At 43.7% G+C, this 47,202-nt stretch carries 51 protein-coding genes; 27 read left to right on the top strand and 24 right to left on the bottom strand.

Features of this window, described 5'->3' with window-relative positions; translation table 11 throughout:
• Positions 1-154 precede the first annotated feature (154 nt).
• The 3 genes from ANME2D_RS00420 to ANME2D_RS00415 are packed head-to-tail and all read left to right on the top strand — an operon-like array spanning position 155 to position 1,543.
• Positions 155-1,168 carry a cytochrome c biogenesis CcdA family protein gene (locus ANME2D_RS00420; protein WP_048088236.1) on the top strand — a complete coding sequence of 338 codons (1,014 nt, stop codon included), beginning with the start codon at positions 155-157 and terminating at the stop codon, positions 1,166-1,168.
• Entirely contained in the window at positions 1,168-1,311 is a 144-nt protein-coding gene (locus ANME2D_RS17210) for a YHS domain-containing protein (protein ID WP_081810060.1), read from the top strand. The genes ANME2D_RS00420 and ANME2D_RS17210 overlap by 1 nt, the downstream gene beginning before the upstream one ends.
• A 4-nt stretch (positions 1,312-1,315) precedes the next feature.
• Positions 1,316-1,543 (top strand): glutaredoxin family protein, encoded by a 228-nt coding sequence (locus tag ANME2D_RS00415; RefSeq protein WP_048088235.1) that lies wholly within the window; start codon positions 1,316-1,318, stop codon positions 1,541-1,543.
• Positions 1,544-1,585: 42 nt separating this feature from the next.
• Here ANME2D_RS00415 and ANME2D_RS00410 read toward each other — a convergent pair whose 3' ends face one another.
• Together ANME2D_RS00410 and ANME2D_RS00405 are read right to left on the bottom strand one after the other, a co-directional pair.
• Complete coding sequence (locus ANME2D_RS00410; RefSeq protein ID WP_052368482.1) at positions 1,586-2,296, bottom strand: hypothetical protein; 711 nt, start codon at positions 2,294-2,296, stop codon at positions 1,586-1,588.
• Positions 2,297-2,323: 27 nt separating this feature from the next.
• Positions 2,324-2,710, bottom strand: a complete 387-nt coding sequence (locus ANME2D_RS00405) for a DUF302 domain-containing protein (RefSeq protein WP_048088234.1) — start codon at positions 2,708-2,710, stop codon at positions 2,324-2,326.
• A gap of 277 nt (positions 2,711-2,987) precedes the next feature.
• Here ANME2D_RS00405 and ANME2D_RS00400 point away from each other — a divergent pair, with 277 nt between their 5' ends.
• On the top strand, positions 2,988-3,557 hold the full coding sequence (locus tag ANME2D_RS00400; protein ID WP_048088233.1) for a CDP-alcohol phosphatidyltransferase family protein: 570 nt from the start codon (positions 2,988-2,990) through the stop codon (positions 3,555-3,557).
• A gap of 55 nt (positions 3,558-3,612) precedes the next feature.
• Positions 3,613-4,677 (top strand): inositol-3-phosphate synthase, encoded by a 1,065-nt coding sequence (locus ANME2D_RS00395; RefSeq protein WP_048088232.1) that lies wholly within the window; start codon positions 3,613-3,615, stop codon positions 4,675-4,677.
• Positions 4,678-4,701: 24 nt separating this feature from the next.
• Here ANME2D_RS00395 and ANME2D_RS00390 read toward each other — a convergent pair whose 3' ends face one another.
• The 5 genes from ANME2D_RS00390 to aspS form a co-directional block, all read right to left on the bottom strand.
• Positions 4,702-6,018 (bottom strand): TldD/PmbA family protein, encoded by a 1,317-nt coding sequence (locus ANME2D_RS00390; RefSeq protein ID WP_320408794.1) that lies wholly within the window; start codon positions 6,016-6,018, stop codon positions 4,702-4,704.
• Between the two features lie 51 nt (positions 6,019-6,069).
• A complete protein-coding gene (gene thiI / locus ANME2D_RS00385) occupies positions 6,070-7,233 on the bottom strand; it encodes a tRNA uracil 4-sulfurtransferase ThiI (protein WP_081810059.1) in 1,164 nt (387 codons plus the stop codon).
• 45 nt (positions 7,234-7,278) lie between these two features.
• Positions 7,279-10,788 (bottom strand): chromosome segregation protein SMC, encoded by a 3,510-nt coding sequence (gene smc, locus ANME2D_RS00380; protein ID WP_048088230.1) that lies wholly within the window; start codon positions 10,786-10,788, stop codon positions 7,279-7,281.
• 18 nt (positions 10,789-10,806) lie between these two features.
• On the bottom strand, positions 10,807-11,457 hold the full coding sequence (locus tag ANME2D_RS00375; RefSeq protein WP_048088229.1) for a hypothetical protein: 651 nt from the start codon (positions 11,455-11,457) through the stop codon (positions 10,807-10,809).
• A 63-nt stretch (positions 11,458-11,520) separates the two neighbouring features.
• A complete protein-coding gene (aspS, locus tag ANME2D_RS00370) occupies positions 11,521-12,819 on the bottom strand; it encodes an aspartate--tRNA(Asn) ligase (protein WP_048088228.1) in 1,299 nt (432 codons plus the stop codon).
• A 114-nt stretch (positions 12,820-12,933) separates the two neighbouring features.
• On the opposite strand from aspS, the gene ANME2D_RS00365 reads away from it, so the two are divergent.
• Positions 12,934-13,614: an FKBP-type peptidyl-prolyl cis-trans isomerase gene (locus tag ANME2D_RS00365; RefSeq protein WP_048088227.1), complete on the top strand. Its 681-nt coding sequence runs from the start codon at positions 12,934-12,936 to the stop codon at positions 13,612-13,614.
• 39 nt (positions 13,615-13,653) lie between these two features.
• Here ANME2D_RS00365 and ANME2D_RS00360 read toward each other — a convergent pair whose 3' ends face one another.
• Complete coding sequence (locus ANME2D_RS00360; RefSeq protein WP_048088226.1) at positions 13,654-14,769, bottom strand: hypothetical protein; 1,116 nt, start codon at positions 14,767-14,769, stop codon at positions 13,654-13,656.
• 30 nt (positions 14,770-14,799) lie between these two features.
• Entirely contained in the window at positions 14,800-16,326 is a 1,527-nt protein-coding gene (gene gpmI / locus ANME2D_RS00355; protein ID WP_277812886.1) for a 2,3-bisphosphoglycerate-independent phosphoglycerate mutase, read from the bottom strand.
• Between the two features lie 186 nt (positions 16,327-16,512).
• Here gpmI and ANME2D_RS00350 point away from each other — a divergent pair, with 186 nt between their 5' ends.
• The 3 genes from ANME2D_RS00350 to ANME2D_RS00340 all read left to right on the top strand — a co-directional run bounded on the left by ANME2D_RS00350 (position 16,513) and on the right by ANME2D_RS00340 (position 18,503).
• A complete protein-coding gene (locus ANME2D_RS00350; RefSeq protein ID WP_048089194.1) occupies positions 16,513-16,956 on the top strand; it encodes a response regulator in 444 nt (147 codons plus the stop codon).
• A 1-nt stretch (position 16,957) separates the two neighbouring features.
• A complete protein-coding gene (locus ANME2D_RS16615; RefSeq protein WP_052368481.1) occupies positions 16,958-18,022 on the top strand; it encodes a response regulator in 1,065 nt (354 codons plus the stop codon).
• A 142-nt stretch (positions 18,023-18,164) separates the two neighbouring features.
• Positions 18,165-18,503, top strand: coding sequence for a DUF4870 domain-containing protein (locus ANME2D_RS00340; protein ID WP_048088225.1), 339 nt, complete (start codon positions 18,165-18,167; stop codon positions 18,501-18,503).
• 62 nt (positions 18,504-18,565) lie between these two features.
• On the opposite strand, the gene ANME2D_RS00335 is transcribed toward ANME2D_RS00340, so the two are convergent.
• A complete protein-coding gene (locus ANME2D_RS00335; RefSeq protein ID WP_048088224.1) occupies positions 18,566-18,889 on the bottom strand; it encodes a circadian clock KaiB family protein in 324 nt (107 codons plus the stop codon).
• A 284-nt stretch (positions 18,890-19,173) separates the two neighbouring features.
• The gene (gene tdh, locus ANME2D_RS00330) at positions 19,174-20,214 is read right to left on the bottom strand and encodes an L-threonine 3-dehydrogenase (RefSeq protein WP_048088223.1); all 1,041 of its coding nucleotides are present in this window, start codon (positions 20,212-20,214) and stop codon (positions 19,174-19,176) included.
• Positions 20,215-20,306: 92 nt separating this feature from the next.
• Between tdh and ANME2D_RS00325 the strand changes: the two genes are divergently transcribed.
• On the top strand, positions 20,307-20,996 hold the full coding sequence (locus ANME2D_RS00325) for an SDR family NAD(P)-dependent oxidoreductase (protein WP_048088222.1): 690 nt from the start codon (positions 20,307-20,309) through the stop codon (positions 20,994-20,996).
• A 22-nt stretch (positions 20,997-21,018) separates the two neighbouring features.
• On the opposite strand, the gene ANME2D_RS00320 is transcribed toward ANME2D_RS00325, so the two are convergent.
• On the bottom strand, positions 21,019-21,759 hold the full coding sequence (locus tag ANME2D_RS00320; protein ID WP_048088221.1) for a Stp1/IreP family PP2C-type Ser/Thr phosphatase: 741 nt from the start codon (positions 21,757-21,759) through the stop codon (positions 21,019-21,021).
• Between the two features lie 91 nt (positions 21,760-21,850).
• On the opposite strand from ANME2D_RS00320, the gene ANME2D_RS18950 reads away from it, so the two are divergent.
• The 3 genes from ANME2D_RS18950 (at position 21,851) to ANME2D_RS00310 (ending at position 22,694) form a co-directional block, all read left to right on the top strand.
• Positions 21,851-22,018, top strand: a complete 168-nt coding sequence (locus tag ANME2D_RS18950) for a flavodoxin family protein (protein WP_157833882.1) — start codon at positions 21,851-21,853, stop codon at positions 22,016-22,018.
• An 84-nt stretch (positions 22,019-22,102) separates the two neighbouring features.
• The gene (locus tag ANME2D_RS00315; protein WP_048088220.1) at positions 22,103-22,354 is read left to right on the top strand and encodes a hypothetical protein; all 252 of its coding nucleotides are present in this window, start codon (positions 22,103-22,105) and stop codon (positions 22,352-22,354) included.
• The gene (locus ANME2D_RS00310) at positions 22,344-22,694 is read left to right on the top strand and encodes a type II toxin-antitoxin system PemK/MazF family toxin (RefSeq protein WP_048088219.1); all 351 of its coding nucleotides are present in this window, start codon (positions 22,344-22,346) and stop codon (positions 22,692-22,694) included. Before ANME2D_RS00315 ends, ANME2D_RS00310 begins: the two co-directional genes overlap by 11 nt.
• A 6-nt stretch (positions 22,695-22,700) precedes the next feature.
• Here ANME2D_RS00310 and ANME2D_RS00305 read toward each other — a convergent pair whose 3' ends face one another.
• Complete coding sequence (locus ANME2D_RS00305; RefSeq protein ID WP_048088218.1) at positions 22,701-22,880, bottom strand: hypothetical protein; 180 nt, start codon at positions 22,878-22,880, stop codon at positions 22,701-22,703.
• Positions 22,881-23,018: 138 nt separating this feature from the next.
• Here ANME2D_RS00305 and ANME2D_RS00300 point away from each other — a divergent pair, with 138 nt between their 5' ends.
• From ANME2D_RS00300 to ANME2D_RS00290, 3 genes are read left to right on the top strand one after another with little or no spacing between them, the layout of a single operon-like run.
• On the top strand, positions 23,019-24,452 hold the full coding sequence (locus ANME2D_RS00300; RefSeq protein WP_048088217.1) for an aspartate ammonia-lyase: 1,434 nt from the start codon (positions 23,019-23,021) through the stop codon (positions 24,450-24,452).
• A gap of 47 nt (positions 24,453-24,499) precedes the next feature.
• Positions 24,500-25,636, top strand: a complete 1,137-nt coding sequence (locus ANME2D_RS00295; RefSeq protein WP_241763288.1) for a glycosyltransferase family 2 protein — start codon at positions 24,500-24,502, stop codon at positions 25,634-25,636.
• A complete protein-coding gene (locus ANME2D_RS00290; protein ID WP_048088215.1) occupies positions 25,633-26,760 on the top strand; it encodes a glycosyltransferase family 4 protein in 1,128 nt (375 codons plus the stop codon). The genes ANME2D_RS00295 and ANME2D_RS00290 overlap by 4 nt, the downstream gene beginning before the upstream one ends.
• A 21-nt stretch (positions 26,761-26,781) precedes the next feature.
• On the opposite strand, the gene ANME2D_RS00285 is transcribed toward ANME2D_RS00290, so the two are convergent.
• Both ANME2D_RS00285 and purB read right to left on the bottom strand, forming a co-directional pair.
• Positions 26,782-27,234, bottom strand: a complete 453-nt coding sequence (locus tag ANME2D_RS00285) for an N-acetyltransferase (protein WP_048088214.1) — start codon at positions 27,232-27,234, stop codon at positions 26,782-26,784.
• Positions 27,235-27,249: 15 nt separating this feature from the next.
• Positions 27,250-28,587, bottom strand: a complete 1,338-nt coding sequence (purB, locus tag ANME2D_RS00280; protein WP_048088213.1) for an adenylosuccinate lyase — start codon at positions 28,585-28,587, stop codon at positions 27,250-27,252.
• A gap of 93 nt (positions 28,588-28,680) precedes the next feature.
• On the opposite strand from purB, the gene ANME2D_RS00275 reads away from it, so the two are divergent.
• The gene (locus ANME2D_RS00275; RefSeq protein WP_048088212.1) at positions 28,681-29,202 is read left to right on the top strand and encodes an archaemetzincin family Zn-dependent metalloprotease; all 522 of its coding nucleotides are present in this window, start codon (positions 28,681-28,683) and stop codon (positions 29,200-29,202) included.
• Here the strand turns inward: ANME2D_RS00275 and ANME2D_RS16610 are convergent.
• Both ANME2D_RS16610 and ANME2D_RS17740 read right to left on the bottom strand, forming a co-directional pair.
• Positions 29,199-30,125, bottom strand: a complete 927-nt coding sequence (locus ANME2D_RS16610; RefSeq protein WP_052368480.1) for a glycosyltransferase — start codon at positions 30,123-30,125, stop codon at positions 29,199-29,201. The two genes, ANME2D_RS00275 and ANME2D_RS16610, sit on opposite strands and share 4 nt — an antisense overlap.
• 223 nt (positions 30,126-30,348) lie before the next feature.
• Entirely contained in the window at positions 30,349-30,501 is a 153-nt protein-coding gene (locus tag ANME2D_RS17740; protein ID WP_198527317.1) for a lmo0937 family membrane protein, read from the bottom strand.
• A gap of 151 nt (positions 30,502-30,652) precedes the next feature.
• Here ANME2D_RS17740 and ANME2D_RS00265 point away from each other — a divergent pair, with 151 nt between their 5' ends.
• From ANME2D_RS00265 to ANME2D_RS00250, 4 genes are all read left to right on the top strand, one after another.
• Positions 30,653-31,882, top strand: a complete 1,230-nt coding sequence (locus ANME2D_RS00265; RefSeq protein ID WP_048088211.1) for a COG1361 S-layer family protein — start codon at positions 30,653-30,655, stop codon at positions 31,880-31,882.
• On the top strand, positions 31,879-33,048 hold the full coding sequence (locus ANME2D_RS00260) for an ABC transporter permease (protein ID WP_048088210.1): 1,170 nt from the start codon (positions 31,879-31,881) through the stop codon (positions 33,046-33,048). The genes ANME2D_RS00265 and ANME2D_RS00260 overlap by 4 nt, the downstream gene beginning before the upstream one ends.
• Positions 33,049-33,085: 37 nt before the next feature.
• Complete coding sequence (locus tag ANME2D_RS00255) at positions 33,086-33,700, top strand: ATP-binding cassette domain-containing protein (RefSeq protein ID WP_102044951.1); 615 nt, start codon at positions 33,086-33,088, stop codon at positions 33,698-33,700.
• A 75-nt stretch (positions 33,701-33,775) separates the two neighbouring features.
• Positions 33,776-34,987 carry a proteasome-activating nucleotidase gene (locus tag ANME2D_RS00250; protein ID WP_048088208.1) on the top strand — a complete coding sequence of 404 codons (1,212 nt, stop codon included), beginning with the start codon at positions 33,776-33,778 and terminating at the stop codon, positions 34,985-34,987.
• 323 nt (positions 34,988-35,310) lie between these two features.
• Here ANME2D_RS00250 and ANME2D_RS00245 read toward each other — a convergent pair whose 3' ends face one another.
• The gene (locus tag ANME2D_RS00245) at positions 35,311-35,529 is read right to left on the bottom strand and encodes a hypothetical protein (RefSeq protein WP_048088207.1); all 219 of its coding nucleotides are present in this window, start codon (positions 35,527-35,529) and stop codon (positions 35,311-35,313) included.
• A gap of 71 nt (positions 35,530-35,600) precedes the next feature.
• Between ANME2D_RS00245 and ANME2D_RS00240 the strand changes: the two genes are divergently transcribed.
• Positions 35,601-35,921 (top strand): hypothetical protein, encoded by a 321-nt coding sequence (locus tag ANME2D_RS00240; RefSeq protein WP_048088206.1) that lies wholly within the window; start codon positions 35,601-35,603, stop codon positions 35,919-35,921.
• A 61-nt stretch (positions 35,922-35,982) separates the two neighbouring features.
• Here the strand turns inward: ANME2D_RS00240 and ANME2D_RS16605 are convergent, their stop codons facing one another.
• Positions 35,983-36,669: a cupredoxin domain-containing protein gene (locus ANME2D_RS16605; RefSeq protein WP_052368479.1), complete on the bottom strand. Its 687-nt coding sequence runs from the start codon at positions 36,667-36,669 to the stop codon at positions 35,983-35,985.
• Positions 36,670-36,812: 143 nt separating this feature from the next.
• Between ANME2D_RS16605 and ANME2D_RS18590 the strand changes: the two genes are divergently transcribed.
• Positions 36,813-38,240: a hypothetical protein gene (locus tag ANME2D_RS18590; protein ID WP_048088205.1), complete on the top strand. Its 1,428-nt coding sequence runs from the start codon at positions 36,813-36,815 to the stop codon at positions 38,238-38,240.
• A gap of 15 nt (positions 38,241-38,255) precedes the next feature.
• Here the strand turns inward: ANME2D_RS18590 and ANME2D_RS00225 are convergent, their stop codons facing one another.
• Positions 38,256-39,665 carry an aspartate kinase gene (locus ANME2D_RS00225; protein ID WP_048088204.1) on the bottom strand — a complete coding sequence of 470 codons (1,410 nt, stop codon included), beginning with the start codon at positions 39,663-39,665 and terminating at the stop codon, positions 38,256-38,258.
• A gap of 111 nt (positions 39,666-39,776) precedes the next feature.
• Between ANME2D_RS00225 and serA the strand changes: the two genes are divergently transcribed.
• Entirely contained in the window at positions 39,777-41,348 is a 1,572-nt protein-coding gene (serA, locus tag ANME2D_RS00220; protein WP_048088203.1) for a phosphoglycerate dehydrogenase, read from the top strand.
• A 3-nt stretch (positions 41,349-41,351) separates the two neighbouring features.
• Here serA and ANME2D_RS00215 read toward each other — a convergent pair whose 3' ends face one another.
• Positions 41,352-42,002: a DUF116 domain-containing protein gene (locus ANME2D_RS00215; RefSeq protein ID WP_048088202.1), complete on the bottom strand. Its 651-nt coding sequence runs from the start codon at positions 42,000-42,002 to the stop codon at positions 41,352-41,354.
• Between the two features lie 70 nt (positions 42,003-42,072).
• Positions 42,073-42,990 (bottom strand): DUF362 domain-containing protein, encoded by a 918-nt coding sequence (locus ANME2D_RS00210; RefSeq protein WP_048089190.1) that lies wholly within the window; start codon positions 42,988-42,990, stop codon positions 42,073-42,075.
• A gap of 169 nt (positions 42,991-43,159) precedes the next feature.
• On the opposite strand from ANME2D_RS00210, the gene ANME2D_RS00205 reads away from it, so the two are divergent.
• Together ANME2D_RS00205 and ANME2D_RS00200 are read left to right on the top strand one after the other, a co-directional pair.
• A complete protein-coding gene (locus tag ANME2D_RS00205; protein WP_048088201.1) occupies positions 43,160-43,483 on the top strand; it encodes a hypothetical protein in 324 nt (107 codons plus the stop codon).
• Positions 43,484-43,675: 192 nt separating this feature from the next.
• On the top strand, positions 43,676-44,545 hold the full coding sequence (locus tag ANME2D_RS00200) for a DUF2099 family protein (RefSeq protein ID WP_052368478.1): 870 nt from the start codon (positions 43,676-43,678) through the stop codon (positions 44,543-44,545).
• A 40-nt stretch (positions 44,546-44,585) separates the two neighbouring features.
• Here the strand turns inward: ANME2D_RS00200 and ANME2D_RS00195 are convergent, their stop codons facing one another.
• Complete coding sequence (locus ANME2D_RS00195; RefSeq protein ID WP_048088200.1) at positions 44,586-45,188, bottom strand: winged helix-turn-helix transcriptional regulator; 603 nt, start codon at positions 45,186-45,188, stop codon at positions 44,586-44,588.
• A 102-nt stretch (positions 45,189-45,290) separates the two neighbouring features.
• Here ANME2D_RS00195 and ANME2D_RS00190 point away from each other — a divergent pair, with 102 nt between their 5' ends.
• Positions 45,291-46,550, top strand: coding sequence for a DUF5711 family protein (locus ANME2D_RS00190; RefSeq protein WP_048088199.1), 1,260 nt, complete (start codon positions 45,291-45,293; stop codon positions 46,548-46,550).
• Between the two features lie 63 nt (positions 46,551-46,613).
• Here the strand turns inward: ANME2D_RS00190 and ANME2D_RS00185 are convergent, their stop codons facing one another.
• Positions 46,614-47,117 (bottom strand): hypothetical protein, encoded by a 504-nt coding sequence (locus ANME2D_RS00185; protein WP_048088198.1) that lies wholly within the window; start codon positions 47,115-47,117, stop codon positions 46,614-46,616.
• Positions 47,118-47,202 lie beyond the last annotated feature (85 nt).

Raw genomic sequence — 47,202 nt, 5'->3', positions numbered from 1 at the left:
ATACGTCATAAATAACAAACATGCTGAGGACAATACTATTATTTAACTGTCAAAGTCAGGATTCAATTGCAATAATACCGTGCCTTATGTATGAGCAATAATTTTTATACATTGGTCTCATCTATATATTATAGAGATTCGGCCGAGTGAAAATATGGTCAGTAACCGAGGCTCATTTGATAAGAAACTCAGGATTTATCTTGTAGGGTTTGCCCTCCTTCTATTCTCCATAATTGTTATCGGTCTTTTTATTTTTCTGACAAATCCTGCTCAAGCTGCTGGATTTACACTCTCTTATATTGCAGGCTTATCGATGATATTCCTGCCCTGCACCCTGCCTTTGGCTTTTATCATAGTGCCTATTGCCATGAACGAGAGCCCGAAGAAAGGCATGGTAATGGCGCTGTTATTTGGTGCAGGCATGATGATTACTTTCAGTATATACGGGGTTGCCTTTGCCTCTATAGGCGAGATAACAGGCTTGTTAACGGCAAACGTGATTGCTGGCATCCTGGGCGGAGGAATGGCGTATATTTTCGGTCTCTCTGAAGTGGGTCTGATAAAGATGAAAATCCCTGGTATAGAGACTGCTCTACCTGCTTTTATTCAAAGGCAGGGTGATTATCTTAAAGTGTTCCTTCTCGGGCTTTTGCTTGCTAATGTTGGTGTAGGCTGTCCAAATCCAGCTTTTTATGTTCTCCTGGCATATATCATAGGCACTGCGGATATTTCTACAGGCTGGTCTATTATGGCAGTTCACGGTATAGGCAGGGCTACACCGCTCATATTTCTGGTAATACTGGGAATTCTTGGAATCAATGCAACACAGAGTATTACTAAAAGAATCGGTTCAGTAAGAAAAGTAACAGGGTGGGGGCTGATATTTGTGGGTGCGATTCTGTTCACGATTACCGGGCTGTTCAGGGACTGGTATGAAGAGAGCGCGCTGCATGAGGCATGGAATCATGTACTCATAACATTATCCGGCGGCAGGATAGGCGAAGCCGAAGAATTAAGCATGGAAAAAAGCATAATCCTTGAGGCAGTCCCTCAGTGGCTCGGTCCTTATGTTCTCATTCTTTTACTAGCTATACCAGTAATATGGTATTTCTATAAAAAACAGAAAAAAGGCACAGAGAAAGAAGATACAGAGAAAGAGGTGATGTAATGGCAACTGACCCTGTATGCGGGATGGAAGTGGATGAAAAGAAGGCAGCATCAAAGGAGTATAAGGGTAAGAAATATTATTTCTGCTCTCCCACATGCCAGTGGGCATTTGAGATGAATCCACAGCAGTTCGTTAAGGAGTAAGAGGATGGTTACTGTTCAGATACTTACTACTCCATCATGCACCAGTTGTGCTATCGTTGAGCGTATGCTTGATAAAATGGGTATTAAATATGAATTGATAGATATCACGAAAAACCCTGAGGTATTACAGAAATACCCGATAATGGCTGCCCCGGGTGTTGTCATAAATGGCAAGCTTGAATTCGTAGGAGTGCCAAAGGAACAGGAATTAGCTAAAAAGGTAAGAACATGAAGAAAAACCGCATGTTCTTGCCTTTTTCTAGTTACAGAGCCTTCAATCTTCTCGAATAAAATTCCCATGCCATGTATGATACCATACCTGCCCTGAGTACCCATTTACATCCAGCATACCATACATTTTATCGTCCTTTTTAACATCAAAATGATAGTAGCCATAGAATACTCCACCATCTTCTGTTTTCGTGCCCGGAAGCCGTGAATCCAGAAACTGCTGGGCATATACTCTCGCCTGCTCCTCTGTTATGGGCATAGCGCCTGCCTGAAGCCCCATCATATATTTTGTGTTCCACATCATATTAGGACCCATTTCTGGAAACATATTACCAGTATACTTATCTATGAGCATTTGAAATGCCTTTACTCCTGTGCTTTTCTCCTTGTACTCAACATAGAAGTTGAATTCCCATTCTTCCAGATCAGCGAGCTCAAGATCAGGATTATTCTGGGAAGCCAGATACCTATTTGCAATATCCTCAGCCTGCTCCAGAGTGATTAAGCTTCCATCGGGATTATATGGGACGCCGCCGCTTATGAGCATGTTCCCGCCCATCATCTGCATCATGCCGCCCATCATACCACCCATCATTCCGCCGCCCATCATGCCAGACCAAAAGCCATCTCCGCCCATCATATTCCGGGGCGAATATCCAGGTGGATAACGAAGGTAACCGGAACTAAGGACTAATCCAGTGACGCCTACAATAATCAGTACAACAGCTAAAGTAGCAAGCGTTCTCTTTTCCATAACTTACCTCCCGGTTTAATTCGGTCATTACCTTGCTGCAGCATCAACCACTTTTTTAAGTTTGCTCTCAACCTGCTCTGCGATCGGTAAAAGCTTTGGATTGCCAACTTTTCCAAGCTGCACAGTAGGTAAGACTGCACTGATGAATGTTTTACCACCTTGAACATAAACGACTACATTGCAAGGAAGCAAAACCCCGATATCGCGCTCAGCAGTTAGAGCCTGATACGCCAATGGAGGATTGCATGCTCCAAGGATTATATAATCATCGAAATCGACATCCAATTTTGTCTTAAGAGTTTGCCTGACATCTATTTCTGTGAGAACCCCGAAACCTTCTTTTTTCAGCTCATCCTTTACTTTTGTAACTGCATCTGCATAACTCAAAGTAACTGGTTTTTTGTAGTTGTACATTTTAAATTACCTCCGTCCATAGCCCATACCATAACCGTCCATCATTCCGAATTGTATAGTTTACCTCCATAACAATGATGATGTTTTTCTATAAAAAGATAGGTATATCAATCATTCTTTATTCTGTGAAGTTTCTTCTTAGATGAAGAATGAGATTGAACTCGAATTCTCTCAGTAAATCTGGAATTGTGTGAACGTCAGTTATCTTCATATAACGCTTTGTTTATAAAATTGTTATAAGCAATATTAATTATCTATCAGGGCAATTAAAAAAACAATGCTTGAGCGGAAAAGACAGTTTATCAGGGACGCATTAAGACCCCTGGCAAAAATGTTTATTGCTGTAAACCCGAACACTTTAACGATCTTCGGCCTATTAATAAGTCTTATATCCGCTGTCTTCTTTGCGAGGAGGGAGGTTTTTATAGCCGGGATCCTTCTTCTCTTAAGTGGGTTTTTTGATATCCTTGATGGGGCTGTAGCACGGGAGAACAACAGGATAACACGCTTTGGGGGTTTCCTGGATTCTGTTTGTGACAGGTTTGCTGATACTGCGGTTATACTGGGAGCAATGTACGGCGGTCTGACAACTATTTCTCCTTTTCCAGGATGGTCTGTTGGTGCTATGGCGATAGTCGGGTCATTAATGGTCAGCTACACAAGGGCACGCGCTGAGGCTGCAGGCGCGAGTGCGGCAGTAGGTATTGGTGAGAGGGCAGTAAGAATGGCGATAATCATAATTGGTGCTTTTCTGAATATGGTTAACTGGGCTATTCTGCTGGTAGCTGTTATATCCTTTATTACTGTTTTCCAGAGGATTGCATTTGTCAGAAAGGTTCTTAAATAACAAATCTTAAATTACATAAAGATTAATAATAAAGGGGTATTAGAAGGAAAAATTAATGGCTAAAATTCGTATTGCGATTGCAGGTGTTGGTAATTGTGCCTCATCACTGGTTCAGGGGCTTGAATACTATAAAGGAATTAAAAAATCTGATGACCTTGTCCCGGGATTAATGCATAACTCCGTAGGCGGCTATCTGGTCTCGGATATAGAACCCGTGGCCGCATTTGATATCGACAGGAGAAAGGTGGGAACTGATCTATCCAGAGCTATTTTTTCAGAGCCGAATTGTACAAAGAAGTTCTCGGAAGTTCCCGAGATGGGAGTTGAAGTAATAAAAGGACAGGTTATTGATGGTGTGGCTCCCCATATGCAGGATAATTTCCAGGTCGATGATAGGCAAAAATCAGTAGATGTGGCCGCTGTCTTAAAAGAATCAAAAGCAGACGTATTAATAAACTACCTGCCTGTGGGCTCTGAGAAGGCGGTGAGATGGTATGCAGAGCAGGCCCTTGAGGCGGGATGTGCATTTATAAACTGCATCCCGGTCTTTATTGCATCTGACAGCCAGTGGGCAGAGAGATTCAGGAATGCAGGACTGCCTGTGATCGGAGATGATATAAAAAGTCTTGTTGGAGCAACTATCGTTCACCGCACTTTAACCCAGATGATCGTCGATCGGGGTGCTAAAATAGATAGCACATATCAATTAAACATAGGCGGCAATACCGATTTTAGAAATATGACAGACCTATCGAGGCTGTCATCCAAAAAAATCTCTAAAACCGAATCAGTTGCATCGCAGATACCTTACGAGACATATGTCTATGCAGGTCCAAATGGGTGCATTGATTGCTTAAGCGATAACAAGGTATGCTATCTCAAGATCGATTTTAAGCTCTTTGGCAATGTCCCTGCCTGTATAGACCTGAAACTCTCGGTAGAGGACAGTCCAAACAGTGCAGGCGTTGTTGTTGACGCTGTCCGTATCGCAAAGATAGCACTGGATAGAGGCATAGGCGGACCCATACCACATGCATCAGCATATTTCATGAAGCATCCGCCTGAACAGATGCGTGAATCGGATGCGAGAGCGCAGCTTGAGGAGTTTATAAGAGATTAGCGGCTTTTTCAGGCGTGGAGAGGTTCAACCTACAACCCTCATTTTCGATACCCTGATCGTCGGGGTAATCACATTCCCGATTCTCCTTACATCCTTGCCTGCACCATCTATACCCCGAAGTATATCAAAGATATTACCTGATATCATCATCGATTTTACAGGCGAGGCAATCTCTCCGTTCTTAATTAAAAATGAGTTCCGTGCTTCAACTGAGAAGTCGCCTGAGATAGGGTTTGCAGTGTGTGCTCCTATAATCGTATTGACAATCACGCCATCTCCGGTCTCTGCAACAATATCGGATGATGGGTGTTGTACTACCAGATTTCGAATGCTTATTGAGGGTGTGGAGGTAAAAGATGCCCTCATCGCATTACCTGTGCTTTCTCTTTTCTCCTTTCCTGCTGTATAGCAATCGTAAAGGAAGGACTGAAGCATACCATTCTTCACTACCTCAACTCTTTTTGATGGCGTTCCTTCATCATCAGATGATGCTGTCCCTATACCTGCTGGAAGCGTACCGTCATCAATTAAGGATAGATCATCTGCAGCGATCTTCTTACCCATTTTTCCAATAAGGGATGAGCGCCCTTTCTGTACATTATCAGAGTTTAGCGATGCCAGCAGTGTATTTTCAAGGATATCGGCAAAAGCCATAGGCTCAAGAAGTACGGCTGTATCCTGTGTCTGTGCACGTACACCATCTCTGGATCTTGAAGCAAGAAGTGCTGCCTTCTCTCCTATCTTATAGAAATCAATATCCAGTTTCCTTGATAGATCAAACTCTGAGGCAGTCGATAGATCAGAATCCTTTGTGATTGTATCGATAGAAGCACTGATAGCAGTATCCTGGTCTTTTATCTCCACGCCATGCGAGTTAAGGATAAGTGAAGTTGAGCTTGAGCATAAGAAGTGCCCTGATGTCGGCACAACAGAGGGTATTGCCATTGCCCCTTTAATCATACGGGCAGTATAATCAATACATGACTCGATCTCAATGTCTGCGATCCTCTTATCAAAGATATCTCTAACAACCGCAGGTTTATCTTTTTTTGGAAGCCCGGACCACTCCGGGTCACCGCTTCTAATTCTTGCTGATTTTACAGCAAGAATAGATGCCTCCTCCACACGTAATGGATTATTGGTGCTTGCGAAACCCACAGCACCGTTAACAATTGCCCTGATTCCAATACCGGAGACCAGGCTCTCTTTTGCCATATCAATAGTATCCCGATGGATATCAACGATTATAGATCTGCCACTGACGCAGAAAATCTCTGCTTCATCTGCACCTGTCTGTTCTGTAAGATCAAGAGCCCTGTATGCAAGTTCGAAAATATCCATAGATATCACTAATCGTGATGCTCTCTTTAGCCATAAGGTTTGTCTCTAGATTCACGGGGTGAATCTCTTAATATTCCTAATCATCGAATCCACAAGTGAAGGGACATCTATCTGCTTCTCAGCATCGATCACTTCCTGCGGTTTTGCTGCAGTAGAAGGGTATTCCGGTACTGCCATGCAGCAGGTCGCAGGTCTTGTTGAGGGCTCAAACGTGCCTATCTTTCTTGCAATATCAGTGATCTCAAGTTTATCAAGCCCGATGAGAGGATGATAGATCGGATGTTCCATGCCGTGCATTGATGCAAGCATGTTCTGCGAGGTCTGGGATGCGACCTGTCCAAGTGAGGAACCTGTGATTATGCCGTGCGCCCCCTCAAGCTTTAATACCTCTCCCGCGATCCTGTACATCATCCGCCTGCATAATATGCAGTTAAGCCTGTTATCGCAGTTGCTCAGGAAAGCCAGGAGGTTGTCGCCATGTGGCGCCTCATATATGGTGAATTTTTTCTGCGGCGCCCACCTCTGGAGCACATCAATGCACTGCATCGCCCTCTCACGCGTGGTATCATCTGAAAAGGGAGAGTTATTAAGATACAGTGGTATTATCTCGCAGCCCCGCTTCATCATCAGCCAGGCAGCCACAGGGGAATCTATACCGCCTGATATAAGCGCTATCATCCTGCCCTGTGTTCCCATCGGCAGCCCGCCCACACCCTTTATCGATCCTGTGAAAACATATGCCTTATCCTGCCTCAGCTCTACAAAGATCTCAAGATCAGGGTTGTCGAGGTCTACCCTGATATTCTTATTAACCTTCTCAAATACAGCATCTCCGCAGGCGATGGCTATATCACGCGATGTAAACTCGTGGTTCCCGGCCCTGCGCGCCCTTATTGCAAAGGATTGATCTTCCCTGATGGTATCTGCCACTTCTGCACTGAGTTCTGCCGCAGCTTCAAGTGTTGGGTCGCAGGTATATGCAGGGCTTGCTGAAACAACGCCAAAGACCTTTGATGCGCTCTTCAGGGCATCAGGGTCATCAGAATGGATGAAGATCCTTCCCATCTCCCGGCTTATGTCAGAATATGAGCTGCCATCAGCATTGAGCATTGCCTTAATGTTCTTTATCAGTATTTGCTCGTACCTTGCCCTGACCCTCTTGCTCTTCAGGGCGAGTTCGTCGTATCTGACTAAAATTACGTTAGGGTTTTTCAATATTTCTTCACCTTTTTTTATTAATTTTGAATTGCAGAATAGCCCTCAGTTCAACTGTATCCCTGTTATGCTCGATATATTATTCTCCTGCATGGCAACGCCTATCGTTCTTTTAGCAGCCTCAATCATGGGCTTTCGCAGTGAAACTACAATGAACTGGGCTCTGCCAGCGGATTTCTGTATGCGCTTTGCTACCCTCTCTGCATTCACGCCATCAAGGAACATATCGATCTCATCAAAAGCATAAAAAGGGGCTGGCCTGTGCTGCTGGATAGCGAAAAGGAGTGATAGTGCTGTCAGGCTTTTCTCTCCGCCTGACATGGCCTCAAGCCGCTGCAGGGTCTTCTCAGATGGCTGTGCCTTTATGGTCATCCCGCCTGAGAAAGGGTCAGAAGGGCTCTCAAGGAAAAGTTCGCCGCTTCCGTCTGATAGCTCAGCGAAGATCTGTTTAAAATGCTCATTCACCCCGTTAAAGGCGCTCATAAACGTATCTTTCTTCATCTCCTCGCATTTATTGATTCGAACCATTAGTTCTTCTCTTTCGTGAAACAGAATATCGCGCCGTGATTTTAGATCTTTTTGCCTTTTCTCAACCTCACTGTATTCGTCAATCGCCCTCATGTTAACCGGCTCAAGCTTATCCATAGCCCGCGCAAGGGCTGAGATCCGTGAAGCTATGGATTCAGAAGATGGCACCTCCTCATCTCGGTTAAGGCCGCGATCCGCTATCTCATTATCCAGGGCGATCATCTGCTCTGTCAGTGCATCCTTTGTGGAATAAAGGGCGAGCAGGCTTCTCTCCATATCGCCAACCAGCCTTTGAATCTCTTCAAGCCCCTCTTTGATAATACCGTGATCTTTTTGGACCTGCGCCCGTTTATTCTGAAGCTCAAGTAACTCTCCGCCAAGCTCTTTTTCTCTCATGTTCTTAACCTTCAGGTCTGCTTCAAGCGTCTTGATCTGCTCACGCAATGCATTTATCTTTTCACGGTGCCCCTCTTTCTTTTTATCAAATTCAGACAGCCGCTCTTTTGTATCATCTATTCTCGCCTGGGCATATTTCCGATCAAGCACTATGGCATTGATCCCGGCCTCTATATCCCGCAGTCTCCCTTCCAGCCGGTCGATCTCCTCCTCTATCTTTGAGGCTTTTTTGCCAAGAAGAGGAACCTCTGAGCCACTCAAAAGCTCTTCGATCTTTTCTATGTCCTCCAGAAGCGTGCTAATCTCTTCATCCTTTGCCCGTTTATCCTCTTCTATGCCATCCATCCTCTTCTTTATCTCGATACTGGCATCTTCTATTTCCGTGATCTGTGTTTTTCTTGTTTCTATTAATTCGGTTAACCGCGTGCCGCGGCTCTTGATCTCAGCCATCTGCATCTGCAGTCTGGTGATCTCGTTATCAAAACCTGCAGACTCAGATTTGATCTGCGCCAGGTGATCTTCCAGCTTCTCAAGTTTATTCACAGCAGATCTGCGCCTGCCCTCGTATTCTGCTATCTTCTCTGCGATTTTTTTAAGATTATCCTCTTCTCCGCTTGCAAATGAGAGCTTCGATCTTATCGAACCACCGGTCATTGCGCCTGCTTTCTCGATGAGTTCACCCTCCAGCGTTACAAGCCTCTTGCTGCCCATAAGCCGCCTTGCTGTATTCAGGTTATCCAGCACAAGGGTATCCCTGAAAATATACCAGAACGCTGTGCTGAACTTTTTGTCATAATCAACCAGATTGATCGCATAATTGATTATACCTTCTCTATCCATCTTCGAAAGTGAAGGCATTGACTCCATTTTGTTAAGAGGTAAAAAAGTCACTCTGCCAAGGCGCCGCTCCTTCAGGTAATTGATCGCCCTTGCAGCATCCTCGTCATTATCCACCACGACAGACTGCATCCGTGCCCCTGCCGCTATCTCAAGGGCAACAGAGTATTTTTTATCTACTTTTCCAAGCTCTGCTATCGTCCCGTATATACCTGGCAGTTCCCTGTTCTTTTTTGCGCGAAGGATGGATTCAACAGGCTGGCTGTAGCTAATCTCAGCCGCAGCTTTGATAAGAGCCTCCGATCTTGCGTACTCCTGCTGGAATACCCGAAGGGAGCTCTCAAGGTCAGCTATCACGCTTTTCATCTGAGCCCTGTTTTTCTCAATATCTACGGTATCCCCAACAAGCTCCTGCTTCTTTACCGCAATCTCTTCTATCTGCGCTCTGGCATTGCTGGCATCAAGATCTGCCGACTCTATCTTTGATATCGAGTCCTTGATCTCAAGCTCAATATCCCGCGCCTCTGAGGACTTTCGCCTTATTGCATCAAGCAAACGGTCCCCTTCACGCATGAGCTCGTTCTTTTCATTCTTCAGGGTCTCAAGTCTCTGCTTGGATTCTGCAAGTTTATCCCGCGTTCCTGCAAATTCTGCATCTATTTCTGCGATCTTGCTCCTTACCATAAGAAGCTGTGTTTTTCTGTCATCAAGCTCACTTGAGATAGTATCTTTCCTCAGGTTCTCTTCACCCAGCTTATCACTGAGCTGTGCTACTTTTGCCTGAGTACTATCAATATCAAGGAAGGCTTTTCTTCTCTGTGATTCGATATCATTAATCTCATTCTCTGCAAGCTCGATGGTACTGTTACAGCGGGAGATCTCGCCTTTGATTGCCTCGATCTCTTTTTTTATGGCTATCTGCTCACCTTCGCCTTTCTGGATGATCAATGAATTCAGATCCGAGAGTTTATCTTCGACTCTCTTTAGTTCCTGCTGGCGCTCATCAGCCTGTTTTATAAGTTCTTCCTTTCTGGTCTCTCTATCCTTAATTTCATGTGTAATTTTATCCAGTTCGTTCTTTGCATCTTTTAGCCTTGCAAGCAGGATATACCCTTCATATTTTCTCCTCTCATCCCGCAGTGACTGGTATTTCAAAGCCTGGTCTCGCTCTTGCTTAAGTTTAGTAAGCTGCTCATCCACCTCTGCCAGGATAATATCAACTCTCTCTATCCTGTCACGGACAACATCAAGCTCGGAGATAGCCTGTTCTTTTTTCTCATCGAATTCAGCCACCCCTGCGATCTCATCGATTATCTTCCGTCTCTCGGTAGGCGTCATCTCAATGATGCGGGTAACATCCCCCTGCATGACCACGTTATATCCCTCAGGTGTTATCTTTGCGCGGGATAGATAGTCATGGACATCTGTTAAGCTCACAGGCGTATCATTAAAATAATAATAGCTGTAATACCCTGATTCGGTCTGTCTTACCTTTCTTGTGATCGTGACCTCATCAACGTCTACAGGCATCTCTCTATCCCTATTATCAAAGTGTATGGTCACCTGGGCAAAGTTCTTTCTCCCGCTATCGGCATTGAATATGAGGTCAGTGAGTTTCTCGGCCCTCATAATCCTTGAATTTGAGAGACCGAGCGCGAACAGGATACCGTCTATTATATTGGATTTTCCGCTTCCGTTAGGACCTGAAATAGTCGTGAAATCATCAAAGAAAGGGATTCTTACTTTTTTACCGAACGATTTGAAATTCTGAAGTTCTATCTCTTTGATATGCACTATCTACCTCTGCACTATCTATCTCTTTCTCGGGGTTTCAAATATCTCCACCCCTTCCTTCACTCGCTCACTCCTCCTGACCTGTGGTCTCTTTAATTGTACCTCTTCCTCGCTGTCTGATATGATCGTCCTTTCTTCAGCTTCTATGATCTTCTGTTCTTTTCTCTTATCCTGAGGCGTATAGTTGCTGGCAACAATATATTCGCCTTTTGATTTTGGTGTATCGGGCGACTTTGCCCCCTCCTTTATCGGGATCTTTGTTTCTTCTTTTCCTTTCTTTTTTACCGTAAATTCCTGGATTATTGATTTCTGATCAAGGAGTTCCTTCATGACGCCGTCATAGGCGCTGTTAAGTTCTACAAGCCGCCTCTCAATCCTGTCCATGCGTTTTTCAGCTTCTGCAAACGCATCGGTCTCTGGCTTTTTCTGCTCCAGTATGGAGTTCCTCAGGGATTTGTTCATCTCTATTATCTCATTGATCTTTTCACCGAATTTTACCCTTATTTCATCAAGAGTAGATTCTCTAAGCTTGATCTTATCTGCGAATCGTTTCTCCATTTCAATGAGAATGGATTCCTTCAGCGACTCCTGCATCTTCTCAATCTCCTTATCCCGTGCAGCCAGCTTTTGCTCAAGTCTCTCAATAATAATATCCCTTTCAGTACTCATATGTATCCCTCTTACTCATTCATGACTTTTTGAACAATAGACATATCTTATTAAGTTAAATAATTATGGGGAAAGCCGTCTTCTATCCCTGGGGAACAGTACGACCTCGCGTATGTTCTCAATACCCAGCATTGTCATAATCAGCCTCTCAAGCCCAAGACCCCAGCCTGAGTGTGGCGGCATGCCGTACCGAAACGCCTTGAGATAGAAATCAAAGCCATCGGCATACAGCCCCTGCTCCTCGATCCTGCTGCGCAGCAGTTCATACGAATGGACACGCTGCGCCCCTGAGGACAGCTCCATGCGCGGATGCATCAGGTCAAAAGCCCGGCAGATCTCGGGTTTGTTCTCATAAGGCAATGCATAGAACGGCTTTATCTTTGTAGGCCAGTCAACGATGAAATAGTGCTCACCTATCGTTTTTCCGATTGTGTGCTCAGATTCTGTAGTCAGGTCATCGCCCCACTCTATCTGCTCCCCGCTATCACGTACGATATCGACCGCTTCATCATAGGTAATGCGCTTGAATGGTAAATCAGGAATTTTAAGTTCCATCCCCAGGGTCTTCAGGTATTCTGTACCTCTCTCTGCAACATTTGAATAGACATACACGATGAGATTCTCAAGTATGACCATCACATCCTCATGATCAAGGAAGCTTGCCTCTGTATCAATGGATATTGCCTCGTTGAGGTGTTTGCGTGTATCATGTTCTTCTGCCCTGAAGATCGGGCCGATCTCAAAGACGCGGTCAAATCCTCCCGACATCATCAGTTGCTTGAATAGCTGCGGGCTCTGGTTGAGAAAAGCCTCACGTTCAAAATAGGTCATGGGGAAAAGGGCAGTTCCTCCCTCAGTGGCAGTAGCTACTATCTTTGGTGTTATGATCTCAATAAAGCCTTCCCTGTCAAGGAATTCCCGCACGCTCTTCAGAACAAGGTGTCTTATCCTGAAAATAGCCTTTGTGCCCGGGCGCCTCATGTCCATGAACCTCACATCGAGCCTTGTATCAAGGTCTGCATCCACTTTACCCGTCGTGTCCATAGGAAGAGGTGATTCTGCTTTACCAAGCACCGTCACGGACATGGGGACAAGCTCATAGCCGTTTGGCGCCTTTGCCTCTTTCTTTACCTGCCCTGTAACCGCAACGACCGATTCGCGTGAGAGACCCCTGACTATATCAAGCACATTCTTATCTATCGTCTTCTTGAAAAGCGTCACCTGAGCCAGCCCTTCCCTGTCCCTTACTATGAGAAACGTAATGCCTCCAAGGTCGCGTATCTCGTGCGCCCAGCCGCAGATTGTGACACTGCTCCCGTCCATTTCGGGTGTTATCTGTGTTGAATAATGAGTTCTTATCATGAGTATCCTGGTTCTGTAATGAGTAATTATATTATTATACTTTCGATGATTAACTTTAGGTAAGTATTTTATACCATCGCCACATGAGTAACGGGAAAAAGGACTGGAATTATAATGAGTATTCAGAAAGGAGATTTTATTAAAGTTTCATATACAGGAAGAAATGATGATCGTGTCTTTGATACAACCGATGAAGAGGTTGCAAAAGCCAACGACATCTTCAATGAGAAAGGAAAATACGGAGGCGATGTCATCATTGTAGGTTCAGGACATGTGGTTGAAGGACTGGATGAGGATTTCATAGATAAGGAAGTCGGATACAGAGGCAGTATTACAATCCCGCCTGAGAAAGCCTTTGGCCAGAGGAATCCTGAACTGATCGAGACCATACCGATCACAAAGTTCGATCAAAGGCCACAGGTCGGAATGTATGTGCAGATAGATGGCCGTACGGGGATGGTAACAAGAGTCATCGGCAGGATGGCACAGGTGGACTTTAACAGGTTCCTGGCAGGACAGACAGTTACCTACGAGTATGAGATAAAAGAAAAGATAGAGGATACAGAGGGTAAAGTACACGGCCTCTTAGGTCTGTATATCGGGAAAGACTTCACAATCCAGATAGATGGTGAGACTTTAACAGTTGAGATCGAGCCTGAACTGACCTTTAACCAGAGATGGCTCATGTCTAAAAGGCTCATTGCAAATGAGATCATTAATAACACAGATATTAAAGAAGTGCTCTATGTTGAGAAATACAACAGTGAAGTACTGGCACCAAAAACCAGCGAATGATCAATTACTTCCCGAAATATCAGCACAACGATAGCAGCCTCAAAGATTTAAAAGAGGTTTGATCACTTCCCAGAATATCAATACAACGATAGCAGCTTCAAGGATTATCGTTAATTGCTCTGTAAAGAACTCTCTTGCTGTGGAGTAGAGTTCCTGCAGGGCATCAATCTTATGCTGCACCACCTTCTCAAAGTCCCATACTTTCAGGGTGTCCAGCATCTTGAGATAGGCAGATTGGTAATACCAGTCCGGGGTTATCTTATGGGGATTCATCAGGTCCTCAATATCATCGAGGATGATAAGCCCGATCTCACTTACCTTAAGCAGGGATTTCTCAAGCCTTCTTGGCGCCTGGGTGAGGAAGTAAAACCTTGAGCTGCGCAGTTTTTTTATCGCATCAAAGGCATTTGTGATCTCAGAATCTATCTTCTGATCATATATCTGGAATAGAACAAAAAGCGATATTGACAGCTCAAGCAACTCGCGCAGATCCTTGAGGTAATCCTCGCAGCCAAGAATAAACGCACCTTCGGGTGAGGCAAGAAACAGATCCTCATCATAATAGGAGAGATCATTGGCAAGCTTCTCCGTGATCTCCCTGCTGTGCAGCGGACGGATCGAGGTCTCAGCAGATAGAAAACGCGTGATGACCTCGCCGTACTGCTCTTTCAGGCTTTTCTGGTCAAGCTCAGGAGTAAAATCATTTAGTTTTAATAGTGTATATTTTTTAATGATCGGATAATATGGGGCTTTCTTTCCAGGATTGAGTTTTTCACGGATCTCGTTGATCATCTTGTTCGTAAATGCCTGGAGATCAAGTCCCTCCACAATAATTGTATTAGAGTTAAGTGCTACCAGGATATCATTGAATAATATCCTGTCCCTGATCTCTATCTCGACTCGCAGGAGCGATACGCCCGCGGTAAAAATATCGGTAAATATATTAGCACTGCATGTTATTTTCTCATTACCTGCAGCGATTACGGCTACACCCTCTAATCGCTCCACTTCTATGGGTTTATTCCATCGTTCTGTGATCACATCTGAGCCTATGAGTTTTGTTAACTGGCTTTTTTCCACTTCTACACCATGGCCGAAAGCCACAAGTATTGTGAGTCTGCCATTAAGAATAGTTAAATCGCCAGTTGCGTTCATGTGATAAGATATGTTTAAAAAGTATATGAATTAGGATGGCAATATTAAAGATATCCCTGTCATCTCCGCTGGTTTCTCCATTCCCAGAGCGTCAAGAAGCGTCGGGGCTATATCTGCCAGTATGCCATTCCTGAGCACAATGCCCCTCTCACAGAAAAGGAAAGGCACAGGATTAGAGGTATGCGCTGTATGGATTCCTCCTGCCTCATCTATCATCTTCTCGGCATTGCCGTGGTCAGCAGTAATAATCAGCAGTCCACCCGATGCTCCTATAGCATCGTACACCCTGCCTGTACACTGATCGATTGCTTCTGCAGCCCTCACTGCTGCATCGAAAACACCTGTGTGCCCCACCATGTCAAGATTGGCATAATTCAGGATAATAATATCATACGTTCCTGATAATAACGCGCTCACCACTTCATCTGTCACCAGGAATGCGCTCATCTCGGGTTGCAGATCATATGTGGCTACTTTTGGAGAGGGTATCAGTATCCTGTTCTCGCCCTGAACAGGCGCCTCCACGCCGCCGTTGAAAAAAAACGTGACATGGGCATATTTCTCTGTTTCTGCTATCCGAAGCTGTCTTAAATTGTGCCTGGATAGAACCTCCGCAAGAATATTATTCAGCGATTCAGGAGGGAAGGCAACGGGTACACTAAAAGTCTCATCGTACTGAGTCAGGCACAGGAAATACGTATGTGGATAATGGTCTCGCCTGAACTCCCTGAAATTATCATCTATAAAGGCCCGGGTTATCTCGCGGGCACGGTCAGAGCGGAAATTAAAGAAAATGACTGAGTCATTATCCGATATCATAGATACGGGTTCTTTATTTTTTAAAATGATAGTCGGGGTGACAAATTCATCTGTCTCGCCCCGTTCGTATGCACTCTTCACAGCAAGAGATGCGCTCCTGGCAGTAATACCCGTATTTTCGGTCATGGCACTATAGGCTTTCTCTACCCGGTCCCATCTTTTATCACGGTCCATGGCATAGTATCTTCCAGAGATGGTCGCGAATTCCCCGCCCAGCTCTTTCATCATGTTCTCTGCCTCTTCGATATAATCAAGTGCACTTTTTGGGGGTACATCCCTGCCGTCGAGGAATGCATGAACATAGACTCTTTCTATCCCATGCTCTTTTGCCAGCCTGAGAAGCGCATAGAGATGGCTTATATGGCTGTGCACCCCGCCGTCTGAGAGCAATCCAGGGAGATGCAGCGATGAGTTATGGCTTTTGACGTTCCCGATCGCTTCAAGAAGCCCTCTGTTCCTGAAGAAATCCCCATCTTTGATTGATTTTGTTATCCGCGTCAGGTCCTGGTAGACGATCCTCCCTGAGCCGATATTAAGGTGTCCAACCTCGGAGTTCCCCATCTGGCCCTCCGGCAGTCCCACGGATTCGCCTGATGCATCAAGCTCAGAGTGAGGGTAGTCCGAGAAGAGTCTGTCCAGATTGGGTGTCCTTGCTGCAGCTATGGCATTACCTTTTCTGTTTTTACTAATACCAAAGCCGTCAAGGATCATTAAAAGAAGAGGTCTTTTTTTAATCATTTGTGCTGATATACTCCAGGATGACCATAAAGATTTTAGTCTACACAATTCATTCTATTATTGTGGAAAAGTTAAGGTTATTATTCAAAAGCAGCTCCTGATCATGCAGCATATGACCGGGAGAATAATACGAATATGAATTCAGGAGATATCTATAATACCAGCAGGAGGTGAATGATCATATATATGGATAATAAATATAAATTGTTCCAGATTTTACTGGTTGAAGACAACCAGGGTGATATACGTCTGGCTGAAGAAGCCCTGAAGGAGATTAAGGTGCCTAATAATCTCTCTGTGGTCATGGATGGTGTGGAGGCACTGTCCTTCTTGCACAGAGAAGGCAGGTATGCCCGTGCACCCCGGCCTGATCTTATACTGCTTGACCTGAAACTGCCCAAGAAAGATGGCCACGAGGTACTGGCAGAGATTAAGAATGACCCAAATCTGAAGCGTATCCCGACAGCGATCCTGACGATTTCAAGTACAGAAGAGGATATCATCAGAAGCTACAACCTCCATGCCAACTGCTATATCGTTAAGCCGATTGATCTTGATCAGTTCATAGCGGTAGTTAAGTCTATCGTGAATTTCTGGTTCACTGTTGTGAACCTTCCGCCCGGTGAATGAAATGGAGCACGTTAATGTACTCCTGATCGAAGATAACCCGGGCGATGCCAGACTGATAAAGGAAATGCTGATCGAAGCAAAGAATATCTCGTTCGATATTGAATGGAAAGACAGGCTCTCAAGCGGACTTGAGCGCATTACCATGGGAGGGGTTGATGTTGTCCTGCTGGATCTCATCCTCCCGGATAGCCCCCGTGGTTTTGATACTTTTACCAGGACGCAAGCCCAGGCACCAGAAGTGCCTATTGTGGTACTGACAGGCCTTGATGATGAGACATTTGCAATCAATGCAGTACGCAGGGGCGCACAGGATTATCTTATCAAAGGAAAGGTGGATAGCAACCTGCTCACGCGTACCATTCGCTATTCCATAGCGCGCAAGCTCGGGGAGGAGAGGCATTTCACAGCCATGGAATTAAGAGAGTTTGACGGAAAGGAAGGAAGGCCTGCATACGCAGCATTTAAAGGAAAAGTGTACGATGTTTCAAACAGCAGCCTCTGGAGAGATGGGATTCATGCAGGCAGTCACTTTGCAGGAACTGACCTGACAGAGAACATGCTAAGAGCGACGCATGGTGAAGAGGTACTGGTAAAGTTCCATATCGTCGGGGAGTTGAGCCCGGAGAAGACGTTCAGACAAAGACTTGTGCAGAGAATAGAGGGCCTGCACCTCCATCCGATACTTGTTCATTTTTCCATAGCGTACTCAGTTGCTATTCCCCTGTTAGCATTCCTGTATATTTTTACGGAAGAAATCACTTTTGAAATAGCATCATACTACATACTTGTACTTGGATTGTTAACTGCTCCTCTGGCCACACTTTCAGGTCTTTTTAGCTGGAAAGTCACTTATGCAGAGAAAATGACTAAAGTCTTTGCCCGGAAAATAATATTTGCTATCGCACTGATCGTCGTTACCACTGTATCTTTCATGTTGCGAACCCTGTATACGGATATACTCACAGAGGTAGACTTGAATTATTACACTTATTTAGCGTTATTAGTGAGCCTTGCGCCGATAGTCACTGTTCTCGGTTATGATGGAGGGAAAATAGTGTATTCATAGGATTCCAGCCGATCAGGGCTGGTATGTAGTACAAAGATTATCACAGGATCTGCTCTGCCTGTGGAGAGCCTTTGATAGTCTATCTCAGTAAATTTTTTAAACAATAAACGCGACATAATTAAAAAAAGGAGGATAAAAAATTATGGAAGAAAAAAAAACGTCTACAGTTCTGGGCATAAATGAGAATATAGAAGCAGTTCTATGCTATGTTCTGGGCTTTATAACTGGAATCGTGTTTCTGTTGCTGGAAAAAGAAAATAGATTCGTCAGGTTCCATGCAATGCAGTCAGTGATTACATTCGTATCACTGTTCGTGATCTCGGTGGTCATTGGAGTTATCCCGTTTATCGGTTGGGTGCTGTCGCCCCTCATAGGATTATTGACATTAATTCTCTGGCTGCTGTTGATGTATAAAGCATATACAGGTGAGAGGTATAAACTGCCGATAGCTGGCGATCTTGCTGAGAAGCAAATAGGATAATTCAAAACTTCGATGCCTGCCGGGGGCAGTGCCTCCCGTGATCCGGGCTTGACCCAGCGCTATTATCTCTTGAGCGGGCGCAGACCCAGTCCCACAAGAACGCGCTCAGTGCTTGAGAGATCCCCTATTACTTTTCTTATAGGCAGTGGAAGTCTTTTTATCACTGTCGGTATGGCCAGGATCTGATCCTCTTTTGTCAGTTGTGGATTTTTGCTAAGATCGATCACTTCTATTCGATATCTGCCAGCAAGGTGCTCTTCACATATCTCCTTGAGATTGGCAAAGGCTGTAAGTGCTCTCGGTGTCTGCCCTGAAACATATAATCTCAGTTCCCATACTTCCGTTTCTGTAGATTCTTGTCCTGGTTCCTCTGATACGTTTTTCATTTAAGATCCCCCCCTCCTTAGTTGCATCTAAAGATTTTTGGAGTAATGCTTAAGTCGTAATGCCTGTAGCATTCCGATGTATATGTATTTAAAGGCTTCTAAACATCGGATTATAATGAGCAGTTCTAAGTTATGCATCAGTCAGTTTTAAATACTTTGTTCGTGTATATACGAATTAATAGTGGGCAGGAAAATACTTTTTTAACCATTTCCACCACCTAATCCTATCCCTCGCCTGCTCACTATATTATTTTCTCTATTTGGGAATAAAACTGGCATAATACTCATGGGAACATTACTACTTTTCCTGCCTCGCCTGATCTCATAGCTTCGAAACCCTTCTCAAAATCATCAAGCTTAATCCTGTGTGTGATCACCGGGGTGGGATCGAACTTACCTGTGGAGAGCAGTCTTGACGTGGTGAGCCATGTGTCCCATATCCTCCTGCCGTATATGCCCCTGACCGTGATATCCTTCATAACCAGGTCCCTTGATATATCGATACATACATCCTTTGTGGGCAATCCAAGTATAGAGGCCCTGCCTCCTGGCCGCAATGCTTTCAGCCCTTGTTTGATGGCATTACCGCTTCCTGACATCTCAAGGAACACGTCCACACCCTGCCCACCCGTTATCTCCAGTATCTCATGCACAGGGTCTGATTCATGTCTGTTTATGACAGAGTCCGCACCCATCTTCCTGGAAAGGTCAAGATGTAACTGTGAACCTGTTACGTTGATAATACTGGCAGCACCCGCAGCCCGCAGAATGCCTATAGCGAATAGAGCTGTCGGACCGCCCCCGAACACTGCGACTGTTTTTGCAGTGACATCATGGCTGAATACGGTGTACACGCTGTTGCCAATGGATTCCTGCAGGGTAGCTATCTCCACAGGCATATCAGGCGGGTTCTTCCAGGTATTTGCCTCAGGCATGACGGCATATTCGGCAAAGAAACCATCAACATCCACACCGAAGAACCTGAGGTTTGAACAGATATGCATATTACCCATCCTGCACTGCATGCATATTCCGTCAAATATGTGAGATTCAGCAGATACCATATCGCCTTCCTGGACAAGGGTAACACCGCTTCCCACTTCTACAACCTCGCCGCATACCTCATGACCGATAGTTCTGGGGGGCACAATCCTGCCTTCAGACCAGGGATGATCCCAATTGTATATATGTACATCAGTTCCGCATAGTGAGCAGGCCCTGATCTTCACCAGTACCTCATGTTCTCCAGGCACTGGAATTCCGGTCATTGCAATATCCAGTCCGGGTCCTTCCTTCATCTTTCTTACAGCCTTCATTGCATCCATAAATACCTGTTGAAAAACTATAATTAGGTTGTGCTTGTACGATATATAGTATTCCTCTATCTTTAAAAAGAGTAATCAAGGGGAGATATATAATGAGACTTGAAAACAAGACTATAATCGTTACCGGAAGCGGAAGAGGATTGGGAAGATATATTGCTAAAAGGCTGGGCAGAGAAGGAGCAAATATCGTTGTAACCGCAAGGACTGAGGAAGATATTGAAAAGGTCTCTAAAGAGATAAACGATGAAGGTGGGAGGGCGATTTTTATCAGCGGGGATGTTACCAGAGAAGATGATGTGAGAAAGGTCATCAATAATACCATTAATGAATTAGGGAGGGTCGATGTGCTGATCAATAACGCAGGAATCGGGTTAAGGAAATATCTACGGGAAACAAGGGTGGAAGAATTTGAGGAAGTAATGGATGTGAATGTAAAAGGTGTTTTTCTTTATATGAAGCATGTCATTCCTGAAATGGAAAAACATGGTGGTCTGGTGGTCAATATTTCCTCAGGTGCAGGGAAAACTGGCATCCCTGTGTTAAGTGCATACAGTGCATCAAAATTTGCGGTTATCGGTCTTACTGAGGCTGCCTCAAGGGAGGTTAGCAAGAAGATTAAAATAATTGCTCTATGTCCTGGAAGTATTGATATAGGAATGTTTAATAGAATGTTTCCAGGAGAGAGAGCATATCACAAGCCGGAAGAAATTGTTGAGAGAGTTGCCGATATCTGCACCCATCCGGAGAAGTATTACCCCGGTCAGTCTATAGAGCTTTATTGAAGGGTGCGTTAGCTTCCTGGTCTTATTGCATGCTGGATGCCAGAACAACGGTTACATTGTCCCTCGCACCCCTGCTCAAAGCAGCGCTAACCAGATTTTTACATTTATTCTCCAGACTTACAGTCCCTGAAACTACTTCTCTTATCTCCTCATCCCTCATGGCATCGGTTAGACCATCTGAGCACAGAAGCAGCGTATCCCTGCCCAGCTTTATCTCATAAAAATCCGGGTTCGCGTTTTCTATGCCCATTACTCTTGTCACTATGTTCTTTGCAGGATGCCTGAATGCCTGTTCCTCACTTATCAGCCCTCTATCCACAAGCTCCTGAACATATGAGTGGTCTTTAGTTATCCTTTTGATTGTCTCTCCTATCCTGTAAGCCCTGCTGTCGCCCACATTAGCCACAACGCCCCTGCCCTCATCGTCTAGCAGCGCTGCCACCAGTGTTGTTCCCATGCCATATCTACCAGGCACGTTTTTCGCTTCATAGCAGATCTTCTCATTAGCCCTTTTGAATCCCGCTGCCAGCAGTTCTTTCATGGATTCTAAAGACTCAGCCTTTTGAGAATCATGATCTTTCTTTACAGTCTCAGCCAGTTCTGTTACTGCAAGCATGCTCGCAACCTCCCCGGCTGCATGCCCTCCCAATCCATCTGCAACAGCTAAGAGATAAAGGTGCCTGTGCTCCAGAGCCAGGGTAATATAGGCATCCTCATTGTTCTCCCTTCCCCCTGTATCAGTTACACCGCAGTAGGCTAACATAATTATTCTCTTGATTCAAAAGGTAGTAATTGAATACATAAATAGTTATGTCAGTCCTAAAATCAAGTCCCATTTACATGGAAGGATTACAGTGAAAGTTCTATTTATCAATGGAAGCCCACGTAAAAGTGGTGTAACTGCAACAATTCTATCTGCAATTTGCGATAACATTTCATCTGACCATACTATTGAATGGTTTGATGTTTACGATTTAAAAATTAAGCCATGTTATGGTTGTTTAAAGTCCACAAAGAATTAAGTATATGGAGTGTGTACCAATATTTAAGAAAACGATATCATATACCGAAGTTATGCAAAAGCAAATTAGCGGAGGAATAATTTTTTGGAAGCAATCAAACAAGTTGTTAGAATACCCAAAGACCATGAGATAAAAATAAAAGTTCCTCCTGAAGTTCCTGAGAATGAAACAATTGAGGTGATTTTAATTATTAAAAAAAGGCAGGATGATTTCAAAGAGAAGATCCGAGAACTAAAAAAAGCTGCAAAGGATGATCTGTTCCTTAAAGATCTGAAAGAACTATCTGAAGATTTCAGATCAGTTGATTTAGAAGGGTTAGAAAAAGATGCAGTATAAATGGCATATATTTCTAGCCAATCTCGATCCTGTAGTGGGTTCTGAGCAGGGAAAGACTCGACCTGTTCTAGTAATAAGTGAGGAAGAAATAAATCAGATTTTACCGGTAGTGAATATTCTTCCTGTAACCTCAAGAAAACCAGAAAGAAGAATTTATCCCAATGAGGTTTTAGTACCTGCTAATACTGGAGGACTTGAACAGGAATCTATTGTGCTCTGCTATCAAATAAGAACCCTTGATAAAAGGCGTATGATTAGAGATGTTGGCAAAATCGAAGATTTGGATTTACAAGAAAAAATAATCGATGCTTTGTGTTTTCAATTGGGGATTATTAGATAAGATTTTTTACCAGCCCCAATCTCTTCTTCGCCCCATCCTCACCGCAGCCAGATATACTTCATCGCTCATCCTGAAGCCTGCCTTTACAAGCTCTTCCAGCGAATCCTGGTATTCCTCACAGGTGAGAAGCTCTTTTCGAAGCGCTGCAATTTCTTTTGGTACGCGGGTGGTAATTGTAGTTCCCATAAGGATCTGTATTCAAAAGATAGTAATTGAATACATAAATAGTTATGTCGGTTCTACTTGAAAACTAAAAAACCTGAGTAAACACGATAAATCTTAATATACTACTCAATTAATACATAGACAATAAGTGGTATACAGATGAGCAGAATTGAAAAAGACAGTCTTGGTGAAATAGAAGTCCCTGATGACGTACTCTATGGTGCGTTCACAACACGCGCTTTTAATAATTTCCAGATAAGCGGGCTCGGGGCAAAGCCTGAGTTCATAACATCAATAGCGATCATCAAAAAGGCAGCAGCTCTGGCTAATATGAAACTCGGTATGCTTGATGAGAGGACAGGAAATGCAATAGTACAGGCTGCTGATGAAGTTATCAAGGGTAGATATAGAGACCAGTTCATACTCGATGTGTTCCAGGCAGGCGCAGGCACGCCTTTTAATATGAACACGAACGAGGTCATTGCAAATATCGCAATTAAAAAATTGGGAGGAAAGCCGGGGGATTACCATATCGTACACCCCAATAACCACGTTAATATGGCGCAATCCTCCAATGATGTCATTCCATCTGCAACAAGATTGAGCGTGCTTTTGACCCTTCCGGGTCTTATTAATGAACTTGATGAAATGGTACTTGCTTTTCAGGCAAAAGCAGATGAATACTATGGTATAATCAAGGTGGGGAGAACGCATCTTGAAGATGCAGTACCGATACGATACGATCAGGTGTTTGGTGGATATTCATCCTCCATGCTTAAATGCATCATTAGATTGAGGGATGCAGAAAAAAGTATGCTTGAACTTGGCATTGGAGGAACGGCCATTGGAACAGGTATTAATACACATCCTGATTACAAAAAGACGGTAATCTCAGAATTGAAGAGACTCACCGGCTTTGAATTCAGTCCTGGCGACAGCATAATGCTCTCATGGAGTATGGCCGGGTTTGTGGAGATGTCTAATTCCCTCAGAATACTGGCTATTGAACTTAATAAGATCTCAAACGACCTGCGCCTTCTAAATTCAGGACCGAAGGCCGGGATCGCTGAGATAATCCTGCCTGAGGTAGAGCCAGGTTCTTCCATAATGCCGGGTAAGATCAACCCTTCTATTCCTGAAGCTGTAAACATGGTCTGCTTCCAGGTTATAGGCAACGATCATGCAGTAGCTCTTGCAGCAGAGGCAGGACAGCTTGAGCTTAATGTAATGACTCCGCTCATCGCTTTTGATCTATTGTGGAGCATTGAGCTTCTAACGAGCGCTGTCAGGATGCTGCGTGAGAGATGTGTGACAGGTATAATAGTTGATGTGGAAAGATGCGCTGAGCTTCTTGAGAACAGCCAGAGCCTTGCAACAGTGCTCAATCCATACATAGGTTATGAGAATGTGGCTGAGCTTGTTAAAATTGCGCTTCTGGAGAATAAACCCATAAGACAGGTAATACTTGAGAGGGACATTATCCCTGAGAGTTATCTAGACCAGATACTCGATACTCTAAGAATGACAGAACCGGCAGTTATTGATAAGAAAATAATTGATGAGATCAGGGAGTACAGGAAAAGGGCTGTGTGAACTACTCAGCAGAAAAAGTTTTTAGATCTCAGGGTATGTTAGATACCATGAGCTCGCCTCTTGTATCTGTTATAATTCCCTGTATGAACGAGGAAAAAACAATTGGGAGCTGTATCAGTAAAGCCTGGTCAGCCTTAGAACAGGAAGGTCTGGATGGGGAGATAATAGTAGCAGACAATTCCGATGACAACTCAAGAGAGATCGCTAAAAATATGGGTGCAAGGGTAATAATCCCGCAAAAAAAAGGATATGGGAATGCCTATTTAGAGGGCCTTCAGTGTGCCAGAGGTAAATATTTTCTATTAGCAGATGCCGATGATACCTATGATCTCAATGAAATGCAAAAGTTCTTAAAACCACTGCTTGCCGGGGATGCGGATTTTGTAATCGGGAGCAGGATGAGAGGAAATATTGAGAAAAATTCAATGCCATGGCTTCACAGATACATTGGAAATCCCATATTAACGGGAACACTTAACCTGCTTTTTAAGACCGATATAAGCGATGCCCACTGTGGCATGAGGGCGATCACAAGGGAAGCTTATGATAAGCTTGATCTTAAGAGCGAGGGTATGGAATTTGCAAGTGAGATGATAATAGAAGCAGCAAGGAAAAAGCTCAGAATTGCAGAAGTACCGATCAACTACTACCCTAGACAGACGCCCTCAAAGCTTCATTCATGGGGAGATGGATGGCGGCATCTGCGGTTCATGATGCTATACAACCCAACGCCTTTTTTCTATATTCCGGGTTTTTTATTATTCCTGCTTGGTGCTTTCATGACATTCAGCCTGGCAATGCGGGGTAATTTGGAAACAACCAGGTTCCACTCATTCATCCTGGGCAGCATGATGGCTATAATAGGAACACAGATGATCACCACAGGCAGCTACATGAAGATATACGGGATACTGCATAACAAAATAGAGAGAACAGGGACGACCGCAAGATTGCTGGATTACCACTCTCTTGAGGCCTGGCTGATAGCTGGAATCTTATTATTCGTAATGGGCATGGTCTGGGGTTCAGGCGTTATTTTCAAATGGATATCTTCAGGATACGGCTCTCTCTCCGAGCTAGGGAATGCGGTGATATCCATGGTGCTTGTGGCAGTGGGCATCCAGATCATCCTGTTTGCACTTATAATTAGCATATTTATATTAGATAAAAAGGATAATAAATGAAGATCGCTTTTGTATATGATGCTGTTTACCCATGGGTAAAGGGAGGGGCAGAGAAGCGAATATACGAGCTTGGTAAAAGACTGGCAGGGCAGGGGAACGAGGTACATATCTTTGGAATAAAATGGTGGGACGGCGCTGATATTGTTGTGAGTGAGGGCATGGTTCTACACGGCGTATGCAGGCCTATGGAATTATATGTGAATGGCAGGAGATCAACCTCTGAGGCAGTGATCTTCTCAGTAAAACTGCTTCCGCATCTACTCAGTGAGCGATTTAATGTGATAGATGTCAGCGCGTTCCCGTATTTTTCATGCTTCAGTGCTAAACTTGCATCAATTCTTATGAGAACCCCGATGGTGATCACCTGGCATGAGGTATGGGGCAACTACTGGTATGAATACATGGGATGGCGCGGCTTTTTTGGTAAGCTTGTTGAACATCTGGTCTCAAAGTTGACATCCAGTTCTATCGCAGTATCGGTTATGACCAGAGAGGATCTGGGACCGCTCGGGGTGAGGGGTAAGAACATCTATATTATATCTAATGGTATTGATCCTGGAAGGATAGCCAGTATTACTCCATCTGCTGATGAGTGCGATATACTCTTTGTCGGGAGGCTTATCAGGGAGAAGAATGTAGATATACTGATTGAAGCTGTTGATTATCTAAGAGATAAGCTTCCCGATATAAAATGCCATATCATAGGCGATGGGCCTGAGAGAGAGAGGCTTACCGGATTTGCAGGCGAACGCGGACTGCTGGATAATATCAGGTTCTCCGGGTTTATGGATTATGACGAAGTAATTGCGCACATAAAGTCATCAAAAGTATTTGTGCTTCCATCCAGCCGCGAAGGGTTCGGAATGGTGGTGATCGAAGCGTTTGCATGCGGGGTGCCTGTGGTTACTGTCAAAAGCCAGAAAAATGCCGCATCTTTACTTATCAGCAGGGATACTGGTTTTATAGTTAACCCTGATGCCAGAGAGTTATGCGGCGCGATCTACACACTGATCATGGATGATGTACTCCGCAAAAAGATGTCCATATCTGCGATATATGCTGCACAGAGGTATGACTGGAATAACATGGTTAACCAGTTAACAGGGGTGTATAAGGAGCTATAACCACATATCCTTTAGCATACTTCAGTCAATTTTCTTCATAAGCGGGATCTCATCGCAGTTCGGGAACTTGGGGCATTTAATACACATACTCCATATCTTATGGGGCAGGGTAGTGTTCTCTACCCTGACAAAACCATGCTTTTCAAAGAATTCAGGCACGTATGTGAGCGTGATAAGCCTGCTCAGTCCAAGAGCCCTGGCCTCTTTCTCGCATGCCTTTAGTATTTTTGAACCTATCCCCTGCCTTACCCTTGAAGGTTCGACAGCTAAGGACAGGACCTCACCGTAATCTTCCCATGTGATATGGAGCGCTCCGCAGCCCAGCATCCTGTCATCCTCTATGATCACATAAAAATCCCGCAGGTTCTCATATAATTCACTCAAAGATCTGGGAAGCATCAGGCGTTTATCAGCATAACTATTAACAAGTTTCCATATCTTCTCTACGTCTTTAATGGTAGCTTTTTTTAACAAATATCTATCCTCTTTTTAATTCTTGTTTTTTAGTTTAGTTACAAGAGATTCAACCTGTTCTACTGCTGTGCCTATATAATTATCCGGGTTCATCAGATTTATGATCTCACTTTCACTCATGTATTCCGAAACTGTCCTGTTCATGAGCAGGGCATCCTTCATATGGCCCCTGCTCTCCCGCGCCGACATGGCACATTGTCTTACAATTTCATGGGCTTCCTGCCTTCCCACGCCTTTTTTACTGAGCTCTATCATTATAGCCTCACCCATGTTCATGCCATTGAGCATGTTCAGGTTCTTCCTGATATTATCAGGGTAGAGGCGCAGGTTGCGGATAATCCCTGTTGTAAGGCGTATCACATGATCCGTAAGTACGCAGGATTCAGGAAACACCACACGCTCGCAGGATGAATTTGTCAGGTCGCGCTCATCCCAGAGTGTATTATTCAAAAGCGCAGGCTCCAGCATTGCCCTTATGATCCTGGCAAGTCCGCATACCTGCTCTGATTTTATAGGGTTGCGCTTATGCGGCATTGTGGACGAGCCTACCTGTTTTTTTCCAAAACTCTCCTCAACTTCTGCAATTTCACTTCTTGCAAGAGTTCGGATCTCAATACATATTTTATCAAGTGTGGTGACCGTATTCGCCATCCACATCACGAACTCAGCATGCCTGTCCCTCTGGATTATCTGGTTAGAAACATCTGCCGATTCTATTCCGAGGATCTCCATTGTTCTTTTCTGTATCTCAATGCCTTTTTTCCCGAAAGCTGCCTGTGTACCTACTGCCCCGCTCATTTTACCGACAGTCGCACGCGGCATCAACTGATCAAGCCTTTCGATATGCCTGTCGACCTCTGATGCCCATATTGCAAAGCGCAAACCGTAAGTGGTCGGGATACCGATCTGGCCGTGAGTTCTGCCTGCGCATACGGTATTTTTATGGGATAAGGCCATATCCAGAAGAACTGAACGTAATTCAACTACATCTTTTCTTAAGATCAAAATCGCGTCTTTTATCTGGAGAGCAGTGGCAGTATCCAGAATATCATTGGAAGTAGCGCCGAAATGAACCCATTTACCAGCGTCTCCTGATTGCTCAGCAAGCGCAAGAACCACAGCCATTACATCATGGTGGATCTCGTCCTCTATCTCTTTGACCCTGTCAAGTGTTACTTTATCGGCACCAGGGGCTATTCTCTCATCCATTCCTTCCGGGATATAACCTGCAAGAGCCAGAGCTTTTGCCAGAGCAACCTCAACAGACAGGAGTTTTTGAAGACGTCTTTTCTCACTCCATACGTCCTTCATCTCCTTATGACCATAGCGGTACTCAATTGGGTGGACTGCCATGAGGGTATCTATTAGTGCTTGGATTAAAAGAAACTATCGATAAAGACCCGTATTGTTTAAGCTTTTCTAAGACAATAATTTAGATGATAAGAGATGGGGTATATCTATTTACAGCCGATAGGCGAAGTCGGGGAAGAACTGTTACATTATATCTGCACCAGATTAGAAGGGATCTATGGTCATCCATGCAGAACTGCCCTGTCTATCGGGGTCCCTGAGGGTCAGTATAATGCGAATCGAGAACAGTACTATGCAGCAGGCATTGTTGAAGAGATAGCCGTGAGAATGCCGCTTGATGCAGAAAAACTCCTTGGAGTGGCTGATGTTGATTTATATGTACATGGTGTGAATTTTGTTTTTGGAGTTGCTATTGGCAATGCTGCGATTATATCCCTCACTCGCCTGCGGCCTGAGTATTATGGGAGAAACAGAAATAAATCCTTATTCAGGGAACGCACATTAAAGGAGGCGGTTCATGAGCTTGGCCACACTTTTGGCCTGGGTCACTGCCCTGAGATAACGTGTGTTATGCATTTCTCCAACAATATCGAGGATACTGATATAAAAGGTATCGATCTGTGCAGGAATTGCTCAGTAAAAATTGGAAAAAACTAATCGAATTCAAAATCGAACCTGTCATAAATTCTATCTCCCCTGTAACCGTAAGTATTCCTGCGGATTATCCCTCCTATTAGACCCAGTACTACAGATACACAGACAATAGCTTCAAAGATCTCTATCAAAAAATACCCTTCTTTATTTTTATTCTTTATAATAATTGATGAATTGGCAAAAAGTACCATTCTTTTTATTGCGCCGAGCGAGAGTTTCAGTATTATTTTTTTAACATTAAAGTAATGTACGTATTTTGTACTCAAATTATAGAGTTGTTTTCCCTCTAAATACTTTCTCCTGATCAGTTTATCCAGTGAGTCATAATTTCTGTGATATATCACAGCTTCCGGGGCGTATTTTAGCTTATAGCCTCTGCCTCTTACTCTTACCCCGAAATCTATATCCTCAAGCCCGATCAATCGCGTATCGAACCCATCGACAGCTCTAACAATATGCGCTCTATACGCTGCGTTTCCTGTCGCTAAAGAGACACTTCCCTCCTGGTCAAAAGATACTCCATACCTCTCCACGAGTTTTTTGGGCATATAGGCAAGAATTCGCCCACCAACACCGCCAACTTTTTCATCATCGAATTCTTTTAATAAGTTTTTAATCCAGTTCTTATCTGCTATGCAATCATCATCTGTAAAGCAGATGATCTCTCCTCTGGTATTTTTGATCCCCAGGTTCATTGCTGCTGCTTTACCCCTGTTCATCTGAGTGTACCATCTAAACATATACTGTGCTTTTTTCTCATATTCTCTCAGAACCTCTTCTGTGCCATCAGTTGAGCCATCATTGACCACTATTATCTCATACCTCTCTTTTGGATAACTCTGGTTATATATAGACTCAAGACATTCTCTAAGCCATTCTTTCCTGTTGTATGTAGCCAATAAGACACTTACGAATGGATTACCCATACCACTACCCCCATATTATATTACAAGCCTTATTATTTGTGACCCACGTTCTATCTTGAAAACTTAAAGAACATATAAATTAATTCCCATATACAGGTTAGTTGGGCAAAAAGATATAACTTTTCTATTCTTATTCCAGAAAAGGATAAATCAAGATACTAACAGCGATTCAAAAAAACATTGAGGTGAGAGGGAAATAAAATCCCTCTCAAACCTATACGGATTATGCTGGAGCTCGTCCCTGGATGAGTCTGACCAATATGACAATAATAGCCAGGACCAGCAGTATATGGATTAAACTGCCCCCGACCGCGCCGACTATTCCCAATAGCCAGAGGATCAGGAGAATCACGACTATAGTCCATAGTATATCCATTTTCTAACCTCCCTATAAGATACATTGTACTGAGGTTTAATAATCTTTACTATCTCTAAGGTACCGCTAGCTTCATGTTTTCCTCGCTTCTTAAGGATAGCCTGGGTTTATTTGGAAAATCTTTATTTAGGGGAATTTAAGTATTTAGCACATGAGAAAAATATACGTACCTATCCTGTTCTTATTCTTATTCTTATTAAGCCCGGTAAATGCACAGGCGCAGGATCAGCCTCCTTTCAATATCACGCATGTGATCTCAGTCCCTCACCTTTCACCAGGGGACAGTAACACAGGGTTAGAATTCACTATACAGAATAATAAAGACGTATCTATTAACAATATTAAAATATACCTCTTCTTAAGATTCCCATTCTCAGCCTCAATACCTCCCAATAATAAACTTGGGGAACTCAGCTACCCGGGATACCTCATTGGCGCAGGCGGTTCTGGTGATGAATATACCCCATACTTTGATCTTGGCTCCGGTATGGCTCGCAGAACTTTTTTCAAGATCGATGTCGATAGAGGTGCAAAATACGGAACCTATGACATACCTTATACGATCTATTACAATCAGAATAATGAATACAACGGCAAGATTACGGTTGCCGTCATGGGCGACACACTCGTAGAGATCACTGATGTATCTGTAGCCTCGAATAATTCGCTTGTCGAGCCGGGAAAGATATTCAAAATCGGCGTATCTTTTGAAAACATCGGTGATAATGATATCAAGTGGCTTCGGCTCTCACTAAACCCGAGGGATAGAGAGCTTGTGCCTCTATCTTCAGCCTCTGAACGTGTTTTTAAAGATATAACCCGGGGATCAAAAAAAGATTCTGAGTTCTGGTTCTCTATAGAGAGAAGTGCTGCTATCAAGAACTACCCGATCGATCTCGTACTCAGCTACATTGATGAGAGGGGAATTGAGTACAATGAGACGAAGCTTGTGGGTATAGTCTCTGCTGGAAGAGCACAGCTTGATATCGCAAAAAAGATAACAGAACCAGCAAGAGTAAAACAGGATCAACCGCTTACACTCACAGTGAAGATTGAGAACACTGGCACAGGGGATGCCAAGGGCGTATCAGCACGCCTTGAATCAGAGATGGAAGGGGATACGCTTGCGTACCTTGGTGAGATCAAAAAGGATGATTATTCCAATGCTATCTTTACACTGGATGCAGCAAAGAGCGGGAAAAAGACAGGTATCCTGCTAATAAGCTATGAGGACGATTTCGGCAGGCATGAGATCCAGAAGGATATAGACCTGATAATCAACCCTGCTGATACCCAGAGCCCGCTTCCTGCTGTGTTCAGTATAATTGCAGTACTGATAGGGATACTTCTCTGGAGGCGGAGGAAATCCAGGACCTTATGAAGGCATGGATCTTTCTTGCTATCAAGGATCTATCAAAAAGAAGGCGCGAGACCTTAATGGTCATCCTTGCCATAACCATAGGTGTGGTAGGTCCACTTTTTACGACAGCACTGAATAATGGAATGCAGAACGCATTTGTAGGGAATACAGTTGATGTATATATAGGGCATCTGCAAATACAGCCAGATACAGGCGAAGATTTTATTCCAAGATCTGAAAGTGTGGTATCAAAAGTTACTGGTATAAAAGGCATCCAGGGGGTAGCGCCAAGAATAATCGGAGGTGTGGCGATAGAGTCTAATACAGAACGTATCGGGATTGCAATGTATGGTATCAGGCCGTCGCTTGAAGAAAAAGCTTCCACACTGTCCAAGACCGTGGAGAGAGGAGAGTTCCTTGATGATAAAGATAAATATGAACTGCTGATAGGAACATCACTTTCGGAGATGTTGAAAGTTGATGTGGGTGATACAGTACTTATCCAGTACATGGACAGGCAGCCAGTACGGTTCAGGATCAAAGGTATCATCAGTACAGGTACATGGGAACTTGATAGATACGGAATAATATCCACCTATAATACTGTCAAACAACTTATAGAAAAAGACGATGCCACCAGTATCCTGGTTAGACTTGAGAGACCGGATGATTCAATAATGTACAGGACTATCATCCAGAAAGAGACCGCACATCCCAATGTAAAGACATGGCAGGAGCTTTCTGCCGGGATGGCAGGTATGATTGAGACCTTTGGCGCTATATCACTGCTCACTTCAGCAATCTCTGTACTGGTTGCAGCTATTGCTATCAGCCTGATAATATACACAACAGTGAAGAATAAGATCCGGCAGATAGGCGTGCTCAAGGCAATAGGTGCAAGAGGATCTATGATCCTCAAGATCTATCTTGTAGAGGCACTATTTATCGGCGTAATCGGGACAGTTCTTGGTACCATAATCGGCATGTTTCTTATAAGCGGTATGCAGCAGAATCCTCTCATTATGGAGCCAGAGTATGGTATGAAACTTGTTATTACCCCATGGATCTCAATAAGATCGATAATAGCAGCAGATTTAGCCATACTTCTGACATGCATTTTAGGTGGTATCTACCCTGCATTCATGGCTGCAAAGACAAATATCATAAAAGCCATATGGAGCGGATAGGTTGATCAAACTCGAAAACATTAAAAAGATATATTATATGGGTAAGGTTGAGGTACCTGCCCTTCGCGGGGTGGATCTAACTATTAACCGTGGTGAGTTCGTGGCGCTTATGGGCTCATCCGGGAGCGGGAAATCTACTCTGATGAATATGATCGGATTACTGGATTCCCCAACATCAGGCAAAATTGCTATCGATGGCATTGATGTATCCTCACTAAATGAGAACCAGAGGGCTGATTTCAGGTTAAGAAAAATCGGGTTTATATTCCAGTTCTTCAGCCTGCTTATGGAATTAAGCTCAATTGAGAATGTTATCCTTCCTATGCTAATGGATGAACGTAGATATGATCGCGCCGCTTCTCTTCTTGAACTTGTGGGTATAGGCGACAGGGCGATGCATATGCCGAGTGAGCTCTCAGGCGGGCAGCAGCAGAGGGTAGCCATTGCCAGGGCTTTAGCTAATGAGCCTGCTATACTCTTAGCTGATGAACCAACGGCTAACCTGGATACAGAATCATCTAACCAGATCGTGGAGCTGTTTCGGCACTTAAATAACCGGGGACAGACTATAATCATGGTGACACATGAGCCAGAGCTGGGTGAGAGAGCAGATAGGATTGTAAGGCTTAAAGATGGAAAAATGGTACCATGAAGGGTCGGCATCTCTGTCCTGGCTCTGGATAGCATGCTATAAATTTATATACTATAAATCCATGCTATCTCTCTTATGGAAGATGCTATAGCGAAAACATCTACTACTGAGAGTACAATAAAAAAAGAGAGCGAGACTGAAGTAAAAGAATTACAAGAGACCATAGATTCGCTTAAAAACCAGGTAAAGGAGATGCACTCAAGGCTTCTTGAGGCAGCAATACTGAATAATAAGTACGTCCAGACAATCCAGGATCATCAGAAACAGATTGAGCAGTTGAAAAAACCACCTCTGTTCATCTGCAGTGTCGTAGAACTTTTTGATAATATGGCACTCCTGAGGCAGCACGGCAGCAATCAGGAAAACATAACACGGATACCGGACGAAATAATTCCTGAGATAGAAGCAGGTGCGCGTGTCGCTGTTACAAATAACCTTGCAATTGTCAAAGTATTATCAAGATCAGTGGATGTACGGGCACGGGTAATGGAACTGATAGAAGCCCCTGACATCGATTATGATATGATAGGCGGCTTGCACAGGCAGATAGAAGAAGTTATTGAGGTACTTGAACTTCCGCTCACAAGCCCTGAATTATTTACAGAAGTAGGTATCGAACCTCCTAACGGCATCCTGCTCTATGGCCCGCCCGGGACAGGGAAAACACTCATAGCTAAAGCAGTAGCCCACAGAGCCAAGGCGACATTTATCAGGATGAGCGGGACCGAGCTTGTGCAGAAATACATCGGAGAAGGTGCACGGCTGGTGAGGGATGTATTCAATATAGCAAGGGAAAAAGCCCCAAGCATCGTTTTTATAGACGAGATAGATGCTGTGGGAAGCCGCAGAACCTATGAAGGCACGACAGGTTCATCCGAAGTTAATAGAACAATGGTACAACTGCTTTCAGAGCTTGATGGCTTTGATAAGCGGGGACATGTGAAAATAGTTGCGGCCACGAACCGTATAGACCTTCTTGATCCCGCACTACTACGACCGGGCAGATTTGACAGGATAATCGAAGTACCACGGCCAGATGCTAAAGGGCGCTGGGAGATCTTTAAGATACATTCACGGAATATGAAACTGGACAATGTAGATTTTGAAGAACTTGCGGAAATGACTGAAGGATTAAGCGGCGCTGATCTAAAAGCTATTGTTACTGAGGCAGGTATGTTTGTGATCAGGCGAAAAGGCAAGGCCGTAACCATGGAAGATTTTAAGAAAGCCTATGATAAGATGATCATCAAGGAAAAGAAAGAAGAAGTCGCGGGAATGTTCGTGTGAACCACCCCACGCTTGTGCTGTGAGTCTTCCTGCTTCATCATATCCCTACTTAGACCACTCTTGCAGGCTTCAATCAACGAACTCAAAACGAACTTAAACGAACTCCAGCCCGAGTTCGTATCGAGTTCGTACCAGTTCGTTGTTTATATTAGCTCAACCACATCCGAGTCTAAGATGCGATATATATTGAACTTTTTCATACCAGGACGCAAAGTTCGCAAAGGAATTTGCTGCTACGCTTTGCGCCCTTTGCGCTCTCTGCGGTGTTTAATCCAATCAAGCAAGCGGGTTTTCTCTACCCCTTGATCCCAATGCTATAGAAGTTAGTCCATTGTTTCGCCTGTATCTTTCTGGCGAAGCTGGGAAAGAGAATATGCTACATTTCTTATTCGTAGCCTCTCCTCATCTGTTGGTTCTTCGCCTTTTTTAATGGCTTTGATTCTTTCAGAACCTACGCCTGAATATTCGCTGACCTGTTCATATGTAAGTTTATGTTTATGAAGTAATTCAATCAAATAGCGTTTCGTTGCAGGAAGTCCCATAATAGTCACCTGAATAGTATGCTTTAATACATAAGGACAGGTATATCAAGGTATCTTTAGGTGATATAGAAATGAACGATATAGATACTGATGTTATCCAGACAACTGAAACTGAGATCGACGGAATTAAGAAAAAATTAAGGAAAGTAAAAAGGAAATGCACCGTCGTACGTATCGCACAGGCTAAAGGCTGGAGAAATGTTGTGGTTCTGGATGAAAAAACAAAAAGGAAATATTTCTTTGGTAAGGTTATCAATCCACCGCCTGAGATTAATCTTGGCGATGAACTGTATATAGGATATGAGGATCTGCCTTATGAGCTTCCGGGTATAAAGCAGAAGATAATCCTCATGACACTTGATGGCTTCCAGCTCGACTGGACTATGGTTTAAGCCTGCTCCTGCTCCTGTTCAAACTATCGTACCCGCGCTTCCAGCTCGACTGGACTATGGTTTAAGTCTCTACAATAATAGTCCCAGTCAGGCTTTCATTTTCTTTAAGGTAGAAATTATATGTTCCGGGTTTTTTGAACGTATAATTTGTGCGTTTATCATTATCCAGAAGCCTGGCCTCAAAGAGACCATCAGAGCTGACAAGAGTGAGCGGATCTATCCCTTCATTAGTCCAGACAACCTCATCACCAGGTTTGATCTTGTATATGCCCTGGGGGAGACTGAAGAAACCCCTTTTGCGGTCAAGTTTTACCGGCACCTTCTCGCCTGTTGGTGTGGCTTCAGGAACAGGCATATCTGTAATAACAGAAGCCTGTGGAATTCCAGTAATATCTGGTACCGGAGCTGGTGCAGGGGTTGATGCTGGATGCTCTGACGTAACTGAGTAATAGTAATATCCTGCCCAGACAATACCCCCAAGAACAAGTATTGCCAGAGCTAAAACCAGGAGCTTACCTGGGCTGTAGGGCTTTTGCTGTGCTCTGGGGAGTGAATCAGCAATATGAGAGATCTCATCATCAAAACCTACTGTAGTCGACCCTATATCACCTGCCCCGGTCAAATCCCTTGTCCAGTTGCATTTAGGACATACCTGGATAACAGGGTAATCAATACTGTCAAGACCTAATTCTTTTTTAATAGTTTTGGTTATTAAAGACCCGTTGCATTTTGGACATCTGTCTTCCATTTCGACACCTTCAAAACTTCATTATACCTATATATTTAGACCTATATGAATATGTCGATTGATCCATTATATTTTAATTTTAAAATTAAAGTTATTGAAATCGATATATACACATAAACGGCGTATAAGAAAGTAGTTAAACGATGAAGACACCCACCTTTAGAGCAAAAGGAAAAATGGCGCCGAGATTTGTTGCGGATTTTGATTCCACAACAGCAATGCTAAAGTCTCTTGGTAATTTTCTCAGCGGAAAAGATTTTCCCGGAGTGGGTATTTTTCCGACGCTTGGTCCGATAGCTCCAGGAGTAAACAGGCTTCCCGGGAGAATACGAGAGACCATTGCTACATGGGGTGCATTTAATGAGGCTGTCCCTCCTGATAGCCTCTGGAAGGTTCGCGCCGAAGAGATATCAAAATGGGTCATCAATCATTACCCGAAGAAGAGAAAGTATCCTGCGATAATGGTAGGTTCGCCGAGCGGGGCTATGGTGCACCTTGCTGCGGCACTGTGTATCCCGTGGCTGCCGCAAACATTTCTTATACCTGTGAGGCGGCCGCCAGAATTGCATATTGATGAGCCCAAAAGAACTATTGAATGGTCAAAAGAACCGGCCAGGCTTCTTCTTGATAATAATCCTGAGTTGCAACTGTACCAGATGTTCGATCCCAACCATGACAGGTTAACGCTTAAGCGTATGGCATATTTTCGCATTAAAAGACTGTGCCTTGGTATCAGATATGAGCGATTTCTAAGAGAATCACTTGAAGAGGGTGGAGCAATTATAACAGTTGAGTGCCAGTCAACCTGGCCGACTACTAAAGTTGATGATAGACATATATTTCAATTCGGCGGGATGGGCGGTGCAACAGAGGAGGACTATCTGGCTGGCACCAGGAGAGTTGAGGAATTTCTTAAACGATATAACCCGCGTTTAAGAAGGTGGGATGCCCCGGAGCCTGATGGGTATAGACCAGAATCAGAATGGGGATTTGATCAAGCTATAATGGGAGATATAGAACGGGTTGCAAAAGAAGGAGGTTTTAAAATTAAGCGGATTGTTTTTAAAGATCCGGAACACCTCAGTCCTCCTGTTGCGGATCTATACAGGTGGTGGTACAGAAGTAGAGGGATTCCAGCGAACAGGTTATTTGCAGAGTGTTTTATAGTCCATGAACCATTCTGGGCACTTCGTACCGGATCCGTACCTTTCTGGATGAGCTTTAATATGGAGGCATCAGCCGATTGGCTGGAGGAGTATCTGCAGAACACCGAACTTTACGATGAGATTTTTCTAACACTTTTTTCAAATGGCGTGGATTCTGTTGATCTTGCTCCAATAGAGCGGTGGCGATCAATACTTGCAGGGGCAAAAAAGAGGGGTGATTTTATAGGTGTTGATCCCGATGAATTCCCAATGGACTTCGGAGTATTTATTAAATATTATACAGACCTGAAAAAAAAGATAACTGCAAGATACCCGATACCGGAACCATTGACACTTAGCCAGGTTGAGGATTTTCTGAAGCATAGAAAAGGTATCTATCCCGTACAATGGCTCAATTCAATATAAGAGATAAAACCAGTACTACTTCTCGCACTCCAGACCGAACTCCCTGTGCAGGGCACAGACAGCCTCCTTAGCATCATCTGAGCTTACAGCAAATGAGATATTATGCTGGGATGAGCCCTGGCTTATCATGATCACATTTGCCCCTGCTCTTCCAAGCGCCCCAAAGACCCTGCCTGCGACCCCGGGTGTGTTTGCCATGCCTGCGCCTACGACCGCCACCACCGAGATATTCCTGTCACGGGTCACCTCTTTAACGATACCGTTATTGAATTCGTCCTTTAGCGCCCTTACAGCCGCATCAAGATGATTTGCATCGACCACTATGGAAATATTTGCCTCAGATGAGCCCTGGCTTATCATTATTATATTCACCCCTGCATTTGCAAGGGTAGAAAATACACGCGCAGCCACGCCTATCGTCCCTACCATCCCTGCGCCTGAGATATTTATGAGCGCAACATTTTTGATAACTGTTACAGCTTTTACAATATCCTTGATCTGTTTCTGGTCTTTTACTACAATGGTTCCAGGGAGTTCAGGATGGAACGTATTCTTGACACGCACAGGTATCCCGTGCTTTATCGCAGGTTCTATTGCCCTGGGGTGCAGCACCTTGGCACCAAAATACGAGAGTTCCATAGCCTCTATATATGAAATAACGGGTATAGTCCGCGCCTCGGGGACAATATGCGGATCGGTCGTCATGATCCCATCTACTTCTTTCCACAGCCATATCTCATCTGCTCCCAGCGAAGCCCCGAGTATAGATGCTGAGAAATCAGAACCGCCGCGCCCCAGTGTCGTGATTATCCCGGACTCGCTCTCTGCAATGAAACCCGTTACCACCGGGATGCTATTATTAAGCAGTGGCCCTATCCGCTCCTTTACTAATGAATACGTTTTTTCAAGAGGCTTGGCATTGCAGTAATCATCGTTAGTTATAATCCCGGCTTCGCCGCCTGTGAACGAGCAGGATCTTACTCCAAGGGATTTAATAGAACCGCACAGGACAGGTACAGCAAGCCGTTCTCCGTATGATGAGATATAGTCTATCGACCTGACGGTCAGTTCACCCAGGTAACATATACCGATGAGCGCCTTCTCAAGTTCTTCGATGCGCATATCGATCTCTTTTGTTGCATTCTCTACGATATCGCTCGTATTGCTCATATCTATGGCATCATGTGCAGCCTGATGATGCTGCTTTGTCAGATCAGCGATGAATTCCTTTACGGCTGTTGTTCTTCCTGTCTCTGAGGCCTCTTTAGCAACTCTCAGCAATGCATCGGTAACGCCGCTCAGGGCAGATGTAACAACAATAACCTCATTCCTTTCATCATAATATCTTTTTGCGAGCTCTGCGACATGTCTCATGCGGCTGCCGTCGCCAACTGAAGTGCCGCCGAATTTCATCACTAATCTCATACTTGCTTTCCAATCGTTAGATGTTCTATTAAAGATTATGATTTTAAGGCAGGTAAACGAAAAGCTGAAATGCTAGTAATCCAATTAAACCGACTTATCTGGTGATAATCTGTGAAAGTACTTGTAAGCGACCCGATATCTGAGCAAGGTATTGAGATATTAAGTAAAGAAGTTGATGTTGATATAGCTACGGGTCTTGAGCCTTCAGAATTGATAAAACGGATAGGGGATTATGAAGCACTCATTGTCCGCAGTGAGACCCAGGTAACAAAAGATGTCATCAATACAGGGAAGAAACTGAAGATCATAGGACGAGCCGGAGTAGGTGTGGATAACATAGATGTGAACGCTGCTACTGAACGGGGAATTATTGTGGTAAACGCACCTGAAGGCAACACTATCTCGGCTGCTGAACATACAATAGCCATGATGATGGCGTTATCAAGGAACATCCCCCAGGCCAATGCCTCACTTAAGGGCAAAAAATGGGATAGAAAGAGGTTCATGGGGGTTGAGGTAAGGGATAAGATACTGGGCGTTATCGGACTTGGGAGAATAGGGACAGAGGTTGCCAGGCGTGCTGCAGGTATGGAAATGAAAATCCTTGCCTACGATCCTTTCATATCACCAGAGAGGGCAGAAGAGCTGGGTGTGGAATTAACAACCGTTGAGGGCATAGTTAAACGTGCAGATTATATTACGGTACATACACCTCTCACAAAAGAGACAAAAAACCTTATCAGCGACAGGGAATTTGCTATAATGAAAAAAGGTGCCCGATTGGTCAACTGTGCAAGAGGGGGCATTATCAACGAAGAAGCTCTTGCAAAGGCAGTTAGAGACGGCATCGTCAGCGGCGCAGCCATCGATGTTTTTACCAAAGAGCCGCCATTTGATAATCCGCTTCTTGAGCTTGACAGTGTTATTGTAACCCCGCATCTGGGAGCATCGACTGAAGAGGCCCAGATTAATGTGGCTGTTACAGTGGCTGAGCAGGTTATCAATGCCTTAAAAGGCCTGCCTGTGAAGAATGCCATCAACATGCCGTATGTCAAGCCTGATGTCATGCAGATCCTTGAGCCATATCTTCCTCTTGCCGAAAAACTGGGGAAACTGTGCACGCAGCTTATGGGCAGCAATTATGAGAAGATCGAGGTATCATACTGCGGTGAGATAGCGGATCAGAACGTGGCGCCATTGACCCTTGCAGTATTGAAAGGCCTGCTTGAACCTGTACTTGGTCCGGGGGTGAACTATGTAAACGCGCCCGGTATAGCAAAAGAGCGCAAGATAAAGGTAATCGAGAGCAAATCAGAGACAGTTGATGGTTATCCAAGCCAGATCTCTGTAAGGTTAAGCAAGAAGGGTGACGAAAAATTAGTAAACGGTACTATATTGGGTAAGGAACCGCGTATTATCAAGATAGATACCTACCGCATAGATGTCGTCCCCACGGGCTATATGATCGTGGCAAAACATGAGGACCGTCCCAATATCATTGGCCCGTGCTGCATGATCCTGGGAAGAAATAATATCAATATAGCCGGAATGCAGGTCGGCAGGATTGCAATAGGCGGTGAAGCGATTATGGTGCTTAATATAGATTGCGATGTAAGTGATGGAATACTCGATGAGATCAGGTCGATCAATGGGATCATCGATGCGAAACGAGTGGTATTGTGATTTTTAATCAGTCATCCTGATGAATTCATAGAACTCATCCCAGTCAAGGACTGTGGAGACGCAGCCGGCTCTGTCCAGTGTAAGACCTACCCCATACAGGTTTAGTTTTTCGCACATCTCAAGGCCTGATACTACCTCTGTAATGCAACCAACACCGAGGATTGCGACTGGCTTATGTTTTCGCACAAGCCGAACCACGAAACTTGAGCCCGGAACGATAAACACCTTATAACCCAGACCCTCTGCATCTTTCTTTGCCTGGCCGATCTCACATTTCCCGCAGTTGGTACACTGCATGCCCTCTGGGCCAAGCCTGGATGAGCAGTCAACAGCTCTCAGGCACTGTGGCAGGAAGATTATCCGCTTATTTTTAGGCGTATCTTTGAATTTTTTAATGGATACCTTGTTCCGTACCTCAATACCTACCTTATCAACAATGGAATCATCCATCCTGACAAGCCTGAATAATGCTTTAACCAGATTCTCAAGGACTGTAATCGAAAAGAGCATAAAATTCGGGAATATGAATCTCTCTGTTTTGAAGGAATAGGCAACCAATAACGAACCAAGTACTGCGGCTATGAGCAGGAATATCACAAAATATACTGCTGCCTGACCGATTACTGTGAATAATGAATTGATCTCAAATGGCATTATAATTATAACTATCTGCAGATGAGATATAATTCACCCTGGATGAGTCCTATCATGACTATGAATCCTATTAAGACTTCTCCTTGATTTTCTCTTCTATTTTGGAACAGATGCCCTGCGCCTCATTATTAATCGGAATTATCTCTATCTCATCAGGGCCTGACGCACCAAGACCCAGTTCTGCTGCCCTGGCAATCTGGTCCTGCTCAAACACTCTACCTCTTAAAACCTCACCTGTGGTGTCGTAGATACGCAGAACCGCCACTCCAGCAGCATCTACTGCCACCCTATCCCTGCCTGCTACCATAATATGCGGCTCTATCAGTGTTCCTCTCTCAGGACCACCTTTTGAGAAACCCTGTATCCCATCCATAATTACGAGCCCCGGCCTGTAGGCTGTATTGATCTCAGCTATCATCTGTCTTTGATAAGGAGAGACGTGAAGCTCTGCCATATAGTTATAACCATCCTCAGGATCGTGCGCTGCCACCATGCCGACACTGTTCTTGAGGGACATGGTAATATGCCCGCCGAACCTGTGGGTCTTGAGGCAGCAGGTCTGTATGATCGCATCTGCCTCACTGAAGATCTTTGGAAACAGAAAACCCCTCTTCCAGTGGCTTCCTCCGGGGGCCTGGTGGACCCATCCGCTGCTCCCAACATCATCAAGTACCACTACATCAAATCCCACTCTTTTTGCAAGTTCAATGACTCCCATATCCTCAAGAACTTCACCTGTTACGCCCATTCCGCTCCTCTCTGCCATAACCACGCTGCATCCTCTCCCTTTGAGCGCATCAACTATGGCTGATAGGGTATCTATATGGGTAGAAGCGGGAAAGGGATCTGCGCTATTGTAGTTGGCCTTGAGTGCAATATTCTTGCCAGATAAATTCCCGGGTTCGAAATATTTCAATAGCTCCTCTACTCCCCTTCTCCTATCAGTGGTTTTTATTACATACACTTCTGATCTAATGTCTCTTTCCACAGGCAATTCCCCCTTTTGCTTCCTGTTTTTCCTGCTAAAAACAATGATGCTGATAACTATCTAAGACTTCCCAATACTATTAAGGGATAATATGTTTGGTATCATTACTAAATCTTACGGTTTCAATGAGGATAAGATTAAGCCGTCCTGAGACAGAGAGATTGATATCATGACCACAGAAAAAGTACCTGGATGGATAAAACAAGTATTGATGCCTGAGCTCAATGAAATGAAAGGTGAACTCAAGGCTATCCATACACGGATAGACTCAGTTGAAGTCCAGATAGGTAGCCTGAGAAATGAAATGAACTCTAAATTTGAAGGCATGAATTACAGGTTTGAAAAAGTAGATGAAAGGATAGACAGCCTCAGAACTGAAATAACCGTAAAGTTCGATTCTCTTGAGAAGCGTATCCCTGTGATCGAAAAGATAACCGCCCTGGAGCTTAAGATTGCAGATATTGAGAAAAGGTTAGCATCAGCACAGGCATGAGATTATCTCTTTCGGTCATTCTATCCACCTAATTTAATGAGACTTAAAAACTTTTTTTTGCTTGACTTTCAAAGGAACGTAAAAAAACCTGAGTAAATACGTTTTTTAAAATTTAAAGCAAAAACCATATCAAACAGGAAAAAATGTATTATCTATACATAGTACTAAAGCGGGAGAAAGGAGAGATAGAATATGTATATTGGCAAGCATAAATTGCAGATGGTAAAGGCAGATGTAGTGGTGGATAATGGGAGTATCAGTGTCCTGACCGATCCAAGGCTTGAAAAATGTCACATGAGGAGTAAAGGCTTTGGTCACGACAGAGAAACAAAGGAAACGATCAGGAATGTCCTATCAAAGCATATGGAGAAGCTTGGACTTTTCAGTGATGCGAGAGTTCTTGAGCTCTCAGAAAGAACCATTGCTGCCGGAGCATCTGAGACCCTTGCAGATTCCATCAGGGAGGGTATGCTGGACTGTGCGGTTACTGTCTGTGATGGTGCAGGAACTGTAGTTTCATCAAAGCCAGGTATAGTTCAGGCTATCGGTGCGGTTATTCCATGGCTGAGTGAAACAACACCTATTCCTGAAACCCAGAGCGAACTTAAACAACACGGTTCTTACCTTATTGATGATAAAGCAACAATTGACCAGGTGAGAGGAGTTGAACTGGCTGCCATGCATGGGTATAAAAGAATCGGTGTTACTATGGTGGGGATCAAATCCAGTATACTGAGGGAACTGCGCAGGGTAGAGAAGGATAAAGGGTTGCAGTTGACCGCTCTTGTTGTTCATAACTCAGAGATGACCGAAGAAGATGCCCGTACCCTTCTTAATGAGAACGCTGATATCGTGTGGGGATGTGCCTCTGAGGTTGTCAGAGCAATCATAGGACCGAAAGCCGTACTCCAGATGCAGGGACCTGTGCCCATGTTTGCTCTCACAGAGCGCGGAAAGAGGTGCGCATTGGCCCGTATAGCTAACTATCAGGACCCCATCCTGGTTGCCAGGTCTGACCTTCCGGTTCTACCGCCTGAGATACAGCCAGAGCCCATGCTTTAGTTAATCAGTATTATTAGCGTTAATCTGCGGTTAATATTGCCTATCGAGTGTTAGCAAGCAATTTTATATATTTTTTTTCAAACTCATCCAGGCATGTGTTGCAGCAAAAGAAATAGTCTTTATCATCAAATCTCTTTCTGACCGCACTATCTGTCACTTTTTTGCTGCAATAAGCACAGGTCAGGGTTATGCTTGAGGATGCAAGCGGTATGGTAGTATCTTTTCTAAATGTATTTTTTATGTATATGATGCGGATGTTGTTCACATCTGTGAGATCTATCCTGTCCTGTATTGCCAGGATGCGCTGCATATCCCCTGCTATCCTTGATACTATGGCTGTGTCAGAATCAGATGTTACATACAGCTCCTTTATCTCTTCAAGCTTGAGGAGTTCTTCTGCTATCCTCTTAACTGCACCGGGCTTGGCGTTTACAAGCAGTATTACCTCTGATATGCCTAACTTGCTGTTATCGATATCTATAGTGAATTTACTGATGACGCCAAGCTCAAGCAACCTGTCCACGCGGCTCTTGACCGTGGGCACGCTTGTCAGGCAGTGCTTTGCTATCTCCTGGAACGATTTCCTGCTGTTATCCTTCAGATGGGTCAGTATCTTGACATCGAGATTATCCAGTTCTACCATTTATAGGGCTTTACATACAATGTAAACATAAGTAGTTTATGGTCGCGTTAAATTATGAAAATATATATACTTTAATACTCCTTTTATCTTTAGTGGCATCAAATGGAATTATTTGAAAAAGATAAAGCTGTGGCATTAAATGAAAAAATTGATAACTATGTAACTTTGCTATGGAGATACGACATCAATACCATTTTATGCGAATGTAGTTTTAATTATGTTTCGATTTCCTTGTCGCCTGACTCTATTATAGCAGCAGTCATGTCTGTAGCTGAAGGTGGAAATAAGGTTTATTTTTTCAATCGGCAAGGAAAACGGCTCTTTAAATCCAACGATAGTAGATTTTCAATATCTTCTGATGGCTCATACATTGTATCAGAGGGTTATGAATTTTTTTCGTTGTCTTTTAAGGTCGTTTGCTTCAACCGGGTGGGAAGTATCCTCTGGAGCTATAAGTTAAAATACATTAGCAGCATTTCGATTTCTTCAAATAGCCTGTATATCGTAGTAGAAGGACATGATACTGTTTATTTCTTCAATAGAGATGGAGAATTGCTTTGGAGTTACAAGATGATTGGGTGGGCTCATTCAATTTCGATATCCTCCGATGGTTCATGCATAGCAGCAGGAAGTTACGATAGAAAGACTAAAAACGGTAAGGTCTATTTCTTTAACAAAGATGGAACTCTGTTATGGCATTATAATTTTACTTATCGAATACAAACTATTTCAGTTTCTTCCGATGGCTCATATATAGCAATTGCAGTAGGGTCTAAGGGTATTTTTGAGTTCTCAGTCAATCCTTTGCAGAAGTTATCGCGGTTATTAATGAAAAAAACATCGGATGAAGATAAGCCTGAATATAATGAAGTTTATTTTTTTAATCAAGAGGGAATACTGCTTTGGAGTCATAAGATAGACTACAAGATTTATAATGTCATGGTATCTACAGATGGATCATTCGTTACAGTAAAGGGACACGATAAGATTTGTTTCTTTAATCGAGAAGGAAAACAGCTCTGGAGTCATAAGATTGATGACCCGTTTCATGGAGTATCGTTTTCTTCCGATTGCTCATACATAGCAATAAAGGATAAAGATACAGTCTATTTCTTTAACCGAGAGGGAATCCAGCTCTGGAATCACACTATCGACAGCCCTATTAGATGCGTATTTGTCTCCTCAGATGGCTTGTATATAGCAGTAGATTCTTTAGATATGATTTATTTCTTTAATCGAGAGGGATACCTGCTTTGGAGTTACAAGATCGACCGTCTAAGAGGCGTTTCTGTTTCCTCAGATGGCTTACATATAGCAGCATGGAAGTCTGATAAAGTCTATTTCTTCAAGATCCGAGTTTAAATTATGATATATTTATATTGTGCACAAGCCCATGAAACGGTAGCCACCATATAATATCTATACTTAGGAGTTTATATAAGATATTCCTGCGTTGGTCATATTACGAATCTTTACTGCTATCCTATCTGCATCTGATTGGCCAGAAGGACAATGTATTGAGATGGATTCTCCAGAATATGTAACTATTTCTGTACTCCATGATTCGCCTTCGTCAAAATTTTCTGTTGCTGGGAGGTGGGTTTTGATTACTCTGATATCTTTTACATGTGAAGAAGGTATTTCTTTAAGAGAGTAGATGAAATTGATAAAATACTTTCTAACAGATATTATTTGTAATTTTTTATCTAAAATTATCAATTTTTTAGTAAAAGCACTCAACAAATTTAAAAATGCCACATACAAAATCAATAGAAATACAACAATAGAATTAGGAGAACTAAGGAAAATAAGTAATCCAAACGCGAAAAAAGTGAACAATAAACTGATTAAAAGTCTCATGGATGCATCCGCATCTAAAACAATTATATCTTCAGTCTCTTGACAAGTTTTATCGGCATCTCTCATCATTTAATAATTACCTTTTTTGATATTACTATAGTTTAGCACTTTTGGTAGTCATAAATATTACGGTGAAAATCTATTAAAATACTTT

The sequence above is a fragment of the Candidatus Methanoperedens nitratireducens genome (genome assembly GCF_000685155.1).
In the GTDB taxonomy this organism is placed as follows: domain Archaea; phylum Halobacteriota; class Methanosarcinia; order Methanosarcinales; family Methanoperedenaceae; genus Methanoperedens; species Methanoperedens nitratireducens.
This window is presented reverse-complemented; position numbering and strand designations above follow the sequence as displayed.

Excerpts from the sequence above, each read along its gene's own strand:
- ANME2D_RS00395 (WP_048088232.1), top strand. The coding sequence starts at position 3,613 with ATGGCTAAAATTCGTATTGCGATTGCAGGTGTTGGTAATTGTGCCTCA.
- ANME2D_RS00195 (WP_048088200.1), bottom strand. The coding sequence starts at position 45,188 with ATGGTAGAACTGGATAATCTCGATGTCAAGATACTGACCCATCTGAAG.
- ANME2D_RS17210 (WP_081810060.1), top strand. The coding sequence starts at position 1,168 with ATGGCAACTGACCCTGTATGCGGGATGGAAGTGGATGAAAAGAAGGCA.
- ANME2D_RS00320 (WP_048088221.1), bottom strand. The coding sequence starts at position 21,759 with ATGTTAGCCTACTGCGGTGTAACTGATACAGGGGGAAGGGAGAACAAT.
- ANME2D_RS00260 (WP_048088210.1), top strand. The coding sequence starts at position 31,879 with ATGAAGGCATGGATCTTTCTTGCTATCAAGGATCTATCAAAAAGAAGG.
- ANME2D_RS00400 (WP_048088233.1), top strand. The coding sequence starts at position 2,988 with ATGCTTGAGCGGAAAAGACAGTTTATCAGGGACGCATTAAGACCCCTG.
- ANME2D_RS00255 (WP_102044951.1), top strand. The coding sequence starts at position 33,086 with ATGGGTAAGGTTGAGGTACCTGCCCTTCGCGGGGTGGATCTAACTATT.
- ANME2D_RS00410 (WP_052368482.1), bottom strand. The coding sequence starts at position 2,296 with ATGGAAAAGAGAACGCTTGCTACTTTAGCTGTTGTACTGATTATTGTA.
- ANME2D_RS00225 (WP_048088204.1), bottom strand. The coding sequence starts at position 39,665 with ATGAGATTAGTGATGAAATTCGGCGGCACTTCAGTTGGCGACGGCAGC.
- ANME2D_RS00420 (WP_048088236.1), top strand. The coding sequence starts at position 155 with ATGGTCAGTAACCGAGGCTCATTTGATAAGAAACTCAGGATTTATCTT.
- purB (WP_048088213.1), bottom strand. The coding sequence starts at position 28,587 with ATGGCAGTCCACCCAATTGAGTACCGCTATGGTCATAAGGAGATGAAG.
- ANME2D_RS00365 (WP_048088227.1), top strand. The coding sequence starts at position 12,934 with ATGAGTATTCAGAAAGGAGATTTTATTAAAGTTTCATATACAGGAAGA.
- ANME2D_RS00350 (WP_048089194.1), top strand. The coding sequence starts at position 16,513 with ATGGATAATAAATATAAATTGTTCCAGATTTTACTGGTTGAAGACAAC.
- ANME2D_RS00185 (WP_048088198.1), bottom strand. The coding sequence starts at position 47,117 with ATGATGAGAGATGCCGATAAAACTTGTCAAGAGACTGAAGATATAATT.
- ANME2D_RS00415 (WP_048088235.1), top strand. The coding sequence starts at position 1,316 with ATGGTTACTGTTCAGATACTTACTACTCCATCATGCACCAGTTGTGCT.
- ANME2D_RS16605 (WP_052368479.1), bottom strand. The coding sequence starts at position 36,669 with ATGGAAGACAGATGTCCAAAATGCAACGGGTCTTTAATAACCAAAACT.
- ANME2D_RS00390 (WP_320408794.1), bottom strand. The coding sequence starts at position 6,018 with ATGGATATTTTCGAACTTGCATACAGGGCTCTTGATCTTACAGAACAG.
- ANME2D_RS00290 (WP_048088215.1), top strand. The coding sequence starts at position 25,633 with ATGAAGATCGCTTTTGTATATGATGCTGTTTACCCATGGGTAAAGGGA.
- ANME2D_RS00245 (WP_048088207.1), bottom strand. The coding sequence starts at position 35,529 with ATGGGACTTCCTGCAACGAAACGCTATTTGATTGAATTACTTCATAAA.
- ANME2D_RS00240 (WP_048088206.1), top strand. The coding sequence starts at position 35,601 with ATGAACGATATAGATACTGATGTTATCCAGACAACTGAAACTGAGATC.
- ANME2D_RS00300 (WP_048088217.1), top strand. The coding sequence starts at position 23,019 with ATGAGCAGAATTGAAAAAGACAGTCTTGGTGAAATAGAAGTCCCTGAT.
- tdh (WP_048088223.1), bottom strand. The coding sequence starts at position 20,214 with ATGGATGCAATGAAGGCTGTAAGAAAGATGAAGGAAGGACCCGGACTG.
- ANME2D_RS00375 (WP_048088229.1), bottom strand. The coding sequence starts at position 11,457 with ATGAGTACTGAAAGGGATATTATTATTGAGAGACTTGAGCAAAAGCTG.
- aspS (WP_048088228.1), bottom strand. The coding sequence starts at position 12,819 with ATGATAAGAACTCATTATTCAACACAGATAACACCCGAAATGGACGGG.
- ANME2D_RS00190 (WP_048088199.1), top strand. The coding sequence starts at position 45,291 with ATGGAATTATTTGAAAAAGATAAAGCTGTGGCATTAAATGAAAAAATT.
- ANME2D_RS00265 (WP_048088211.1), top strand. The coding sequence starts at position 30,653 with ATGAGAAAAATATACGTACCTATCCTGTTCTTATTCTTATTCTTATTA.
- ANME2D_RS00360 (WP_048088226.1), bottom strand. The coding sequence starts at position 14,769 with ATGAACGCAACTGGCGATTTAACTATTCTTAATGGCAGACTCACAATA.
- ANME2D_RS16610 (WP_052368480.1), bottom strand. The coding sequence starts at position 30,125 with ATGGGTAATCCATTCGTAAGTGTCTTATTGGCTACATACAACAGGAAA.
- ANME2D_RS17740 (WP_198527317.1), bottom strand. The coding sequence starts at position 30,501 with ATGGATATACTATGGACTATAGTCGTGATTCTCCTGATCCTCTGGCTA.
- ANME2D_RS00205 (WP_048088201.1), top strand. The coding sequence starts at position 43,160 with ATGACCACAGAAAAAGTACCTGGATGGATAAAACAAGTATTGATGCCT.
- ANME2D_RS00200 (WP_052368478.1), top strand. The coding sequence starts at position 43,676 with ATGTATATTGGCAAGCATAAATTGCAGATGGTAAAGGCAGATGTAGTG.
- ANME2D_RS00275 (WP_048088212.1), top strand. The coding sequence starts at position 28,681 with ATGGGGTATATCTATTTACAGCCGATAGGCGAAGTCGGGGAAGAACTG.
- ANME2D_RS00335 (WP_048088224.1), bottom strand. The coding sequence starts at position 18,889 with ATGAAAAACGTATCAGAGGAACCAGGACAAGAATCTACAGAAACGGAA.
- ANME2D_RS16615 (WP_052368481.1), top strand. The coding sequence starts at position 16,958 with ATGGAGCACGTTAATGTACTCCTGATCGAAGATAACCCGGGCGATGCC.
- ANME2D_RS00295 (WP_241763288.1), top strand. The coding sequence starts at position 24,500 with ATGAGCTCGCCTCTTGTATCTGTTATAATTCCCTGTATGAACGAGGAA.
- ANME2D_RS00310 (WP_048088219.1), top strand. The coding sequence starts at position 22,344 with ATGCAGTATAAATGGCATATATTTCTAGCCAATCTCGATCCTGTAGTG.
- gpmI (WP_277812886.1), bottom strand. The coding sequence starts at position 16,326 with ATGATTAAAAAAAGACCTCTTCTTTTAATGATCCTTGACGGCTTTGGT.
- ANME2D_RS00305 (WP_048088218.1), bottom strand. The coding sequence starts at position 22,880 with ATGGGAACTACAATTACCACCCGCGTACCAAAAGAAATTGCAGCGCTT.
- ANME2D_RS00325 (WP_048088222.1), top strand. The coding sequence starts at position 20,307 with ATGAGACTTGAAAACAAGACTATAATCGTTACCGGAAGCGGAAGAGGA.
- ANME2D_RS00215 (WP_048088202.1), bottom strand. The coding sequence starts at position 42,002 with ATGCCATTTGAGATCAATTCATTATTCACAGTAATCGGTCAGGCAGCA.
- ANME2D_RS18590 (WP_048088205.1), top strand. The coding sequence starts at position 36,813 with ATGAAGACACCCACCTTTAGAGCAAAAGGAAAAATGGCGCCGAGATTT.
- ANME2D_RS00340 (WP_048088225.1), top strand. The coding sequence starts at position 18,165 with ATGGAAGAAAAAAAAACGTCTACAGTTCTGGGCATAAATGAGAATATA.
- ANME2D_RS00250 (WP_048088208.1), top strand. The coding sequence starts at position 33,776 with ATGGAAGATGCTATAGCGAAAACATCTACTACTGAGAGTACAATAAAA.
- ANME2D_RS00405 (WP_048088234.1), bottom strand. The coding sequence starts at position 2,710 with ATGTACAACTACAAAAAACCAGTTACTTTGAGTTATGCAGATGCAGTT.